The organism is Flavobacterium sp. MMS24-S5 (genome assembly GCF_050320125.1).
Classification (GTDB): Bacteria; Bacteroidota; Bacteroidia; order Flavobacteriales; family Flavobacteriaceae; genus Flavobacterium; species Flavobacterium tyrosinilyticum.
In genome coordinates this window covers 173,015-230,685 of sequence record NZ_CP190016.1, presented here as the reverse complement: position 1 = coordinate 230,685, position 57,671 = coordinate 173,015, and the positions used below count along the sequence as shown (strand labels likewise).

General features: G+C 35.5%; 42 protein-coding genes and 3 pseudogenes (1 of these 45 cut by a window edge). 24 read left to right on the top strand and 21 right to left on the bottom strand.

Annotation, left to right across the window (positions count from 1 at the left end; translation table 11 throughout):
• The 17 genes from ACPWTF_RS01045 to ACPWTF_RS00965 all read left to right on the top strand — a co-directional run.
• On the top strand, positions 1 to 1,773 hold the 3' portion of the coding sequence (locus ACPWTF_RS01045; protein WP_427874030.1) for a two-component regulator propeller domain-containing protein. It extends 1,161 nt beyond the left edge of the window; only the last 1,773 of its 2,934 coding nucleotides appear in the window; the start codon falls outside the window, past its left edge; its stop codon occupies positions 1,771 to 1,773.
• The gene (locus ACPWTF_RS01040; protein ID WP_427874029.1) at positions 1,770 to 3,167 is read left to right on the top strand and encodes a hybrid sensor histidine kinase/response regulator transcription factor; all 1,398 of its coding nucleotides are present in this window, start codon (positions 1,770 to 1,772) and stop codon (positions 3,165 to 3,167) included. Before ACPWTF_RS01045 ends, ACPWTF_RS01040 begins: the two co-directional genes overlap by 4 nt.
• 406 nt (positions 3,168 to 3,573) lie before the next feature.
• Positions 3,574 to 4,329 carry a hypothetical protein gene (locus ACPWTF_RS01035; RefSeq protein WP_427874028.1) on the top strand — a complete coding sequence of 252 codons (756 nt, stop codon included), beginning with the start codon at positions 3,574 to 3,576 and terminating at the stop codon, positions 4,327 to 4,329.
• Positions 4,330 to 4,492: 163 nt separating this feature from the next.
• A complete protein-coding gene (locus ACPWTF_RS01030; protein ID WP_427874027.1) occupies positions 4,493 to 7,714 on the top strand; it encodes a SusC/RagA family TonB-linked outer membrane protein in 3,222 nt (1,073 codons plus the stop codon).
• A gap of 25 nt (positions 7,715 to 7,739) precedes the next feature.
• A complete protein-coding gene (locus ACPWTF_RS01025; protein WP_427874026.1) occupies positions 7,740 to 9,026 on the top strand; it encodes a RagB/SusD family nutrient uptake outer membrane protein in 1,287 nt (428 codons plus the stop codon).
• 25 nt (positions 9,027 to 9,051) lie between these two features.
• On the top strand, positions 9,052 to 9,216 hold the full coding sequence (locus ACPWTF_RS01020; protein WP_427874025.1) for a RagB/SusD family nutrient uptake outer membrane protein: 165 nt from the start codon (positions 9,052 to 9,054) through the stop codon (positions 9,214 to 9,216).
• A gap of 10 nt (positions 9,217 to 9,226) precedes the next feature.
• Positions 9,227 to 9,637, top strand: a complete 411-nt coding sequence (locus tag ACPWTF_RS01015; protein ID WP_427874024.1) for a hypothetical protein — start codon at positions 9,227 to 9,229, stop codon at positions 9,635 to 9,637.
• A gap of 12 nt (positions 9,638 to 9,649) precedes the next feature.
• Positions 9,650 to 11,299 carry a DUF5123 domain-containing protein gene (locus ACPWTF_RS01010; RefSeq protein ID WP_427874023.1) on the top strand — a complete coding sequence of 550 codons (1,650 nt, stop codon included), beginning with the start codon at positions 9,650 to 9,652 and terminating at the stop codon, positions 11,297 to 11,299.
• 166 nt (positions 11,300 to 11,465) lie between these two features.
• On the top strand, positions 11,466 to 11,828 hold the full coding sequence (locus tag ACPWTF_RS01005) for a family 43 glycosylhydrolase (RefSeq protein ID WP_427874022.1): 363 nt from the start codon (positions 11,466 to 11,468) through the stop codon (positions 11,826 to 11,828).
• Complete coding sequence (locus tag ACPWTF_RS01000) at positions 11,758 to 13,107, top strand: glycoside hydrolase family 43 protein (RefSeq protein WP_427874021.1); 1,350 nt, start codon at positions 11,758 to 11,760, stop codon at positions 13,105 to 13,107. The genes ACPWTF_RS01005 and ACPWTF_RS01000 overlap by 71 nt, the downstream gene beginning before the upstream one ends.
• Positions 13,058 to 14,335: a glycoside hydrolase family 88/105 protein gene (locus tag ACPWTF_RS00995; RefSeq protein ID WP_427874020.1), complete on the top strand. Its 1,278-nt coding sequence runs from the start codon at positions 13,058 to 13,060 to the stop codon at positions 14,333 to 14,335. The genes ACPWTF_RS01000 and ACPWTF_RS00995 overlap by 50 nt, the downstream gene beginning before the upstream one ends.
• Before the next feature lie 22 nt (positions 14,336 to 14,357).
• On the top strand, positions 14,358 to 16,049 hold the full coding sequence (locus ACPWTF_RS00990; RefSeq protein ID WP_427874019.1) for a glycoside hydrolase family 28 protein: 1,692 nt from the start codon (positions 14,358 to 14,360) through the stop codon (positions 16,047 to 16,049).
• 12 nt (positions 16,050 to 16,061) lie between these two features.
• Entirely contained in the window at positions 16,062 to 17,036 is a 975-nt protein-coding gene (locus ACPWTF_RS00985; protein WP_427874018.1) for a pectinesterase family protein, read from the top strand.
• 50 nt (positions 17,037 to 17,086) lie between these two features.
• Positions 17,087 to 18,082: an alpha/beta hydrolase fold domain-containing protein gene (locus tag ACPWTF_RS00980; RefSeq protein WP_427874017.1), complete on the top strand. Its 996-nt coding sequence runs from the start codon at positions 17,087 to 17,089 to the stop codon at positions 18,080 to 18,082.
• A 6-nt stretch (positions 18,083 to 18,088) separates the two neighbouring features.
• A complete protein-coding gene (locus tag ACPWTF_RS00975; RefSeq protein ID WP_427874016.1) occupies positions 18,089 to 18,886 on the top strand; it encodes a rhamnogalacturonan acetylesterase in 798 nt (265 codons plus the stop codon).
• A gap of 87 nt (positions 18,887 to 18,973) precedes the next feature.
• Complete coding sequence (locus ACPWTF_RS00970; protein WP_427874015.1) at positions 18,974 to 26,260, top strand: pectinesterase family protein; 7,287 nt, start codon at positions 18,974 to 18,976, stop codon at positions 26,258 to 26,260.
• Positions 26,261 to 26,339: 79 nt separating this feature from the next.
• Complete coding sequence (locus ACPWTF_RS00965) at positions 26,340 to 26,996, top strand: hypothetical protein (RefSeq protein ID WP_427874014.1); 657 nt, start codon at positions 26,340 to 26,342, stop codon at positions 26,994 to 26,996.
• A gap of 737 nt (positions 26,997 to 27,733) precedes the next feature.
• Here the strand turns inward: ACPWTF_RS00965 and ACPWTF_RS00960 are convergent.
• The gene (locus tag ACPWTF_RS00960; RefSeq protein WP_427874013.1) at positions 27,734 to 28,168 is read right to left on the bottom strand and encodes a GNAT family N-acetyltransferase; all 435 of its coding nucleotides are present in this window, start codon (positions 28,166 to 28,168) and stop codon (positions 27,734 to 27,736) included.
• Positions 28,169 to 28,275: 107 nt separating this feature from the next.
• On the opposite strand from ACPWTF_RS00960, the gene ACPWTF_RS00955 reads away from it, so the two are divergent.
• The gene (locus ACPWTF_RS00955) at positions 28,276 to 28,917 is read left to right on the top strand and encodes a threonine aldolase family protein (protein ID WP_427874012.1); all 642 of its coding nucleotides are present in this window, start codon (positions 28,276 to 28,278) and stop codon (positions 28,915 to 28,917) included.
• Positions 28,918 to 29,039: 122 nt separating this feature from the next.
• Here ACPWTF_RS00955 and ACPWTF_RS00950 read toward each other — a convergent pair.
• Positions 29,040 to 29,232, bottom strand: a pseudogene (locus ACPWTF_RS00950) (cold-shock protein).
• Positions 29,233 to 29,517: 285 nt separating this feature from the next.
• Between ACPWTF_RS00950 and ACPWTF_RS00945 the strand changes: the two are divergent.
• Positions 29,518 to 30,462: an alpha/beta fold hydrolase gene (locus tag ACPWTF_RS00945; RefSeq protein WP_427874011.1), complete on the top strand. Its 945-nt coding sequence runs from the start codon at positions 29,518 to 29,520 to the stop codon at positions 30,460 to 30,462.
• A 143-nt stretch (positions 30,463 to 30,605) separates the two neighbouring features.
• Here ACPWTF_RS00945 and ACPWTF_RS00940 read toward each other — a convergent pair whose 3' ends face one another.
• Positions 30,606 to 30,911: a hypothetical protein gene (locus tag ACPWTF_RS00940; RefSeq protein WP_427874010.1), complete on the bottom strand. Its 306-nt coding sequence runs from the start codon at positions 30,909 to 30,911 to the stop codon at positions 30,606 to 30,608.
• 366 nt (positions 30,912 to 31,277) lie between these two features.
• Here ACPWTF_RS00940 and ACPWTF_RS00935 point away from each other — a divergent pair, with 366 nt between their 5' ends.
• Positions 31,278 to 31,997 carry a hypothetical protein gene (locus tag ACPWTF_RS00935; RefSeq protein ID WP_427874009.1) on the top strand — a complete coding sequence of 240 codons (720 nt, stop codon included), beginning with the start codon at positions 31,278 to 31,280 and terminating at the stop codon, positions 31,995 to 31,997.
• A 143-nt stretch (positions 31,998 to 32,140) separates the two neighbouring features.
• Here ACPWTF_RS00935 and ACPWTF_RS00930 read toward each other — a convergent pair whose 3' ends face one another.
• The 15 genes from ACPWTF_RS00930 to ACPWTF_RS00860 all read right to left on the bottom strand — a co-directional run bounded on the left by ACPWTF_RS00930 (position 32,141) and on the right by ACPWTF_RS00860 (position 46,093).
• The gene (locus tag ACPWTF_RS00930) at positions 32,141 to 32,959 is read right to left on the bottom strand and encodes an alpha/beta fold hydrolase (protein WP_427874008.1); all 819 of its coding nucleotides are present in this window, start codon (positions 32,957 to 32,959) and stop codon (positions 32,141 to 32,143) included.
• 234 nt (positions 32,960 to 33,193) lie between these two features.
• Positions 33,194 to 35,560 carry an FdhF/YdeP family oxidoreductase gene (locus tag ACPWTF_RS00925; RefSeq protein ID WP_427874007.1) on the bottom strand — a complete coding sequence of 789 codons (2,367 nt, stop codon included), beginning with the start codon at positions 35,558 to 35,560 and terminating at the stop codon, positions 33,194 to 33,196.
• 18 nt (positions 35,561 to 35,578) lie between these two features.
• Positions 35,579 to 36,451 (bottom strand): formate dehydrogenase accessory sulfurtransferase FdhD, encoded by an 873-nt coding sequence (gene fdhD / locus ACPWTF_RS00920; protein WP_427874006.1) that lies wholly within the window; start codon positions 36,449 to 36,451, stop codon positions 35,579 to 35,581.
• Positions 36,452 to 36,566: 115 nt separating this feature from the next.
• Complete coding sequence (locus tag ACPWTF_RS00915) at positions 36,567 to 37,082, bottom strand: DsbA family protein (protein WP_427874005.1); 516 nt, start codon at positions 37,080 to 37,082, stop codon at positions 36,567 to 36,569.
• 13 nt (positions 37,083 to 37,095) lie between these two features.
• Positions 37,096 to 37,548, bottom strand: a complete 453-nt coding sequence (locus ACPWTF_RS00910; protein WP_426485277.1) for a redoxin domain-containing protein — start codon at positions 37,546 to 37,548, stop codon at positions 37,096 to 37,098.
• The gene (locus tag ACPWTF_RS00905) at positions 37,532 to 38,251 is read right to left on the bottom strand and encodes a YoaK family protein (RefSeq protein ID WP_427874004.1); all 720 of its coding nucleotides are present in this window, start codon (positions 38,249 to 38,251) and stop codon (positions 37,532 to 37,534) included. The genes ACPWTF_RS00910 and ACPWTF_RS00905 overlap by 17 nt, the downstream gene beginning before the upstream one ends.
• Before the next feature lie 11 nt (positions 38,252 to 38,262).
• Positions 38,263 to 39,303 (bottom strand): cupin domain-containing protein, encoded by a 1,041-nt coding sequence (locus ACPWTF_RS00900; RefSeq protein ID WP_208110891.1) that lies wholly within the window; start codon positions 39,301 to 39,303, stop codon positions 38,263 to 38,265.
• A 245-nt stretch (positions 39,304 to 39,548) separates the two neighbouring features.
• Entirely contained in the window at positions 39,549 to 40,100 is a 552-nt protein-coding gene (locus ACPWTF_RS00895; RefSeq protein WP_427874003.1) for an antibiotic biosynthesis monooxygenase, read from the bottom strand.
• Between the two features lie 45 nt (positions 40,101 to 40,145).
• Entirely contained in the window at positions 40,146 to 40,898 is a 753-nt protein-coding gene (locus tag ACPWTF_RS00890) for an NAD(P)H-quinone oxidoreductase (RefSeq protein ID WP_427874002.1), read from the bottom strand.
• Entirely contained in the window at positions 40,874 to 41,113 is a 240-nt protein-coding gene (locus ACPWTF_RS00885) for an alcohol dehydrogenase catalytic domain-containing protein (RefSeq protein WP_427874001.1), read from the bottom strand. Before ACPWTF_RS00885 ends, ACPWTF_RS00890 begins: the two co-directional genes overlap by 25 nt.
• A gap of 11 nt (positions 41,114 to 41,124) precedes the next feature.
• Positions 41,125 to 41,556, bottom strand: a complete 432-nt coding sequence (locus ACPWTF_RS00880) for a lipocalin-like domain-containing protein (RefSeq protein WP_427874000.1) — start codon at positions 41,554 to 41,556, stop codon at positions 41,125 to 41,127.
• A gap of 50 nt (positions 41,557 to 41,606) precedes the next feature.
• Complete coding sequence (locus ACPWTF_RS00875) at positions 41,607 to 42,164, bottom strand: hypothetical protein (RefSeq protein WP_427873999.1); 558 nt, start codon at positions 42,162 to 42,164, stop codon at positions 41,607 to 41,609.
• A gap of 421 nt (positions 42,165 to 42,585) precedes the next feature.
• Entirely contained in the window at positions 42,586 to 44,793 is a 2,208-nt protein-coding gene (locus ACPWTF_RS00870; RefSeq protein WP_427873998.1) for an ATP-binding protein, read from the bottom strand.
• Positions 44,794 to 44,877: 84 nt separating this feature from the next.
• Positions 44,878 to 45,573, bottom strand: a complete 696-nt coding sequence (locus ACPWTF_RS00865) for a LytR/AlgR family response regulator transcription factor (protein WP_111289323.1) — start codon at positions 45,571 to 45,573, stop codon at positions 44,878 to 44,880.
• Between the two features lie 46 nt (positions 45,574 to 45,619).
• Entirely contained in the window at positions 45,620 to 46,093 is a 474-nt protein-coding gene (locus tag ACPWTF_RS00860) for a Dps family protein (RefSeq protein WP_250836272.1), read from the bottom strand.
• A gap of 286 nt (positions 46,094 to 46,379) precedes the next feature.
• On the opposite strand from ACPWTF_RS00860, the gene ACPWTF_RS00855 reads away from it, so the two are divergent.
• Positions 46,380 to 49,637, top strand: coding sequence for an AsmA family protein (locus tag ACPWTF_RS00855; protein WP_427873997.1), 3,258 nt, complete (start codon positions 46,380 to 46,382; stop codon positions 49,635 to 49,637).
• A gap of 44 nt (positions 49,638 to 49,681) precedes the next feature.
• On the opposite strand, the gene ACPWTF_RS00850 is transcribed toward ACPWTF_RS00855, so the two are convergent.
• Both ACPWTF_RS00850 and ACPWTF_RS00845 read right to left on the bottom strand, forming a co-directional pair.
• Positions 49,682 to 50,287: an NAD(P)-binding domain-containing protein gene (locus tag ACPWTF_RS00850; protein WP_427873996.1), complete on the bottom strand. Its 606-nt coding sequence runs from the start codon at positions 50,285 to 50,287 to the stop codon at positions 49,682 to 49,684.
• Between the two features lie 183 nt (positions 50,288 to 50,470).
• Positions 50,471 to 51,758 (bottom strand): annotated as a pseudogene (locus ACPWTF_RS00845) (hypothetical protein).
• 306 nt (positions 51,759 to 52,064) lie between these two features.
• Between ACPWTF_RS00845 and ACPWTF_RS00840 the strand changes: the two are divergent.
• Positions 52,065 to 52,706, top strand: a complete 642-nt coding sequence (locus ACPWTF_RS00840; protein ID WP_427873995.1) for a hypothetical protein — start codon at positions 52,065 to 52,067, stop codon at positions 52,704 to 52,706.
• A 259-nt stretch (positions 52,707 to 52,965) separates the two neighbouring features.
• On the opposite strand, the pseudogene ACPWTF_RS00835 reads toward ACPWTF_RS00840, so the two are convergent.
• Positions 52,966 to 54,373, bottom strand: a pseudogene (locus ACPWTF_RS00835) (alkaline phosphatase).
• Positions 54,374 to 54,509: 136 nt separating this feature from the next.
• On the opposite strand from ACPWTF_RS00835, the gene ACPWTF_RS00830 reads away from it, so the two are divergent.
• Together ACPWTF_RS00830 and ACPWTF_RS00825 are read left to right on the top strand one after the other, a co-directional pair.
• Positions 54,510 to 55,946, top strand: a complete 1,437-nt coding sequence (locus ACPWTF_RS00830) for a hypothetical protein (RefSeq protein ID WP_427873994.1) — start codon at positions 54,510 to 54,512, stop codon at positions 55,944 to 55,946.
• 443 nt (positions 55,947 to 56,389) lie between these two features.
• On the top strand, positions 56,390 to 57,046 hold the full coding sequence (locus ACPWTF_RS00825) for an outer membrane beta-barrel protein (protein WP_427873993.1): 657 nt from the start codon (positions 56,390 to 56,392) through the stop codon (positions 57,044 to 57,046).
• The last annotated feature ends 625 nt before the right edge of the window (positions 57,047 to 57,671 follow it).

The following is a 57,671-nucleotide window of genomic DNA, read 5'->3' as shown; positions in this document are numbered from 1 at the left end:
GAATCAAAAGAGTCGGTTTCAGATTTAATGCACACCGCAATGTTTGACAGATTAGGAAATCTGTGGTTTTGCTCTTTTAAGCAAGGACTAGATTTGGTGACTTTTAGCAACAGCAATTTTTCGACTCTAAATCTCGATTCTTCAAATGATCATCATAAACACAATGTGCGAAGTTTGATGAAAGATAATAGTGGAAACTTTTGGGTGGCGAGCCGTAAAGAGAAAATCGCTTTGTTTGACAGCCAGAAAAAGAAAATCGGATTTTTGGCTTCTGACGGAACATTATCTTCTTCAGGACCGAGTTGGGGAGCCGATATTTACAGTATGCTTCAGGATAACAAAGGCAGAATTTGGGTAGGAACTAGAGGAAACGGATTATTTTGCCTATCTCCAACTGATCAGTCTTTTAAATATAAAGTTGTTCATTACAAATACAATGAAAATGACAGTTACGGTTTAAACTCAGATGATATTTTTAAAATCTTTCAGGGTTCAAACGGACAGATTTATATTGCGACTTGGGGTGGCGGGGTCAATATTATTCGTGAATCAAACGGCAAAATTCAATTTATTAATTTTAAAAATGAATTAAGAAACTATCCAATAAAAACAGCAGATAAAGTCCGTTCGATTGTAGAAAACAAAGACCATAAGATATTTTTTATTTCATCCTATAAATTGTTTTCTTTTTCGGAAGATGCTAAATCGACAAACAAAATAAAATTTAATGAATATTCTCAAGTTTCAGGAAACGATATTTTGGATATTCTAATCACCCATGACAATCAGATGGCATTGGCAACCAACGGCATGGGATTGATAATGGCCGATTTGGATAAAAAAGGACAGTTGAAGGTTAAATCTATTTGGAATGAAATGGTTTCGTTTCCAGTTGAAGGAGTTGTAGCCATTCAGGAAGATAAAGCGGGTAAAATCTGGCTAATGAGCGATAATCAGATTGTTCGTTTTGATCCTAAAAATAACAGCGCCGAAACGTTTCCAGAATTAAAATCAATTATCGGAACCGAGATATTTTCTGAGGCAACAAAATGCGAACTTTTAAATGGAGAAATAGCTGTAGGATATTCTAATGGCGTAATTTATTTCAAACCAGAAAATATAAAGCCTTTCCATTTTAAACCTTATTTGGCGATTTCTGGGTTTTTGGTGAATAATAAAGAATTGCACGAAATAAATCCTGAAACTCCAAAAAATCCCGATTTGCTGCAGGAAGTTACGCTGGAGCACAATCAGAATTTTTTCAGAGTGCAAATTTCGGCTTTGGATTATTTAAAAAGCGAAAATATTGTGTACCGCTACAAATTGGAAGGTATTGATAAACAATGGAACTACATTAAAGGCGGACAGTCTATTAACTATACCAATTTGGGCAGAGGGAGCTATACGCTTTTGGTTTCTTCCACAAACGGACATAATTTATGGATGAACAACGAAAGGCGGATTAAGATCACGATTAGGCCTTCGATATGGGGAACTAATTTTGCTTATTTCTGCTATTTGATAGTAGCCGGAGGTTTATTTTTCTTAACAAGAAGAGCCATTATTACTATTTTGAAACTTCGAAATGATGTGAAGCTGGAAAAACAGATGAGCGAATTGAAACTGAAATTCTTTACCGATATTTCGCATGAAATCCGTACGCCGCTTACCATGATTGCTGCTCCTTTGGAAGTGATGCTTGCAGATGATGATTTGAAGGATGCTGCAAAAGGACAGCTTCGCATTATTGAAAAAGGAGCAATAAATTATTGAACCTGGTCAATCAGATTTTGGATTTGAGAAGAGTTCAAGATAAAAAACTGGCTATTCGCGAAATTAATCTGGGAGAATTCGTATCTCAAATGTGTGAGGATTTTAGTGAGATGAGTGCGCAGAGCCATATAAATTTGAAAGTTGATATTCATTCTTCAGAACCTAAAATTTGGGCAGATCCAGACAGTTTGGATAAAATTTTAATCAACTTGCTTTCTAATGCTTTTAAATATTGCAGCAAAGGAGATTCTATAGAGGTTAAAGTCGAAGAATCAGAAAAGCATGTCTTTTTAACCGTAAGCGATAATGGGCCAGGAATTAGCCCTACACTTCAAAAAAGGCTGTTTGTACGTTTTTCAAATTACAATGAAAACCTTTCCAATCCGAGTACAGGCCTTGGGCTTTCTATTATTAAAGACATTGCAGATAAACATGGAGCCGAAGTTTTAATTGACAGTGCTCAAGGAAAAGGAAGCAGTTTTCAAATTGCATTTTTAAAAGGTTATCAGCACTTCAAAGACGATGTTGATATTTTATTGGAAGAAACGGAAGAGCATTTTTCTGATGAAATAAATCAAGATTTCGAAACTGAACAGGAAACGATAATTATAAAAGAATCTGCTAGAGAGCATCCGATTGGACTTATTGCAGAAGATGATCCAGAATTGCGCGCCTTTATTGTTTCTATTTTAGAAAACGATTACACGATTTATACCGCCGAAAATGGTGATGAGGGTTACATAAAAGCAGAAGAAATTTTGCCAGATTTTGTTATCAGCGATATTATGATGCCAGAAAAAGACGGAATTGAAATGCTGAAGTCAATTCGAGATAATTTATCAACCAGCCATATTCCGGTTATTTTGCTTAGCGCGAAATCATCTATTGAAAGCAAATTGGAAGGTTTGGAATACGGAGCAGATGATTATGTAACCAAGCCTTTTAATGTCAGTTTGTTAAGAGCAAGAGTAAAAAATGTTCTAGATCAGCGTGCGCGATTGCAGCAATTGTTTTCCAGCGGCAGCACAATTGAAATTTCTAAAGAAAAACCGCTTCAAATATCCAATAAGGATCAGAAATTTATGTTTCAGGTTATTGAATTTGTAAAAGAGAATATGTCAAATTCTGATTTTTCCGTTGACGAATTGGGGAAATTAATGTGCATGTCACGCGCTAGTTTTTTCAATAAGCTCAAAAGCATTACAGGAGCTTCTCCCGTTGTTTTCATTCGTGATATGCGATTAAATGAGGCAGCAAGACTTTTGAAAGAAGATGATTTATTGATAAAGGAAATCTGTTTTGAAGTAGGTTTTAATGATCTCAAATACTTTGGAAAATGTTTCAGAGCAAGATACGATCATACTCCTGCAGAATACCGCCGGCAATTTACTTAATCAGTATTTAAATAAAAACTATTTATATGGAAGCCTCATTATTTTAATGGGGCTTCTTTTTTTAGAATAAAATAATTGAAAATAACTCTATAAATAAGCTATTGCGATATTTCTTTTTATTGGTGCTGTTTTTTTTGCATTGTATAAAAAAAAGTAAGAAAATTTATTGAATAACTGTTTCTGAGTGCTTAAATAGCGATTTGTACCATTTCGAAAAGCAAAAATTACCCCATAATCAGGTATGCGATTTCTAGTTTTGCTTCATAATCTTGATTGATTTTTAACTAACTAACCTTAAAACCAAAATTATGAACCAAACTAAATTTAACATTCAACTGCCTATTTTGGACTGTAGTCCTAAAATAAATCAAAAAGAAAATTTTCATCATTTTTAATTTTTAGAGATATGAAAATGATCAAAAATCTTATTCTTGGAGCTGGAACATTTTTTCTTCTTAATTCTTGCTCTAGCGACGACCTTAAATATGAAAGCCATACAGTTAAAAAACTGGATTTTCAATTAAACGGCGAACCTTGGAATTTAAATGTAGGCATTTCAACCAGACCTCTTTTTGCGTATAAGGAAAATGGAGAATATTTTGCGAACTACAGTTCGCTTTATCCTTTTTCTCTAGACGATGGAAAATACAAATTGGTAGCGACAGACTTTCCAGAGCAGATGGTTCCATCTCCAACGAACCTTAACCAACTCATTGTTCCGCAGCCTGCATTGGCAAACCAGCCGGTAAATTTATCAGATGCGATGCCTTACTCTTCACCATTTGAAGAACCGCTAACGCTGAATATTATCACGCGAACGGGAATTCTTCGTTTGAAAACTTTAGACATTGTGGCCGATAAAAGCTATACCACAATTAAAACTACAGTTTTGGTAAAGAGAAGCGGCTATAAAGTTGTTGATGGGACTTACATAAAAGAAGACATGTTTGTAACTAGAAGCAAAGCAACAGCAAGTGGCGGGATAAACTACACAGATGATTTTGTTTTATTTCAAACAGGAGAAGAGGCTAATAACGTTCGCGTTAAAATAGAATGCCTCAATCAGAATATGGAAGTTGTAAAAACAAAAGAATTGCAGGGAACTTTTGCTATTGAAGGCAATAAAGTTACGAGTGTCGACTTCCTTATAAACGAACCTTGATACACTTCTTATCAAAACAAACTAAAACCAATTACTATTAGCCGCTATTGAATTTAGTGAAATAATAACGTGATAGCCGAAGAAAGTTAGCGTCTGGACTTTGCTGTATTCTACTATAAAATTCAAAGAAAGGCTTTTAACCAAATAAAAAAATATTCTAGTTATGACTATAAAAAAATATATCTGGAGCATTTTTGCCGTCCTGTTTTTGGCAGGAGGCGCTTATGCTCAGAAGCGTGTAACCGTGAGCGGTTCGGTTAGAGACAACATGGGAGGCATTCCTGGCGCAACAATTATGGTAAAGAATGAAAAAAACAATGGAGTTACCGATTTTGATGGGAAATTCAGCATTACAGTAGAAGATCCCGAAACAGCGGTTTTGATTGTAAAATTTGTTGGCATGAATGATGAAATAGTGCCGCTAAAAGGGCGTACATCTGGAATTACAGTCACAATGAAAGAATCGAATAGCGAATTAAATGAAGTTGTTGTAATTGGTTATGGTACGCAGAAACGTAAAAACTTAACGGGAGCGGTTGCCAGTATAAAAGGTACCGAATTGGCAAAAGTGCCAACATCAAACGTAGCTGAAGCTTTGACAGGAAGACTTCCTGGAGTGCAGGTTACAACGGTTGATGGTTCGCCAGGAGCAGATGTGAAAATTAGAATTCGTGGAGGCGGATCAATAACTGAAGACAATTCGCCATTAATCTTGGTTGACGGTTTTGAAGTGGCCAACTTAAATGATATTCCGCCAACAGATATCGAATCGGTTGAAGTTCTGAAAGATGCTGCGTCTACAGCCGTGTATGGTGCAAGAGGAGCAAATGGAGTAATTATCGTAACGACTAAAGTTCCAAAAGCCGGAAAAGTTTCGGTAAACATCCATAACTACACACAAATTAAAACGCTTGCGAATCATTTGGATGTTATGGATCCTTATGAGTTTGTGATGATGCAATACGAATTCGCGCGTAAGGGGACTTCTAACCCAACCGCATTTTATAATATGTACGGCAGACCAAGCGAATATTACATTTATAAAGGGAATAAAGGTACAGATTGGCAAAATGAAATTTTTGGAAGCAATCCAATCGCAAGATACACGGATATTAACGTAAATGGGGGAAGCGAAAAAACGAAATTCAAATTTACGTTTGTAAATCAGGATCAGCCTGGGGTTTTGGTTGGAACCGGTATGCGTCAGAATTATATTTATCTGATTTTAAATTCAAAATTAACAGACAATCTTACCTTCGAATATCAGACCCGTTTAACCAATCAAACCATAGACGGTTCCGGAACAGATGGAGTGAGCTTGCTTAGAGCTTTGCGTGAGGCGCCGACAGGAGGTTTGGAAGATTATATGACTTTGCCTGAAGATAATACTTATTTTGATCCGGACGATTATGAAATTAAACCTCGTTTTAATCCATTCGAAGAAGCAGAGAAAAACTACCGTAAACGCACTACGAGAATATTTAACACTACCGGAGCTTTAACGTGGACAATCAAAAAAGGCTTGACCCTTCGCTCTTCATTCGGTTACGAATATAAATATCAGGAAGACGGCCGTTTCTGGGGAACAGATACTAAAACGGCATTAGAAAACAACAATTTGCCTCTAACGTATTGGTCTATGACGCAGTCGCCACGCTGGCAGTTGAATAACGTATTAAATTACGGATTTAAATTAAAAGACCGCCACGATTTCCAATTGATGGTTGGGCAGGAAATAAAAGATCAGGAAAGTTCAATTAAGTTTTTCCGCACCCGTTATTTTCCTGAAGACATAACTGGAGAAAAAGCTTTAGACAACCTCGCTTTGGGAACTCCTTTTGATAATGGTTCAAATGCAGAATCTCCAAATAGAATTTCGTCATTTTTTGGAAGAGCGAATTACGGTTATGACGATCGTTATCTTTTTACGTTTACCGTTCGTACTGACGGTTCTACAAAATTTGGTCCAGACAACAGATGGGGAGTTTTTCCTGCGGGAGCTTTTGCATGGAGAGTTTCAAATGAAAGTTTCTTAAAAGACAGCCAGACCGTTTCTAACTTAAAACTTCGTTTGAGTTATGGAGCTTCTGGAAATGACAGAATTAAAGGCGATTTATATGCAAAATATTACGGAGTTTCTAGAGATCGTTCTGTAGGATGGGGAGAAGAAAACCATTACTACTATAATTTTTATAACGACAAATACCTAAACAATCCAAACGTAAAATGGGAAACGACTTATACGGCAAACGTAGGTCTTGATTTTGGTTTTTTCAGAGAAAGGCTTACAGGAACTTTAGATTTTTATCATAATAAAGTAAAAGATTTATTGGTTCCGTCTGATATTGCATCGGTTTCTGGTTTTTCTAAAATGATGACCAACGTTGGACAGACTTCAAATAAAGGTGTCGAATTTGCAATCAACGGAAGTGTGATTAAGAAAAAAGATTTTCAGGTTGATTTGACGTTTAACATCGGTTATAACAAAAATAAAATTGACAAACTGGCGAGCGGAGAGCAGGAATGGATTTTGAGTTCGGGCTGGGCAGGAACTGAATTGCTAAATGATGACGATTACCGCGCTTATGTAGGCGGAACGAAAGGTTTGATTTATGGATTCGTAAACGATGGTTTCTATACAATGGACGATTTCGAATCTTTTGATGCCGTGACAAAAACTTGGAAATTAAAAGAGGGTGTTGCCAATTCAAAAAACCTTTCTGGAGATCCTGTTCCAGGAAATGCGAAGTTTAAAAAACTGACTCCTGTTGATCCTTCAGACCCAAACAGCTATGTGATTGGGGATAAAGACAGAAAGGTTATCGGAGATACAAATCCTGATTTTTCTGGAGGTTTTGGGGTAAATGCGATTTGGAAAAACTTCGATTTAACAGCCTTCTTCAATTTCATGTCGGGATTTGATGTGTATAATGCCAATAAGATTATGACGACTTCTTTCTATAAAAATAATCAGAATAATTTCAGTATGGATGTCGGACTGAATAACCGATGGAGGAATTATGACGATATGGGGAACGATCTTCGTTATTCGCCTGAACAGCTGGCAAAACAAAACGAAAATGCTACCATGTGGAATCCAGTATCTATTGGTCGTCCTATTGCAATGTCGTACGCAGTTGAAGATGGCTCTTTCTTAAGATTAAATACGCTGAGCATTGGTTATACGATTCCAAAACAAAACAGTTCAAAAGCTGGATTCAGCAGAATCAGACTGTATGCTACGGGAAGCAACTTATTTGTTTGGACGAACTATTCTGGATACGATCCAGATATCAATTTGGAAACAGGTTTAACACCAAATATTGATTACAACGCTTATCCAAGAACACGAAATTATGCTTTTGGAGTGCAGCTGTCATTTTAATTAAACAATATTAAATCTCACAAAGATGAATAAAAAGATAATATTTAGTTTTCTGCTGATTTTTGCGCTGTCTTTTACAGCCTGCGATGAATATCTAGATGTACAGCCTGGTTCGGGCTTTACCCAAGCAGAAGTTTTTAAATCAGAAAAGGACATTCAGTCTGCAGTTGCGGGCGTATATACGCTGATGCTTACTGATGATGCTTATGCCAACCGTCTTGCTTTTGTTTTTAATACCAATACAGATGTAGAAATGTCTGGCGTTTCGACCAGCACAGTAAACGGAAACGGATCTGATATTGCATGTTACGACCCGAAACCCTATTGGACTACTTTAAATGGAACCTGGAGCGCGATGTATAAAATTATCAATACGGCAAATGATGTTATTGAAGGAATTGAAAGCTCTGATTTGTATAAAGCAGATCCAAAAAATGCGCCTTCAAATATTATGCAGATGTATGGAGAAGTGAAAACAATTCGTGCAATGGTTTATTTGGACATCATACGTGTTTGGGGAGACGTTGTTTTTCGAACTAAATCTTCAACAGGAGATGAGAATTTTGCTGTAGGAACTACAGATCGAAATGTGATTCTTGAATTTTTAATTGATGATTTAAAGTCAGTTGAGCCTTTTATGAAGAACGCAAGCGAATTGGATTATGGAGTGGAACGCGCTTCTAGAAGTTTCAATCAAGGTTTGATCGGATTATTGGCTCTTACAAGAGGAGGATGGACGCTTCGCCCGGACGAAAACAATCCGGCTAGTATCGGACACATGGAAAGAGGAAAAAATTACGAGCAGTATTATGATATTGCAATCCAATATCTGGATAAAGTAATCCAAGCAAGACAGCATGATTTAAAATTGAGCTATAGAGACTTCTGGATTAAACAGAACAATTGGGAAACGCCAGTTAATGACGATGTTATTTTCTCAATTCCAATGCTGAAAAACTCTACAGGCGAGTACGGCTATTTTGCTGGAATTCCGATTATTGAAGGGAACCATCCTTACGGAAGCGCTTCAGGAACCCTTAGCTTGTGCGGAGAATATCTTTATTCGTTCGATAATAAAGATTTAAGAAGAGATGTTACTTGTGCGCCGCTTTCTTACGATCAAAATTTAAATCAGGTAATTCGTCTGGATTTGGCACGTTTGGCAGTTGGCAAATGGTCTAAATTATGGATGAATGATCCGCTGGGAAGCACAAGCCAGAAAGGTACTGGAATCAATTATTCTTGGATGCGATTTGCAGATGTCTTGCTAATGTACGCAGAAGCGGTGAACGAACGTTTTGGTTCCGCGTGAAGATGCGAAAGAATGTCTGAGACGTGTGAGAAGAAGGGCTTTTGCTCAAGCAGATTGGGGAACTAAAGTAGATAATTATGTAATGTCTAAATCATCGCCCGATTTGTTCTTTAAAGCTATTATGGACGAGCGCAAATGGGAATTTGGCGGAGAAAGCAAACGTAAATTTGATTTGGCCCAGTTGGAATAAATTCAGCGAAGTGATTTACAATCAATATTTCAAACTATACAATTGGGGACGTGTAGCCAATGGAGCTTATGTTCCTGGCATCGACCAGGTTCCAGGAAGCATTTATTATAAAAACATTCCAGATCCTGTTAACTCTGGCAGAACAATCTTAGATATCAAAGGAATTGATGAAATTCTGCAAGCTCGCCCTGCAGGTTATACAGAACTTCCGTTTGCTGTAAGCTGGTATTCATTAAACAACGAATCGGCAAGTTATGAACCAAGAAACGATATCAAATGGAGTTTTAGAGGATTCATCAATTACAACAACGCTTCATCGGTATCTCCAACCGATCCATTACGTTATTTATGTCCCTATCCTTCTAAGGTAATTACAGATCATAGAGGAGCTATTCAAAATTATTATGGATTTAATTTTTAAATCAAGTAAAGCATGAAAAACTTTAGAAAAATACTTTATATACTGTCTCTAATTGGTTTAATTGCCTGCGGAGAAATGCTGATATCTTGTGAAAACGATGAGTTTAAATATCCGCAAGAACAAGATCTGTTTCAGCCAAAATTTGTACTTGCAGCGCCTTTAGTAAAAGGCAATTCAATAGCCATTGTATGGTATAAAGTTAACGATGCGGCATCTTATACCGTAGAGCTGCATTTAGACAATTATTATAAAAGTTTATACAAATCGTATACAACGACAGACACCCAGCTTTTGATGGATGATATTCCGTATAAAACGCAGTTTTATATTAGAGTGAGATCCAACCATGCTATTGATGGGCATAATTCGCAATGGTCGTATACAAGTGCATTAACAGAAGATCGTCCGCCGTTTCAGCCAATTTTGCATGATGTAGAAAAAGTAAATATTACAGAGACTGAAGTTACGGTAAATTGGGATATTTCTTCTGAGAATCCTGTAGACAGTATTGCGGTTGCACCTGCACAATCTGCTGAAATTCCTGCAATTGGGCGTAAACTTACTTCTGCTGAAATTGCCAAAGGAGAAGCTACCGTTGTTGGCTTAGAAAAAAATACTTTATACAACGTAAATATTTTCGACAACAATAAACCAAGACGTTACGATAAGCCTTATAATCAGGTTTCTTTCCGTTCGGCAGGACCATCAACTTCAACAATTATTGTTACAAAAGGAATGGATTTGGATGCTTTATTGAGAACAAACAATGACGATCCGACCATCCCAGAAGGAACAGAATATTTCCTTGAAGCCGGTTCGCTGTTTAAAATTACGCCTTTTACCATTTCAAAAGGATTCAAACTTACAGGAGGAACGGAAGGAGAACGCCCTCAGATCGAAATGAACGGAAACTGGAATATTGCAGAGGGTTCTTATTTGTCGGAATTGGCTTTTGAAAACATTCGTTTTTATCAGACTATTGACGCAAGTTATTTCTTTAATAGCGGAACAGCTTGGAAAGTAGACAAAATTACTTTCTACAACTGTGTTTTCAATTATTTCAAACGTGGATTCTGGAGACATCAAGGAAACGGAAAATACAAAGAAATTGGTGAGTTTGACATGAGCTACTGTACGTTTGATCAGGTGGGAGGACACTCAGGACTATACGGAACATTTGTATTCGGCTCTGCCGGAGCTGATAATGTGAAGAAAGCCAAATTTTCAAACTGCACTTTCATGAGAGATTACTATCAGACAACAGACAAGAACCGAAACTTTAAAAACCTGTTTGATTATGGCACATCGGCTTATCCGATCCAATTAGAATACCAAAATATTACGATTTACGATTATGCGTATAACAGGGCATTAATAAATATTCCGAATGCCGTCGGATCTACTTTAATCTTTAAGAATGTATTATTGGCATCTTCTTGCGGTAAAGTAATTCAGGCAATTGCAGCCAATACGCCTGCAACTTACGGAAACAATTATACAACAACAGATTATCTGCTAGGTGCCGCAGCAATTCAGGGAACTGATCTGGGCATAAGCGCGCAAAATTTATTTGTTGATCCTGCAAATGGCAATTTGATGATTAAAGATCCAAATTCTCCAATTGTAACCAATAAAGTAGGAGACACAAGATGGTTGCCTTAAGTTTTGTTAATTAAGTGGTTTCAGTACTTTCATGAAGTATCCTTGTGGTTGAGGATACTTCATTGTACTGTCTTCCTTAGATTAATAGAAGAAAATTAGACTTTAAAACATCAAGACTTTTTTGTGATGTTTTAATGAAGCGAATTATATAATAAAAATCAATACAATGAAATTCAAACAATTGCTATTCGCCTTAGGATTATTTTGGTATTTGGGAGCAAATGCACAAGGCTGGAACGCCGACTTAGGAAATGGAAAATACAAAAATCCAATCTTGCATGTAGATTATTCTGATCCCGATGTTTGTGCTGGAGAAGATGGTTATTACATGACAGCCTCGAGTTTTAACAGTGTTCCGGGACTTCCTATACTTCATTCTAAAGACCTTGTAAATTGGGAATTGATTGGATATGCATTGCAAAATCTATTTCCGATAGAACATTATCAAACCGTTCGTCATGGCGATGGCGTTTGCGCCATCTATCCGTTACCACAATGGCGAGTATTTTATTTACTGGGGAGATCCTGATTTTGGAATATTTATGGTAAAAACCAAAAATCCTGCCGGTGTTTGGGACGAGCCTATTTTAGTAAAAGAAGCAAAAGGAATTATAGATACGTGCCCATTTTGGGATGAAGACGGAAAAGCATATTTATCTTATGCTTTTGCAGGAAGCCGCGCCAATGTGAAAACAGTTTTAATGCTGTCTGAAATGGCATCAGACGGAACTAAACTGATTGGAAATCCAGCTTTGGTTTTTGACGGGCATAACGGACACACCACAGTTGAAGGTTCAAAAATTTACAAACGTGAAGGATACTATTGGATTATGGCTCCTGCAGGTGGCGTAAAGCCAGGATGGCAATTGGCAATGCGTTCCAAAAATGTTTGGGGGCCTTATGAATATAAAGTGGTTCTTCATCAAGGAGATTCACCAGTTAACGGGCGTCATCAAGGCGGTTATGTTGAAACTCCAAACCGAGACGGATGGTTTTTGCATTTTCAAGACCGTTGGGCTTACGGGCGCGTGGTTCATTTGCAGCCTGTGACTTGGAAAGACGGTTGGCCAATTATGGGGAAAGATTCCAATAAGGATGGAATTGGAGAGCCTGTTATGGAATGGACAAAACCAAACGTAGGGAAGAATTATGCGGCAACGCCATTAGTTTCTTCAGATGAATTTAATAGCCATCAATTGGGACTGCAATGGCAATGGCAAGCCAATCAGAATCCTGCCGAGCATTGGGGATGGTCTTCAGCAAATCTTGGTTTTATGCGTCTAAACTGCATTGCGAAAAAAGAAGGAGTAAAAACCATGTGGATGATGCCAAACCTTTTATTGCAAAAATTTCCCGGTGCTAATTTTACGGCAACAGCAAAATTAACTTTCGAAAATAATCCAGATGCAGGAGTAAGCGGTTCAGGCTTGATTGTATTTGGCGAAGATTACGCTTACATCGCAATTGAACAGGATAAAGCAGGTAATTTAAATTTGGTACAGCGCACTATGAAAAGCGCCAGAACTTCTAAAGAATTGGAGAAAGAAATGGCATCAATTCCTGTCAATAAAAAAGAAGTGAGTCTGCGTGCCAAAGTAGAAATGATTCAGAACAAAGAACCTTTTGATGCTAAAGTCACTTTTTACTACAGCATTGATGGAAAGAATTTTAAAAAACTGGGAGAATCATTCAAGCCAAGCGCGGGAAGATGGGTTGGGGCCAAAATCGGACTTTTTGCAACAGGATCGAAAACTATAAATGACAGCAGTTATGCCGATTACGATTGGTTCAGAGTTGAAGAAAATTAGAAATAGCATGAAGCATAAAATGAAATATTGTTTTCTTGCTTTGTTCGTTGGAATCATTTCTTTCGGGCAATCAAGATCTGCAAATAAAAAAGAATTATCTCCAGTGGAATGGGCAGTTAAAATGGCCGATTCAGATCAGAAACGTGTTCCAAATCCAGTATTTCTGGATGGAGTCAAATATCCCAAATGGAATTATACAAATGGCTTGGTGGCTCTTGCCAATCAGAAATTATATGATTATACCAAAAATCAGAAATATTGGGATTACGGACTTTCTTATGCCGAACAATTAATTGACAAAGATGGAAACATATTAGGAGGCTATGAACTCGATAAATACAGCTTGGATCTGATAAATTCCGGAAAAATACTTTTTGAAATTTATAAAAAGACAAATGATTCGCGCTATAAAAAAGCGATGGATTTATTGCGCAAACAATTAGAAGGACATCCACGGAATTCTGACGGAGGCTATTGGCATAAAAAGAGCTATCCGTGGCAAATGTGGCTGGATGGCGTTTATATGGCAGATCCTTTTTCAGCGCAATACGGAGCAGTTTTCAGTGATCCAAAAGCGATTGATGATGCTATCCTTCAAGCAGAATTAATTCAGAAACACACTTTTGATGCTAAAACAGGTTTGAATTTTCATGGTTACGATGAAAAACGTGCGCAATTCTGGGCAAACAAAACAACTGGAACTTCTACGCATGTATGGGGGCGAGCACAAGGGTGGTATTGTATGGCTTTGGTTGATATTTTAGACTTTGTTCCAGAAAATCATTCTAAACGAAAAGATTTAGTCAAAATTGTTCAACAGGTTTTTGATGCTGTTCTAAAAGCGCAAGATTCTAAAACAGGAGTCTGGTGGCAAGTAATGGATCAGCCAGGAAGAAAGGGCAATTATCTGGAATCGACTTGTTCTGCAATGTTTGTGTATTCTTTTGCTAAAGCTTACAACAAAGGTTATGTAAGCGAAAAGTTTCTGAAATCGGCAAAAAAAGGTTTTAACGGAATCCAAAAAGAATTTATAAAAGATAATGAAGACGGAACTATTTCTATTTCAAAATGCTGTGCCGTTGCGGGATTAGGAGGCAAAAATCCTGAAGATAGAAATGGTTCATTTGAATACTATATTTCTGAACCTATTAGAGATGACGATGCAAAAGCAGTTGGGCCTTATATTCTGGCTGGAATTGAATTGCAAAAATCTCTAGACAAAAAATAATATATCAAAATTACAATTGGTTATGATAAAAACTAAAAGCACACTTTTTATAACAGCATTTCTTTTTATGGCTTTTTCATGTATTGGACAAAAGAAAGGAACTTTAAATGGGGTGGACAAAAAAACTAAATCAAGTTTGAAAATCCCTTTCAAAATGCCAGAAGTGCAAATTCCAGAGTTTAAAAGAGACACTTTAAATATTCTCGATTTTGGAGCCATACCAAATACAGAACAGCTTTGTACAAATGCTATTAATTCGGCAATTGAAAAATGTTCTAAGTCAGGAGGTGGAGTTGTGGTAATTCCTGCTGGACTATGGACAACGGGACCAATAAAACTGAAAAGCAATGTAAATCTGCATACGAAAAATGGCGCTTTTGTTTCTTTTACAAGCGATTTAAAGCAGTACAAACTAATAGAATCCTATTTTGAAGGTAATAAGGTCATTCGCTGTGAATCGCCAATTATGGGAGTTGACTTAGAAAACATTGCCATTACTGGTCAAGGAATTTTTGATGGAAATGGCGCTGTATGGAGACCTGTTAAAATTGGAAAAATGACCGCTGGGCAATGGGACGAATTAGTAAAATCTGGTGGTGTTCTGTCTAAAGACGGAAAAATCTGGTATCCTTCTAAGGGAGCTTATGAAGGGAACGAGGAAAGAAATAAATTGCCTAAAAAGGAAACCGTAGAAAACATGGAGCCTTACAAAGAAGCGCTTCGTCCGGTTATGGTGAGTTTGGTTAATTGTAAAAAACTGCTTTTAGACGGTGTCACTTTTCAAAATTCTCCTGCTTGGAATGTGAATCCGTTAATGTGTGAGCATCTTACTCTACGAAACTTAACAATTCGCAATCCTTGGTATTCTCAAAATGGAGATGGTTTAGATTTAGAATCCTGCCGTATTGGAACGGTAACCAATTGTCGTTTTGATGTTGGCGATGATGCGATCTGCATTAAATCTGGAAAAGATAAAGAAGGAAGAGACCGTGCAAAACCAACAGAATTTTTTGTGATTACAGATTGTGTGGTTTATCACGCACATGGAGGTTTTACAATTGGAAGCGAAATGTCTGGAGGCGTTAAAAATATATTTGCCAAAAACCTAACATTTAATGGAACAGACTGTGGACTTCGTTTTAAATCTGTCCGTGGACGTGGAGGAGTAGTGGAGAATATTTGGATGGAAGACATTCGCATGAATAATATTCCGACAGACGCCATCAATTTTAACTTGTATTATTTCGGAAAATCTTTATCAGAAGATAAAACAACAGGCGAAATAACAGTCGCAAAAGAAGCTATTTCTGATGATACGCCTGCTTTTAAAAATATGTATTTCAAAAACATTTATGTAAATGGTGCGGCTCAGGCTTTGAAAATTATGGGAATTCCAGAAATGCCTGTTACTAACATCGAATTTGATAACATGATTATCCGTTCAGATATTGGAGTTCAGTTGAACTATGCCAGCAAAATCACTTTTAGAAATCTTGATTTAAGATTAGACAAACCTGGAATTGCGGTAAGTTTTTCAAACAGCCAGAATGTGAGTTTGGATGGTTTGAAATCTACGGGTGAAAATCAGATGTTTTGGGTTGGAGGTTTAGAAACAAAAGATATTTCACTAAAAACCAACGGCAAAAAAATGGTTATGGATAAAGATCTAAAAGTGCTAGAATCGATTAAAGGCGAAGTAAAAGTGGTGGACTAAAACAGAAAAAAAATGATACTATTCAAATTTGTGGCAGTTTCCATTTTCTTTATGAATCTTTCGTTTGCAAATGATTCTCTAAAAGAAACCAAACCTTACGATATTGTTGTGGATGCAGATGGAAAAGGAGATTTTAAAACTGTTCAAGAAGCGTTTAATTCGGTGCCATTATTAAAAACATCAGAAACTAAAATTTTTGTAAAGAATGGAATCTATAAAGAAAAACTAGAATTGGCCTTAAACAAAAATAACATTACGCTAATTGGCGAAAGCAGAGGAAATGTAATCCTGACTTATGATGACTACGCATCCAAATCGAATGGTGCAGGAGGAACAGTAGGAACTTCTGGATCTGCCAGTTTTATTGTTGCAGGTAATGGTTTTAAAGCACAGAATATTACGTTCGAGAATTCGTCTGGTCCAGTTGGACAGGCGGTGGCAGTTAGAATTGACGGAGACCGAATCATATTCGATAATTGCAGATTTTTAGGATTTCAAGACACTTTATATCCTAGAGAAAGTGGCAGTAGACAGTATTATAAAAACTGTTATATCGAAGGAACAACTGATTTCATTTTTGGAGGTTCGACCGTGATTTTTGATCAATGTGAAATCTTCTCTAAAAAAGGAGGCTCTTATATTACTGCTGCCAATACGCCAGAATCTAGCCCATACGGATTTGTATTCTTAAACTGCAAACTAACTTCAAATTCAGGAGATAACTCTTATTTCTTAGGAAGACCTTGGAGAAATTATGCCAAAACTGTTTTTATAAGATGCGAAATGGATTCACACATTAAACCATTAGGATGGCATAATTGGGGAAAACCAGAAGCCGAAAAAACGGCTTTTTACGCCGAATATCAATCTACAGGAGCAGGAGCAAATGCTGTATCAAGAGCCAATTGGTCGCATCAGCTTTCAGCAGCACAATTTAAAAAGGAATATTCGATGAAAGCCATTTTTAAAGATTGGAAACCGAATTGAAGTTTTTAAAAGCATCTTTCAGAAGTTATAATCGATTAAATAAATAAAGAATGAAGTTTCAAAACAGAAAATTAAAAGCAGTATTTATTTGGGTCTGGATCTTATTTCTTCAAAAGATGAACGCGCAATATTTGCAAGGATTGACTCAGGTTAGAGACACTTCTTTCAATAATAGAAGCGCATTCAAAAAAACATTGAAATACTTTCCTAATATTTCTCTTGTTTCCGAAATGCATTTTGACGCTCTTGTGCAGAAAAACGACATTGTATATTGCATTTACGGAAAACGGAAAATGAAACTGGATGTTTTCTTCGATAAAAATAAAAAAGAAAAACAGACTGCAATTATACTGATTCATGGTGGAGGATGGCGATCTGGAAGCCGAGAACAGCATCATCAGATGGCGCAGAAATTGGCAAGCCTAGGTTATGTCTGTTTTACGCCAGAGTACAGACTCTCTACAGAAGCGCTTTTTCCAGCAGCAGTTTACGATATTAAAGCTTCGATTCGCTGGGTAAGAGAAAATGCTGATAAGTATAATGTTAATCCAAATCAAATTGTTTCCCTTGGATTTTCAGCTGGTGGAGAACTGGCAGCTTTTATGGGAGTAACAGGCAATATGCCTCTGTTTGAGGGAGAAGTGACAAATTCAAGCTCAAAATCTCAAGTCAACGCTATAATTGATATTGACGGAACACTATCTTTTATCCATCCTGAAAGCAGTGAAGGAAATGATACTAAAAATATTTCTGCAGGAACTTATTGGTTTGGCTATTCTAGAAAAGACAATCCGAAATTATGGGAAGCCGCTTCTCCATTATCTTATGTAAATTCTTCAACTCCGCCCACTTTATTTATTAATAGTTCGATTCCTAGAATGCATGCTGGAAGAGATGATTTCAGAAAAGTTTTGACAGAAAACGGAATCTATTCGGAGGTTCACGAATTTGAAGACTCACCGCATGTCTTTTGTCTTTTCAATCCTTGGTTTGAACCAACAATTCAATATATAGATCAATTTTTAACTAATGTTTTTAAAAAATAAAGAATTATGAAATCAAGATTCATTATTTCAATTCTCTGTATGGCTTTAGCATTTGCAGTAATGTCTTTTATAAAACCCAAGCCCAAAACTACGGTCTATTTGATAGGAGATTCTACTGTAGCTGATTATGCTAACAATTATGAAGAAGGGAAAGACTATAAGAAAACGCGATATCCTGTTACAGGCTGGGGACAGGTTTTTCAGCAGTTTTTAGTAAAAGACAGTCTAAAGAAAATCGATAAGCTTATTAAAACTGACAGCGCTTTTGTAGATGATAGAGCCAGAGGTGGACGAAGCACTAGGACTTTCTTTCAGGAAGGTAGATGGCGTCTGGTTTACGAAAATCTAAAAAAAGGCGATTTAGTTTTAATGCAGTTCGGCCATAATGATGCCGCCGAAGATAAGCCTGAACGATATGTAAATATTGAAGGTTATAAGGAATTTCTAAGGCTTTTTGTAGAGCAGACAAGAGCAAAAGGAGCAAAACCGATTTTGATTACGCCTGTAGCGAGAAATTTTCCGTGGAAAGACGGAAAACTGCAGAATATTCATGGTTTATATCCGCAGGCAGTAAAAGATATAGCCAAAGAATTAGATGTGCCATGCATTGATTTAAACCAAAAATCAATCGATTTTTTTACCAAAAAAGGACAGCCGTATGTGAGTGAAAATTATTTTATGAATTTCAAAGGAGGTATATACGAAGCTTATCCGGAAGGACAAAAAGATAACACACATTTTCAAACTAAAGGAGCTGAAGAAGTGGCAAGATTAGTTTTTGAAGGAATGAAAGAATTAAACTAATATTTTATTTAAACCGTCAGAAGGGTTTGAGATACCAGAAAAAACTCTTTTGAAAACTATTACTAACTAAAACCATATTTAAACCAAATGAAAAAACAATTTTTTATTCATCTATTCCTCGTACTGTTTACAGTAATGGGGTTTTCTCAAACCATTGAGAAGATTGAAGCTGAAACATTTAACCAGGCTTCGGGAGCAAGGGCAGAAACCAATGCCGCTCGCTCGGGAGGCGGAAACGTAGGGTATATTAAAAACAATACCTGGATTAAATTTAATGCAGTTAATTTTACGGAATTTGTTACTCGTTTTGATATTGCGGCGGCGGGAGCAACTGGCGGAACTATAGAATTTAGATTGGGTTCTGCAACAGGAACCTTGATTGGTTCTGCAACGATATCAGGAAGTACAAGCTTTACCGATTACAAGAAGTTTTCGGCAGCCATTACGCCAACGAATGGTTCATTCGATCTGTATCTTGTTTTTCTTGGACCTGGAACAGGATATTTGTTTAATGTAGATTATTTCGAAAAAGTAACCGACAACCCAAATGCTGTGACGCACAAATTGACTGTAGATGTCAATCCGGCCTCATCTGGAACTGTTACACTTAATCCTGCTGGAACTACATTTGCAAAAGGAACCGAAATAAAATTGACTGCCAATAAAAATTTTGGCTACAATTTCAAGCAATGGGTAGATGATAAAGGAGCTGTTATTTCAACAACCAATCCGTTAACATATACTCTAAATGAAGACATGACTTTAGTCGCGCAGTATGATGCTGTACCAACATATACTTTAAGCGTAAATACAAACGGAGCTTTTGGTTTAGGCGACTATACGGTTTCTCCCGCAGGAAAAGATGGTGTATTTTCGGTTTATGAAATTGGAACCAATGTTACGATTACGGCAGTGGAGAACGATATTATAAAATTCAGCAATTGGGCTGATGGTTCCACTTCATTAAGTACTTCTGTAGTGATGAATGAAAATAAAACAGTTACAGGAACGTATGCCAATCAGACTTTTATTGCGGGATGGACGTTTAAAAATGATCAATATGCAAATCCGAGAGTGGCCGAATTGTATTCTAAGGTAGAAAATAGACCACAACTATTTGCCTATAATATGGCAGACAATGTTTTTGCACCGAATGTAAGACTCCAAAATAGAGGAGGAAAGAACGGATTTTGCGTCTGGAATAATGACAGAGGGAATTTTTATTATTTTATGACAACACTTTCAACGGTGGGTTATAAAAACATAAATGTTGCTTCGGGTTTTTTGGGTTATTATTATGGGTGTGATGAGTGGACATTCCAGTATTCATTAGACGGAGTAAATTTTGTGAATGTTTCGGCTCTAACGACAATCAATACTGGAACGATTACCAATATTGGCGGAGTTCTTCCTGCCGAAGCCGAAGGAAAGGAAAAGATCTATTTAAGATGGATTCCAAATATAAACGGACCAAAACACGGATCTGCAATTGATGTTACAGCTACAATTCTGTCCAATTTAATGATTAAAGCCGATGAGGTTTTGGTTAGCGATGCTGTTGCGCCAGTTTTAGAATCTTCATTTCCAACAGAATCAGCAGGTTCTGTGGCGGCAAATGGAAGCATTATTTTAAACTATAATGAACAGGTTCAATCAGGAACAGGAAATGCAGTTTTAAATGGTAAAAATTTAAATGCCGAGTTTGTAAACAAAACAGTAAAGTTTAGCTATTTCGGATTGGAATATAACAAGCAATATACTTTTACGATTCCAGCTGGATTTGTAAAAGACCTTTCTGGAAATGACGGTTCAGCTGTTGCTTTGTCATTTAAAACAATGGAAAAGCCCATTCCTGCCAAACGTAAATTTGATCTAATTGTAGATGCAGATGCTACAGTAGATCAAATTGCCTCAGGAAAATATGTAAAGACAATTGCAGAAGCTTTTAATGCTGCACCTAATAATTCGGCATCCAGATTTTTGGTGCTGATTGCCAACGGGACTTATAATTTGGGTGGAGACGGAACAAATCCGCAGGATGTGGTTTTAAAGCTTCCATCAGGAAAGAATAACGTTTCGCTGGTTGCACAATCTAAAGACAAAGTCATTCTGCAGGGAAATCCAGGATGGGGAATTAAAAATGCTGTTCTCTCTATTGAAGCAAATGATTTGTATATGGAAAATGTAACCATCGAACACAAAGACGGAATTACAACTTCTGGACAAAGACCTGCATTAAACCCTGCCGGAGATCGAAATGTTTATAATGGAGTTCGCCTTAGAAGCAAGCAAGACACGCAAGTAACCGGAGGAAAAAGAAGTTTTTACTATAAATCTACGATCGAAGGAGATGTTGATTTTATCTGTGGCGGCGGAACGCATTGGTTTGAAGAGTGCAAGCTGGTTTCTGTTGCTGCAGGTTATATCGTAGCGCCAAATCATGATACGGCTACTCAATACGGTTATATCTTTAATAACAATACCATTACTGCTTCGACAAGTTATTATTTAGGGCGTCCTTGGCAAAATGCACCAAGAGCTGTTTATCTTAACACCAAAATGATGACTGAACCTAATACAGCCGGTTGGGCAAGTATGGGAACTGTACCAGCACTTTTTGCCGAATACAATAGCGTAAATGGAAATGGCGTAGCAGTAAATACCGATAACAGAACTAATATATTTACAGTAAACGGCGTTGCCCAGACAGGAAATTATAATCCAGTTTTGACCAAAGCGCAAGCTGATGAATTTACGATAGATAATGTATTAAGCGGAACAGACAAATGGGATCCGCGCAGAGTGGTTGAGCAAATTACAAAACCTTCAAATCTTGTGGTATCTGCAGCTAATACTTTAAAATGGGATGAAAATCCGTATGCAATATGTTATGTGATTAGCAAAGAGGGTAAAGTTTTAGGCATTACAACAGAAGCTACTTTTGCAGATCCTTCAGCGGTTGCGGGAACTTATACATATACTGTTCAAGCAGCAAATGAATACGGTGGATTAAGCGATTTGAGTAGTATTAGTATGGCTATTAATGGAGGAGCGACTAAATCTTCAATTACTTATTTAAATTCAATTGATGGAACTCCTTTATCAGGTTTAACTCCGATAGAATATACTGAGGGTACAATAGCAAAATTGCCAACTCCAACTTTAGTAGGATATACGTTTTATGGATGGTCGTCTTCTGGCACCACAGCAAATACATTAAATGAAATTGCTACTACAGCAACAGGAAATCAAACTTTATATGCTTTCTGGGGATCTGGAGGGAATAATAAGCCAAATGAAGTTATACCACCTTCAAATTTTGATTACGAATTTACTGCGGCAGTAAATAAAAGTTGGGACAATGCAGGAAATTATAATCCAGCTGTAATGCCAGTTGCAGGTAAAACCGTTTCTTGCACCAAAGAAATCGAAACAACCGCAACAGTTTTTCCTGCCGATATGACTTTATCTGATGCAGGAACGCTTCGCTTGAGAGGTGCTCATAAAGCTACAGGTGTATTGACTTTTAAAGAAGGAACGAGAGTATATTATAATACAAGTGGTGCAGGCATGGCTTTAGAAGCGCCGATGGTCATTTCTGGAAATGTGAAATTCGAAATGATTTCGGGTATTGCCAATCAAACCATAATGACTTTAAGCGGTCCCGTATCAGGAAACGGAACCATTTCGCCTTTAAATATCGGTCAAGGTGTTAATGCCAATACAGGAACTCTGCTTCTTAAAGGTGATAACAGCGAATTTATCGGTACTTGGGATCTTACACAGAAAAGCACAAAATTCCCAGCATTAAATTATCCAACGGTAATTGAAGGCGCTTCTGCAAATGCTTTTGGTTCTGGGACTATTAAAATAGGTCAGGATAATTATGTTATTTTCAGCCATGAACGTGCAGCTGGTTCCACTTTAAATTTAAATATCACAGAAAATGGTAAAGCGTCATTAAATATTGTTTTAAATGTTCAAAAACTTACTATTAATGGAGTAGATTTTAAAGAAGGAACTTACGATAAAACGACAAATCCTGAATTCTTTAACGGAGAAGGAAAGATTGAAGTTAAAAAAGAAGTAACAGGAGGAGGGACTGAAAGCATTCCTGCATTTCCAGGAGCCGAAGGTTATGGAAAATATGTAACAGGAGGCCGTGGCGGAAAAGTAATTTATGTAACAAATCTAAACGATTCTGGAGCGGGCTCGCTTCGTGATGCGATTGGTCAGGCTGGTCATAGAATTGTTGTTTTTAAAGTTTCGGGAAATATTGAATTAAAAAGCGAATTAAATATTACTGATAATATTACAATTGCAGGACAAACAGCTCCAGGAGGCGGTATAACTTTAAAAGATTATAATGTTAAAGTAAGAGGAAATAACATTATTCTGCGCTATTTGCGCTTTAGAATGGGAGATACTCATGATGTGGAGAACGATGCTTTAGGAGGACGTTTTCAAAAAAATATCATTGTAGATCACTGCTCTATGAGCTGGTCAACAGACGAATGTGTTTCTTTTTATCAAAATGAGAACTTTACGCTGCAATGGTGTATCATTTCTGAAAGCCTTAGGAATTCTGTTCACGCAAAAGGAGCCCACGGATATGGCGGTGTTTGGGGTGGTAGAAACGCTTCTTTCCATCATAATCTGTTAGCGAATCATGATAGTCGTAATCCAAGGTTGGGAGAATATGCAAATGATATTTTTGCAAAAACAGATTTGGTTGACATTCGTAACAACATTATTTATAATTGGGGCGGAAACAGCTGTTATGGCGGAGATGCCATGAATGTGAATTTGGTAAATAATTATTGGAAACCAGCACCTGGGACTTCAAATTCGACTAAAGAACGTATCCTGTCAACAGGAAGAAGTTTGGACACTACTTCGCCTTTATACGGAATTTGGGGAAAATATTTTGTTGACGGAAATTATGTTGTTGGATCAGAAAGAGCCACTCAAGATAACTGGACATACGGAGTTTATAGCCAATTTCATGGCAGCCAGCTTCCTGTGAGCGATGCAGATAAAGCTTCAATCAAAATTAGCGTACCTCATGCTTTTGGAGAAATCACAACTCATAGCGCTACAAAAGCGTATGAATTGGTTCTAGAAAATGCAGGTGCCAATTTATACAGAGATACTGTAGATAAAAGAGCAGTAGAGGATACTCGTTCTGGTACGGCAAGTATTATGAATGGTGGAAATGGAAGTACAAACGGTTATATCGATACGCCTTCAGCAGCTGGAGGGTGGCCAGTATTACCTTCTGGAGAAGCTCCAACAGATACAGACGGTGACGGTATGCCTGATAAATGGGAAACAGAAAAAGGATTAAATCCTGCCAGTTCAGCAGATGGCAATTTAAAAACGATTGACGGCAAGTATACCAACGTTGAGGTTTACATCAACAGTCTTGTAAATCATATTACAGAGAACCAAAACGGGAGTTTAGATGTTTATGTAAACCCTCAGAATTTTGTTGAAAAATACAATGCTGCTGAAAACGGATCAAAATTCATAATGGCAAGCGGTACTTATACAGCTTCAGCTAATCTTGCTGTTAAAAACCATAAATATACATTTATTCCGGATGCCAATGCAAAACCTGTTTTCACAGCATCTTTCGCTTCAGAAAACCCAGAAATTGTTTCAGGAAGCTTCAGTTTTGATGGTGTTGATTTTGATTTAACGAATGCTGGTGCAAGTTTGCTTCAATTGAAAAAAGGGGCAAGTGTGTCAAGTTTTGAAATTAAAAATTCGACTATCAAAGGAATTAAACAAAGTTTATTAGTTACCGATGGAGTTTCAGAGAATGTGATTTCTAAAATTGTTATAGAAAATTGCATTGTTGACGGAAGTGCAGCAGCAGGAGGAAGTTTTATTCAGCCGGATTCTCGCATTGTAAATTCGATTTCGGTTAAAAATTCGACTATTTTCAATTTCGAGAAGGCAAATAGCTTTTTAGTTCTTCAAAATAAAAATGCTGCAACTCAAACACTAAACATCGCTTTTGAAAGCAATACGATTTACAATTCAGGCAATCAAAACGGAAATGGATTTGTGTTTGTAGACAATCAGTATAATAGTGCCTCTGTTTATTCTTTCAAAAATAACATTATCCAAGACGAGCGAGAGAATGCAAAACCGCTTTATTTATTTAATTCTAATAATGCTGCAGGAGCAGGAAAACTGGTTTTAGACAATAATCTTCTTGTTGGCGTTTCTTCTCAGATAGTGAAAGGAGCGGTTACTGTGGGAGAGTCTAATATTAAGACATTATTAGGTTTAGGGATGGTGGCACTAGCATACCCAAATCCAGTGCAAGGTAATTTTAGCTTTTCTAAAAATTCTCCATTAGCCAAGGCATCGTTAGAAGGAAATGTTTTGGGAGATCCAAGATGGCTAAAAGCAGATGCTAAGTTTTCTAAAATAAGCTATTTTAATTCTATTGACGGAAAAGCCATTATACTGGATCCTGCCGAATACATGGAAGGTGCGGTTACAAACTTAAAAATTCCAAAATTAGAAGGCTATACTTTCTTTGGATGGTCTGCAACAGCAACAACGCCTGGATTATTAAAAACGATTGCGGCAACTACTACAGGAAATCAAGTCTTTTATGCTTTTTGGGGAGAAGGAGGAAACAACAAACCAGATCCAAAACCAATTGTTAAATCGGGTGTTTCTTATTTAAATTCAATTGATGGACATGCTATTTCTGGTTTAAATCCGATAGAATATACAGAAGGTACAGTATTAGCATTACCAGTACCAGCCTTAAAAGATTATACTTTTTACGGATGGTCGGTTTCACCAACAGCCCCTAATACTATAAAAGAAATTGCCAGCACTACAACAGGAAATCAGACCTTTTATGCCTTTTGGGGAGTAGACGGAAATAATAAACAGGATGAACCGCCTACTTTTTATAGCATTTCGTACTTGAATTTACCTGCAGGAGCAGTTAACCCAAATAAAACGACTTTGCAAACAGGCATTGCTTTTACATTAGAAGAAGCACAATGTTCGGGTTATCGTTTTTTAGGATGGTATGCAGATGCTTTGTACGGAAAAGAAATAACAGGTTTTAGCATTACGCAGAAAGATAATATTACGCTTTACGGACGCTGGAAAAAACTTGGAGAGTTTTTAGTTTTTCCAACGGTAGCTTCAGGAAAATTGACCTTAAAATCTAGTGCAGAATTTGATCAATTGGTTATTTTCAGTATGAACGGACTTTTGGTTAAAAAAGTTGATGCAATTGGCGCTGAAACAGAGATATCGGTTTCTGATTTGGCTTCTGGCAGTTATTTCATTAAAAGTCTTAAGACGGGACAGACAGCTAGAATTATTGTTAAATAAGTTTATGATTCGGGATGAATTTTAATGCTCATCCCGAATAACAAAAGCAGAGTTTTTTAAAATTAAAATCATCATAGATATGAATAATAATATAAAATTATTAGTCTTGGCTTGTATAATGATACTGTCTTCGTGTTCAGGTGAGAGTGAAAGTGGCCAAGATACTAATGCAAACAAAGGATTTCTAAAAATTGGGAGTCAGACGGTAGAATTATCGCAAGGCTATCTGGAGAATTTTGGTATTCGCGGAAATGCCTATAATATTGATTTTTCGTTGCGATCTAAGTCTATTTCTGCTGCTGAGGATGGAGCAGTAGTTTACTTCGAATTGTTTTCTTCTCTTCAAAATAATTTAGCAAAAGGAGATTATAGTTATGGAGGTTTTTCTGAAGCAACAGCTTATACTTTTACAAAATGGGGACAATCTTTATTGGGGAAAAATATCAATGCGGAAAAAGGTGCTCTGTCGATTACAGACGGCACTAGCATTCGGCCAACTGAGGGAACTTTTAAAGTTACCGAAAATGGAGAAAAATATAAAGTTAGTTTTGCCGGGAAAGGTACTGCAAGCATTTATAAAGACGGCGTAATTGCGGCAACTCAGAATAATGTTTCTTTTAGTATGCAGTATTTTGGAGATGTAAAGAAATCAGAGGGTAAGATATTTAGTTCTTCAGCTGGGAAAAAAGGTTTGAGCCCAATCGCAGAGAAGGATCATTCCCCAATTTTTAATTAAATTATGATGTCATAATTTAAATATAATTAATCTAAAGCCTGAATTTTTCAGGCTTTATTTTTTTTAAACAAACTCTTTTAAATTCTATAATTTTATTAGTTAATTTTTCGACGGAATCGACGCTTTACATTAAATATTTGAGATTTTTTATAAATGTCTTATTAAGCTAACGCTTATTTTTTATATTTGTTTCAACTACTAAGATTAAATGTTCTCTTGAAACATGAATATTTTGGCAAATTATTGGACACAAAACAAATGATGTTTTTGTAAGACTTTATTTTGTAAAATTTGTACCTTATTTTTACCTCGAGATTATCTAACCCTTATGAAATAAGGATTGCGAATTTCTGTATTGGCAAATAGAAGGAGCAAAGCAACAATAACAATAGTAAGATACTTGTTCCCTATTACAATAAAATAAAAACAACTTTAAAAGGGGCTTATAAAAAGGATAAACTAAGAGCTGACATAAACGAAAAAATTGGATTTGTTAAAGAAATAGTCCTTTATTGGATTTACAGGTTATGTAAAAAAAATGATATATGGATTTTTAAACCAAAGCTGTTTAATGAATGGCTTTGGTTAAAATCCAGCTGTATTTCAAGTTCGATCTATCTTTTTTCAGACTTAAATTATTTCATTAAATTTGTAGGAATAAATGAGCTTACCTTAGTTATTAATAGAGCTTTTCTGTTGTGCATTTTAGAATAAAAACTTTCGTTTTCATGTTTTTATCAGTGTAGTTTTTTTGATAGATATATCCTTCGATGCCCTTTTGGAAAATCTTTAATTTCACCAATTGGCTCATATCCGTTTTTTAAATAGAAATTTTCTGCTTGAAAGTCAAATGTATCCAGCATTGAGATTTCGGCTCCTTTTTCTTTTGCTGTTTTTTCAGCATATTGTAAAAGTAAAGTTCCAATCCCTCTTTTTCTATAACTTTCTTCTACCCACAAAACTTTTATTTCAAGGTCATTCCAATATCCAAGTTCTGCTAATATTCCGCCAATCTCAGTTCCTTTTTCATTTTTGACTGTAAATTCTAATGGAGTGTAAATATGATTAGTTGCTGAAACTTTACTTAAATTGTATTCAATAATTCCATCGATTATTTTTTTTGTGCTTTTCCTATCACAATTTTCAACAGTAAATTCAAAAGTTTTTTCCATTTATGAAAGATTTTATTTAATTGCTATTTTTACATCGGCTACAATCGAATCTAAATTATTTTAGAATCACTAATTGTCATTAAAAAAGAAAAGCTAATATATTATTTTTGAAAATATTTTTGATCATTGTCAGAAGAATGTTGGAAAAACAGCTTAACTTATTTCTTTTTATGGACGGTGCCCGACTCGGCCATGCGCTTACTGCTGAAGCTAATGATCTTACCTTATCTGTTGTTTCAAATCTTACCGATGTGTTTTATATAGGTGGGACAAAAAACGGTACTCTTGTCGGCGAAGCTATTGTATTTAAGAATTCACAGCTGTGCAGTGAGTTTGACTATGTTCTCAAACAACGTGGTGCGCTTCTGGCAAAAGGAAGGGTGTTAGGAATCCAGTTCTATGAACTCTTTAAGGAAGATTTGTATTTTGTTCTGGCAGAAAAAGCCAATAAGTATGCTGCGCAGATTGCCGAAGCGATTAAAGAGGCCGATTATGAATTTTTAACCGAATCTGCCACCAACCAGATTTTTCCGATTATGCCTAAAACTGTGATTTCTTCGCTACATGAAAAGTTTGCATTTTATGTCTGGAAAGAGATTGAGGAGAGCAGGGCAGCAGTACGTTTAATCACTTCTTGGGCAACGGATCAGAAAAGCGTGGATGAAATTATAGAGGATATTAAAACAGCAGCGTTCCGGAATAGCAGCTTCGTCGTATGCTTAAAAAAAGGTTTGCCAGTACGTCTTTAAGCGAAAAAGTTGCCATCACAAATGAAATTCCTGTGGATCATATAATAATGATTAGGAATCATTTAAATAAAAAAGCACCTGTTTTTGGACAGGTGCTTTATAAACTTGTACTATAGTATATATTATGCTACGATTACGTTTACTGCGTTTGGCACCTTTTCGGCCTTCTTGGATGTCATATCGAACTGAATCGTTTTCACGGATGTTTTCCGATAGACCTGAGGCATGGACAAAAATTTCGTTTCCTCCATCATTAGGAGTTATAAATCCGAATCCTTTTTCCTCATTGAAAAATTTTACTGTACCTTCTTGCATATTAAATATTTAATTTGGTCAAATGTACTCTATTAAATAATAGCAGCTTAGGAAATAATTTTAAATTATGTTTTAATTAACTTTAAATAAAAACAATTGCATATTTATGTATAGTTACAGATAAAGAATTTTTTAAATAAATTGGGTAGGAAGTAGCATTAATTTGGTTTGAAAAAGAGAAAAAAGATTTTTGCTAGGATTAAATTTAATATTTTAATGTGTTAAAATATTAAAAATCATTATTTTAGTTGGAAAGAATTATTCAGATAATCCAATTGTAAACTAATGAAAAATAAAGTAAATCTGGCACTCATTCTTCTGGTTCTGTTTTTAGGCAGATCATTTGCACAGACCCATTATGATACTCTATCAATCGGCAGAATAAAACAGGTAATCTCATATAAAGGAAATAATGATTTGCCTTTAATCTTATTTTTACATGGCGGTCAGGGCAGTTCTAGAATGAACCAAGCTGATGTTTTCTCGGGCAAACTTCAAAATCACTTTACGGTTGTGCAGTGGGACCAAAGGGAAACGGGCAGGACACTTGCTTTAAACCGATCGTCTGTACCTATTACATTGGAATTAATGGAAAATGATACTTATGAACTCCTACAGCTTCTTTTGAAAAAATTCAATAAAAAGAAACTCTATCTTGTTGGGGAATCGTGGGGAACCGTTCTTGGTTTTAAAATGGCTGAAAAACATCCTGAGCTACTGAGTGCTTATATCGCTTTTAGTCCTGTAGTGAATCAGAGCAGAAGTGAACAATTACTGCTTAGCAAACTGAAAGCAGATGCAAAAGAAAAAGGAAATCTTACAGCTGAAAAAGAGCTCAATACAGTTAAAATTCCTTTTGAAAAATACGAATCGCTATATTATTCCAGAAAATGGATGTTTAATTACGATGGTAAGCCATTAGCAGATAAAGACACTACTGCCGTGAAAGAGTATCTTAAAAGCTGGTCTGAAATATGGTTACCTACTTGGAATAAGGCCGTCAATCAAAATCTTCCAAAAGAACTTCCAAAAATTAATTGTCCGGTTTATTTTTTCATCGGGAAGAAAGATTTCCAGACTAATCATGTCATTGCAGAAGACTATTTTAAACATCTCAAAGCGCCAAAGAAGAAAATATTCCTGTTTGAAGATGCTGGACATTCTGTACTTATGGAAAAGCCTGAAGAAATTCAAAAAATAATTATCGAACAAATCCTAGATAAAAATTAAAAGCTGATCATAAATAATAGGAGTCAATTCTGATGCTGAACGGAGTTTTATAGAAAAAAAACTGATACCAATATGGTACACAGTAATTGCAAATAGATTTCTCCACCGATAATTCTGTCGTTTTTTATTTTTACCCCTTCTGTTTAATAATAGGTTGATTCTACATATGGATTGTAGATATCTGCATCCCATTGATTATCATTAAACTCATCCAAAAGTTGATCGTCAGATTCTGGATCAATTATGCTTTCGTATTCGTTTAGGTCATGGGTTGCATGCAAAAACTCGCAGTCAAAGTCTGGTTCATCTTCACTTTTATGGTATAAATCGCCTAAAAGCTTTGAATTTTGTTTGTGCTGAATTGCTGTATTTGTGAAATTCATGTCAGATTGTGTGCCGGATTGAGAAACTGATATAACAACCGGAAGGATTGCTGTTGCTTTTTTCATAATGTAATTCATTTCGTTTTGTATATATTGCATATGCCAAAAATAATGTGACCTGCAATCTTTTTAGTTATACAATTTTGCTGTGGAGTTATATAATATCTTATCGATTACTATTTTTTTTCATTTTTTGCATTGCATAAGAGAGCAGGGGATAAAGTTGACACGAGAAATATTCCATGCGGTTAAATGTAAATCGTGTGGTATTTTTTTTTGTATTTTCGTGAGGATTGTAATTTACGAACAGTTTCAAACTGCCAAAATAGTACGCTGTAAATCTTAAGTGAATTTTTTTGCAGTATAAGAAAAGCATGGTTTGGTTTTAATTTTAAAAGTTTTTGATTTTGAGTTTTTTAACACTATTACGAAATGATTTATAATAAAGAAAATTTTCCAAAAGTATCTTCTGAACGCCATATCTCAGCTACTCTGTTAATGTATTTGATGTTTGGATTATTGTGCTTGGCAATGCTTTCTTTATTTATTGCAATACCTTTGAGTATGCAGTTGGAGCATAACAGTCCTTTATCTCAAGGAGAGCTAATCTTTGACCTTATATATTTTCCCCTACTGCTTTGGGCGATCTGGATTTTATTTAAGAATTACCAGCGTCAGAAACAGAAGAAGGTCATTTCAATTTCTGTAGATCGTTATGGCATGCACCAACATCAGTATAGTGGCAATGTCGAAAGCATTCTATATGAGGATCTGGAAAAGAGCAGCGAGGCTTACGTAAGTGATATCGATAGAAAAATAGGAACAAAATATTCGCCTAGCTATATTTTTGGATTTAAGAACGGGAAGCAGATTCCCATTCATTTTTCCAGAGCTGATAACGGGATGACTTATATCCCTAAAAATAAATATCTGCTGATTGGTCATTTTCTGCAGGGCGTCGTTTTATTTTGCCCGCACATTAAGATTTCCCCGACTGTCTATGCGGATTATTTTATTAATCCTGAAACTTTTGAATTTAATAGAAAAGCCCAGACAATTATATATTTGCTAGTTCTTATTGTTCTGATCGCGATACTACTTTTAATCGATTTATTTATAAAATATACTAAAGGGTTCTCGATATTATTCTAAAGTAAAAATGCTAGATTTCTTGCATTGAATAGGAGTAATTCATGTAATGATGAGGTTTTCTCAAACGATGTCTTTTTGTGCTATAAAAAAGCCATTAAACATTACATCTAATGGCCTTTTATTCTTGTTTTTACTTGGCATTCTTATTTTTTGATAAACTCTAAAATATCTTTATTGATAGTTTCTGCCTCTGTTGTTGGCATACCATGAGGAAATCCAGGATAAGAAATTAATTTTCCATTTTTCAAAAGAGCTGCTGCTTTAGGAGCCTGATTATATGGAACGATTTGATCATCTTCTCCGTGAAGTACCAAGACTGGTATGTCTAAACTTTTCAAATCTTCAGTAAAATCGGATTCAGAGAAAGCTTTAATGCCTTCATAATGAGCCAGTACAGAACCCATCATTCCCTGACGCCACCAATTGTGTTTAATTCCTTCCTGAACTGTTTTTCCTTCACGGTTCCATCCATAAAATGGAATAGGGAAATCATAGAAGTATTGTGATCTGCTAGATCCAGTTCCTTCTCTAATTTCATCAAAAACTGATAATGGCACACCATCTGGATTGGCTTCATTTTGTATCATAATTGGCGTTACGGCACTAATGATAACTGCTTTTGCAACGCGGCCTTTTCCATATTTTGCTGCGTAACGAATTACTTCGCCTCCGCCAGTTGAGTGGCCAATATGAATCGCATCTTTTAAGTCAAGTGCAGCGGTTAATTCTGCTACGTCTGCAGCATAGGTTTCCATATTGTTGCCTTCAGAACTTTGACCAGAACGACCGTGTCCGCGTCTGTCATGAGCAATAACTCTATATCCTTGTTTTAAGAAGAACATCATTTGCGCATCCCAGTCGTCTGCTGATAAAGGCCATCCGTGGTGAAAAACGATAGGTTGTCCTGTTCCCCAATCTTTATAATAAATTTCTGTTCCGTCTTTTACTGTAATTGTGCTCATTTTTTTGGTTTTAAGATTAATAAAATTAAGAGTATCCTAATTTTGGTATTGTCGTTAAATTCTAAGTTTTTATCATTTTTTATTTGACTTAGATTTCTTTGACAAATTTATAGAGGAAGAGTAGAGTAGTCGATTAACCTAGATTAAGTAATGAATTGTAACAGCGCTATTACTATTTTTAATCTAAATAAATGCCTCAAAAGTCTTCGCTAACTTATTTTTATTTGAAAAGAATTATATGTGTTTTATCTTTTCGTAGATGGCGGGATCGTGTTTTTTTACTTTTATTTTCACGTATTTAGAAGCTGGCATATTACTTTCTTTCACCACATTATTTACAGAAACCAAAACATTGGTTTCAGGAAAATAAGTGACTGTATTTCGCTCTGGAATTTGATAAGAAACAATAAGGAATAAAGGCGCAATTCTTTCAATGCCATCATTATAATTAAAGAGATCTACTTTGTCTCCCGCTTTAAATCCTGCTTTATCAATATCATTTTGATTCATGAAAATAACACGGCGTTCATTTTTTATTCCCCTATAGCGGTCATCCATACCATAAATAGTAGTATTAAACTGGTCATGCGTACGAGTTGTGGCCATCATATATTCATCTGGTTCCAATTCATTATCCGGAATTTCAGTCAAAGTAAATGCCGCACGATCAGCAGATTCTTTAGCCGTAAATTGACCATGACGAGGAGCATTAGGCAAATAAAAACCGCCCTTTTCGCGAACTCTACTATTGTAATTTTCAAAACCGGGAATACAATTTTCTATAGCTTCTCTCACATCATCATAACTGTCGTGGTATCGCTTCCAGTCGATAACTGATTTTTCTCCAAGAACCGCCATCGCCATTCGGCAGACAATTTGAGTTTCGTTTATCAATTGATCCGAGATAGGTTTAAGCACGCCTTTTGAAGACTGCACCACGCCCATAGAATTTTCTGTACTAATAATCTGCACTTCTCCGTTAACGATATCCATATCACTTCGGGAAAGCGTAGGAAGAATAAGAGATTCTTTTCCGTGAATCAAATGGCCTCTATTGAGTTTTGTCGAGACACACACCAGCAGTTTCAGTTTTCGAAATGCTTCTGCGGTATAAGTCGTATCTGGTGCCGCCGATAGAAAATTACCGCCCATGCAGAACATAAATTTTACTTTCTCTTCATGAATCGCTTTTATCGTTCCAACCACATCATAACCGTGATTTCTCGGCGGATTAAATCCAAAGTAATTTTGAAGACGATCTAATTGCTCATTTGTAGGTTTTTCATCAATAAGCATGGTTCGGTTTCCCTGCACATTGCTGTGTCCGCGAACGGGACAGACTCCTGCGCCGGGTTTACCAATACTTCCTTTAATCAATAAAATATTGACAATCTCTCGGATCATATCGACACCATTTGGCTGCTGGGTAAGTCCCATTCCCCAGCAAACAATAATTCTTTTTTTGAAAGCCAGTATTTCTGCCGCTTCTATAATTAAATCTTTTGGAACTCCAGATAGAAAGGCAAGATGATCCAAGTCTAAATTTTCAAACTGCTTCTCAAAATTTTCAAAACCAGTTGTTTTGTCTTTGATAAATTCATGATCAAAAACTTGACCTGGGTTTTTCTTTTCCAATTCAATTAGCAAAAGTTCAATAGCTTTTAAAAGTGCCATATCACCATTTATTTTTATCGGAAGAAAAAGATCGGTAAGTTTTCCGCCTGATCCAATTATCCCTTTTATAGCCTGCGGATTGTGGAATCCCATTAAGCCAGCTTCGGGTAACGGATTAACCGCAATAATTTTTGCGCCATTTTTTTTGCCTTTTTCTAGAGCACTCAGCATTCTCGGAGCATTCGTTCCTGGATTTTGTCCGATTATCACAATCACATCTGTATCATAAAAATCTTCTAAAGTAACCGTTCCTTTTCCAATTCCGATTGTAGTTTTCAAAGCCGTTCCAGAGGTTTCGTGACACATATTGGAACAATCTGGCATATTGTTGGTTCCGAATTCTTTTGCAAAAAGCTGATAAAGAAAGGAAGCTTCATTACTGGTTCTTCCCGAAGTATAAAAGGCCGCTTCATTTGGAGATTCAAGCGCATTTAAATGGGAAGCAATTTTTTTAAAAGCTTCATTCCAACTTATGGGCTCATAATGTGTACCGCCAACGGGTAAATACATCGGTTCCGTCAATCTTCCCATTTTTCCAATTTGATAATCGTCTAATTTTGAAAGACTGTAAACAGAGTTTTCTTTAAAGAAAGCAGCATCAACTTTTTTGGTTGTAGCTTCTTCAGCCAAGGCTTTTGCTCCATTTTCACAATATTCGCCCAATGGAGATCTATCGTCATCAGGATCTGGCCATGCGCAGCTGGAGCAGTCAAAACCGCCCATTTGATTCATTTTAAACAAAGCCTTGCCGCCTCTTAGAATGGTTTTATCTTCTATAAGATCGCTTACCGCAGCCATAACCGCAGGAACGCCAGCAGCCCATTTTTCTACTTTTGTTAATTTAAGTTTCGAAAGCTGGTACGGATTTTCTGCTTCAGGTAATTTATGGGTTAAATCATCTGTTTTTTGTTGTGGATCTTTCTTCATTGTATTATGGTTTAATGGCTATTGTGTTAGGATTACGGTTTGTTCTGATGAGTTGTATATATTCAATCGGTTTTCTTTTAGAAATCCTAAAAGTGTAATATTAAACTCTGTTGCTAGTTCTACGGCCAAACTGGATGGAGCGCCAATAGAAGCAATAATAGAAATTCCCGCCATTGCTGCTTTTTGGATTAGCTCAAAACTTGCCCTTCCGCTTAGAAGCAAAATATGTTCATTTAGTGGCAGTGATTGATAAGCAAGAGATCTTCCAATCAATTTGTCTAATGCATTATGCCTTCCAACATCTTCAGTTAAAAGAATCAAATCGCCTTGAGCATTAAAAAGCCCTGAGGCATGAAGACCGCCAGTGGATTCAAAATCGCTTTGAGCAATTCTTAATTTTTCAGGTAATTGATAAAAAACAGATGCATGAATTTGGATTTGAGGTCTCATCAAATTTCCAAATGGGCTTACCGTTTTTATAGATTGAATCGAACTTTTTCCGCATACGCCACAACTTGAAGTCGTGTAGAAATTTCGATCTGTCTGCATCAAATTTGGAGTAAAACCTTCTTTAAGATCGACCTGAACAATGTTTTGTTTTTGTGACAAGCAATTCATTTTTATTGCAAAAGCATCTTGAATATCTTCAAAAGAAGTAATAATTCCTTCTGTAAACAGAAAACCAATCGCAAGATCAATATCATTGCCCGGAGTTCGCATGGTAACCGAAATGTTCTTTTGGATTCTCTCTGAATTAGAACCGTAAGAAAGCCTGATTTCAAGAGGTTCTTCAACAGATAGCGTATCTAAAAACGATGAGGTTCCGCTGTTTTCTATTCTTTGGACACTTACGTGTTTTATGGAAACTAATTCCGTATAATTTATTTCCATGATATTGTAATTGAAGTTGTTACGTAAATTTAATTAAAAATTGGTTCAAAAAATATACTTTCATTCATTAATTGAGAGCATACTATTCGATTTTTATATTTAATTTTCGAACTATTTATTTCACGATTTCACTCATCAGTTGCAAGAGATCTTCTGCACCTGCGTTAAATTTTCTACCGTTGACAAAAAAAGAAGGTGTGCCATTTACACCGCTTAAAATGCCGCTTTCAAAATCGGAATCTACTTTTGTGGCAAGTTCAGATTTTTTAATATCGACATTGAATTGATGTGGGTCTAGCTCCAATTTTTCTACTAATTCTAATAAAAAAGGTTCGTTTAGAAGCCTTTGGTTTTCGTAGATAGCATCATGCATTTCCCAGAACTTTCCCTGCAATGCTGCGGCTTCTGCCACAATTGCTGCAGGACGGGCGTATTGGTGCATTTCTGATAACGGAAAATTTCTAAAAATAAATTTTATCTGTTTGCCGTATTTCGTCATCATTTCTTTAAGAACTGGATAAGCAGCACCGCAATAGGGACATTGATAATCTCCGTATTCTACGATTACTATATCAGCATCTTTTTTTCCTTGTATATGATCAGTTTTACTGACCGCTGGTTTTAGTGACATAATTGATTGGTTTTTATAGTTTTTCTAAAGCTTCAAGAATTCCATCTGCTCCTGGGTTGATAGCCATTGGCGAGAGATAACTCCATTGTATAATTCCTTCTTTGTCAATTACAAAAAGGGCTCGATTGCATTCGCCTTCTTTCTCATTGTATACGCCATATTTTTTTGAAGTGTCTCCTTTTGGTTCGAAATCAGCCAATAAAGGAAAATGCAGATTTCTTGATTGAGAAAAGGCCATGTGACACCATTTACTATCTACAGAAATACCGAAAATTGTAGCATCATATTTCTTGAAGTATTTCTGCATTTCGTTGTAAAGTGCCATTTGGTCGCTGCAAACTGGACTCCAGTCGGCAGGATAAAAAGCTAAAATCACGTTTTTTCCTTTAAATTCTGATAAAGTGATTTTTTGATCGGGTGTTGCAAATAAGGTAAAATCTGGCGCAACGTCATTTTTCTTCAGCATAAGATTTATTTTTAAGGTTAAAGTCAGTAATAGGCAGCAAAAATGCACAAGCAAGTAGTAATGCAGCAGGCAAAATAAGCGTCCAATTTTTCAATAACGGAAGTATAATTGGTACGACAGATGCCCCTAGCAAAAAGCCAATCCATAATAGTAAAAGCCGTATAGCATTGAGTTTATAAAACTTCCGACTGTTTTTATTTCGGGAAAGACTTAACATTGCTGTATTTCTAGCCAGACTATTCAATGTTCCCGTCACGAAATCGGTATTTATTTTTTGACTTCCAACAGACGTTACAATGGTATTCATAACACCAGTTGAAAAAAGAATGATAGGTATCGACAATCCGTTGTTTATCGTATAATAATTGGATGCCATTGTATAGACAATCAATATTCCTGAAACGATATAAAATGGCAGGGTCTGAATTTTGGATTCTCTCCACAACGAAATGCAGGTTCCAGCATATATTCCGAAGACAAAACAGCCAATTACCGTTAAAGACGAAAGAAGTACATTGACTTTGCCACTGGATAATGCGATTCCCAATTGTGTGCTGTTTCCGCTTATAAAAGAGACATATACTTTCCATTTTAGGAAACCGGCAGCATCAAGAAAGCCTGCAATAAAGGCTAAAAATATGGCAAGTTTCTCCTGCGATCTAGTTTGTTCAGACGAATCTATGAACTGTGTTTGGACATCCACAATACTTATGATTACGGTTGAATAAACAGTTTGCTTTTAGGAAATTTTTCTATTTCGCCTTCTTCCAAACCAAAGTTGGTTACCACCACATCTTTCGGGTTTCCAGCAAGCCATTCGCTTAAATCAATAGATTGATAGGTGCCACTATTAAAACCAATTAAGATTTTACAAACTGTATTTCCAGTGTTTTTAATGTAATGTCCAGCACCCATTGGCACATAACCGACATCTCCAGCGTTGAATTGTTCGGTAACTACTGTGCTTTCTGCTAAGAAAACAGACATTTCGGCTTGACCAGAAATATAATACTGCCATTCATCAGCATTGGGATGCCAGTGCATTTCTCTTAAAGCGCCTGGCTGTAATTCTATAATAGATCCCGCCATTGTGGTACTGATAGGGAATTCTTTGCTTGTTACCAATCTTTGCAAACCGCCACCGGGAATTATTCTAGGTTGTTGAGAATGCAGAGGATAACGGTGTAAATTGGTCAATTCTATGTCTGATTCTTCAGGTCGTGAAGCGGCAGTAAATGATAATTCGTCAGGAACAATTCCGGCTGCGAAATAGGCTTCTTTTTGAGGTAATGCGGCCACTTCTTCCAAAGTAATTCCCAAGTTTTGAGCAACAATTTCTGGTGGCATGCAGGATACAAAATCGGTAACGCTGAAAGTGTGATCTTCGGAAAAATTACCATTATCAAAGATTAAAATAAAATGGCACTCTTCTGTTCCTGTTGCTTGGATTGAATGCCCGTATCCTTTTGGAAAATACCAAACATCGCCTGGTTCAAAATTATCAGTGTAGCTTTTGCCATTTGGATGAATAATCGTGGTGCGAACCGTTCCTGAAATAACATAAGCCCATTCTGCTGCATTTGCGTGCCAGTGCAATTCGCGCATACTTCCCGGCTGTAGTCGCATTGAAACTCCTGCGATGCCAATAGAAGCTGGAAAATCTTTAACAGAAGCTCCTCTTGTTGTACCGCCGTCATTAGTACGTGGTTCTTTTTTTTCTAGTTCGTATTTGAAACTTAATAATTCGGTAGTCATAATAATAGCTTTTTGATGATTAATTGTATTGGTTTTTAATTCTATTGTAAAGCTATTGAAGATATATGCTGAGTATAGTTTGAATTCGTTAGATGGGCAAAATCAGTCGTTGAATTTAGTAAGAGAAACTTTAGGAATAATTTGAAGCTTTCTGATTGTAGAGGATTTGTTTTTTTAGAGTTTAAACCAAAAAAAATCACTGCAAACTACAGTGATTTTTGATTTTATAATGAGGGAAGTTTTAATTATTTATAAAGCCATTTTTTGATCAGTTTGGTATAATTGGGCATTACAACAAATACCATTAAAAAGACTATGATACCCGAAATTATTAATCCATCAAAATAATGATTTGACGGTACTTTCAAAAATCTCAAAAAGGGGAGTGCCAATAAAGGAATTAAAAGGGACAATGGATAAATAGCAGACCATGTTACAAGAAATTGTTTCCAGCGAACAGGAACTTTATTTCCTTCGTTTTCTGCATTAAAAAGAAAATCCAAACCTGATTTTATCTGGTAGTTGTCATTTTTTCTGAATAGTGGATTTGCTTTTTTAATGAGCATTTTGCGGTCTTCCGATTCAATCCAGTATTTAAGGTTTTCAATAGTGTCAAATCGGATAATAACCGTGTAAACAAACGTTAAATGCGGAATTGGCCGTACGATCTGCAAATCGATAAAACCATTGGAGTGTTTGGTAATGGGAACAATTTCATCCAGCCATTTTTCATATTCCTGTTCTTTTCCATCCAAAATATGGTGCGTAATAACAACAGATGCGCCTTGATTTTCCATATTACTATTTATTTTTGGTTGAGGTTTAAGTTTTATTCGGACTAATTATCGAACTAAAATAATTTTACCTGTATGACTGCCATCTTCTAATAATCGATGTGCATCAGGAGCTTCGGTGAAAGGAAAGGTTTTAAAAATAATCGGTTTGAATTGTTTTGATTCGATTAATGGCCAAACGTTTTTTTGCACTTCTTTGGCTAGCTGTTTTTTAAAATCATAGTCTCGGCTTCTTAAGGTGCTTCCGGTAATTGTTAAACGTTTTATCATTACTTTCCAAATGTCAAGATCTACATGGCTGCCGCTTACGGCATTAATATGAACTAATCTGCCTTCGGGTTTTAGGATATTTACATTTTTACTTAAGTAATTACCGCCAATCATATCTAAGATGACATCGACTCCTTCTTCCTGCAAAACGGTTTCGAAATCTTGGGTTTTGTAATTAATATATGATGCAGCGCCAAGATCGAGACATTTTTGACCTTTTTCATCAGATCCTACTGTTACAATTACACGAATGCCAAGAGAATGGGCAATTTGGATTCCCGTAATACCAATGCCACTGTTGCCGCCGTGAATCAAAAGAGTTTCTCCAGATTTTAGGTTTCCTCTCTGAAAAACATTTGACCACACTGTAAAAACTGTTTCAGGCAAACTTGCTGCTTCAGCAAAAGTCAGTCCAGCTGGAATTGGCAGGCATTGACCTTCCTGAACGCTTACATATTCTGCATAACCACTGCCAGCAAGAATAGCACAGACTTTATCACCAATTTTTAAATCCGTAACATCTGCTCGCATTCGACTACAATTCCAGAAACTTCCAAACCTGGAATTTCAGATGAAACTCCAGCTGGTGCAGGATAATTGCCTTGACGCTGGAAGATATCAGAGCGGTTTAAACCTGCTGCTTTAACTTCTATTAACACTTTGTCTCCACTTACTTCTGGAGTTGGATATTCCTGCAGTTTAAGTACATCTGGAGCTCCAAATTGAGTTATAACTATTGCTTTCATGTAGTTTGTGATTAGTGGTTTTTATTGGATTGTTCCATTCTTTTCCAAGTAAGTTTATGAATAACCAAACGTGAATTGCTTATAAATGGTTTCTCTGTTTCTAAATGAAGCAATCCATCTTTAAAAAGAACTTTTCTGTTTTGTGTCTCATTTCTCCAATTTTCAAAAAGTGAAACAGACATGGTATGGCTGACTATTTGTTTTTCATCATCAGTTTTGAAGGGACCAGAATAGGCGAGATAAGAGGTACTGTCTTTTGTGTCAGAATGTTCAAAATCAGTATTCATTATTTGTGCTGACATATAGCCGTCACTGTTATAAATAATAATGCCTTTTGGTTTGGTTCCCATCGGATTTGTAATTTTTCCTTCCCCTAAAGGTACTTCAATCAATTCAACTAATGTCCAAGAACCGATTAGTATTTCAAACAAATTATTTTTCATAATACTCAAAATAATAAGAGCGCACATTGGTGCGCTCGATTTCTATACTATTAAAAAGGCTGATTGTATTTTCCCGTTAATGCTTTGTTTTCTATGCTTTTAGCAAAGTTAGGAGTTTCTTCATGATTGTGTGCATCAGAAGCAGCTTGTCTTGAAACAGCAGCGCCAGCTAGATCTACTCCATGTTCTTTTAAGTATTCAAACATTTCTGGTGTTGCAGTTGCATGAATCTCATTGGTGTAAAGGCAAGTATTTTCATCAATTTTAGTTACTTTAAGTTCCCATAAAACCTGAACTTTAGTACGTCCGTTTTTAGTAATAGAATCTGAGATAGACAACATACGGCAATAATCTGGACGATGAACTGTTGCCACATAATGCTGTACCATTAAAGCATCGCCAATTGTTTCTACATTAATAGACATGGGTTCTCCTTCATAGGTGCTGGTAATTCCCGCACCAATATGCTGAGTAGAACAACGCTGGTATTCTGCATCCGGAAGGTTTAAAAGCCAGTCTGCAATATTTACTTTTTCAATTGGAGCATTAATAACTGCAGTTACTGCTGAATGTGATAATGCGTTTTCTTTGGTTTGGATGATTTCCATGATTTCTTGGTTTTAAATGTTTAACTGAAGTAAATTTACCGCCTTACATTCGTGTAGCATTCCACTATTCATCGAATGGGCAAAAACACTCGTTTAAAGAGCGAAATCAATCGTTTGTTGTTATCATAGATCTGTATTTAATACGTTTCCCGAGGTTGAAACCTCGGGCTATGTTTTAAAATTGGAACGAAAAATCATCTCAATATGGGTAAACATAGCCAGTGGTTTCAACCACTGGGACACAACGATAATTACGCCTGCAATCATTAATGTATGATTATTTAAATGGGCATTTAATACAGGTATATTTTAAAATGAAAAAAAACAAAAAAGACCGCCTTTTACAGACAGTCTTTCTATTGAATAATATATAGTAAGATGGTTTTTCTTGAATTTAAAACGAGCTATTGTCTTATTTATTTCACAGCGATTCTAAAAAAACTTTAGCTTCTAAGAGAGACGAATTCAAAATCTTTTCGACATCATTTAAAATCTGCTGTAAAGTTGCATTTTGTTCTGTAGCCAATTCAAGAATATCGAGTTTTTCTTCTAAAAGTGGCAATAATCCCATTATAGCAGCACTTGATTGCAAGTCATGTGCTCTAAGTTTCACCATTTTAAAATCTTGATTTTCATAAGCCACGATAAGCTGTTCTAAATGTAGCGGGACATTGTCAATAAACTGTTTGGTCACAGTTTGTTCAAACGCTTTACTGCCAGCGCTTACCGATTGCATATACGAAAGATCAATATGTTGAAAAACAGGATCAGATTGTATAATGTTTGTTTCTTCCGAATTTGATTCTTTCAGTCCAAAAGCAGCAATCAGTTTAAAAAGTTCTTCCTCTTTTATAGGTTTTGAAATGTATTCGTTCATTCCTCGGCTCAAACATCTTTCTCTTTCGCCAGGCAGGGCATGTGCTGTCATGGCAATTATGGGAATATCTAGTTTTAAGATTTCTCTAATTTGCTGAACAGCAGTATACCCATCCATTTGAGGCATCTGTAAATCCATTAATACCAGATCACAATCTTTTTTCCTTAGATATTCGACTGCTTCCAAACCGTTAGAAGCCATTTCAAAATCAACATTCCATTGAGAAAGTAAATGTTTCATCAAACTCTGATTGATCGCGTTGTCATCTACAACTAAAACTCTCAAAGCGGTATTTGAGATATCTTTAAAGTGGTTAATATTAGCACTAGGTTTAGAATTGAGCTGTTCTTTAGCAATATCATACGGAATATAAAAGCTAAAGGTTGTTCCTTTTCCTTGTTCACTTTTTACTTCAATATCACCGTTTTGCAATAAAATCAGTTTTTTTACTATTGATAATCCTAGGCCAGTCCCACCGTAATTTCGAGTGGTAGAATCTTCACCTTGATTGAATCTTTCAAAGACTTCATTTAGCTTTTCTTTATCAATTCCAATTCCTGTGTCCGTAATTTTAAAGCCCACAATAACCTTATCTTCATGTTGGAGTTTGTTATAGACCTCAATGCTTACAGATCCTTGATGGGTAAATTTTATGGCATTTCCAATGAGGTTTACCAATATTTGAGTTAATCTGGTGGCATCACCAATTAAAGTATCAGGAATCGAATTATCGACTTTACTAGAAATCGTTAGTTTTTTTTCTTTTACACGTTCTGAAAAAAGCGTTTCAACCGAATCCAATAATCCGTTGATGCTGAATATTCCAGGCGTAATGCGCATCATTCCAGCCTCAATTTTAGATAAATCGAGTATGTCATTAATAATGGTCATTAAATTTTCGCCCGAACGCTGAATAGAATTCACAAATTCTGCGGAAGTTTCATCCAAAGGTCTTTTCTGTAATAAATTGGTAAATCCTAAAATACCACTAAGCGGCGTTCTGATTTCATGACTCATATTAGCCAGAAAATTTTCTTTAGTCTGAGCAGCGATCGATGCTTTTTTTTCTGCAATATCCAATTCTTTAATCAGAAAATGTTGTCTTCTAAATTGGCGCATAATATGATACCCTATAACAGCACCACTCAAAACTAGTAAAACTAATAGTGAAATGTCATAAAGTTTTGCTCTTTGGCCCATTTCCAGACTTAGATTTCGCAACTCCACCATGCGCAATTGGCGCTTACGGTAAATCTTTGCTGTAATATCGGTAATCTCATTGGAAATTATTCTGGCTCTAGGATTGGCAATAGAGCTATCATCATCCATATTTCCTAAAGAATCAAAACGATGCAGGAGTTTTCCTTTTGTGACCATTTTATCCTGAGCCAAAACTCCGAGTCTTTGTATTAACTTTTCCTCTTCAGGATCTGCATTATCCACAGAAAGGGAATCGAGAAAATTTCTAATCTGCCTGATCTTTTGATCGATTCCTTCTAAATGTGTAGTGTCATTAGTAGCGATCGAAGCTCGAATTCTGCTTTCGACACCCAGAATATCGCGGTCAATTTCTCTTAAATGATTGCTGGAACGCAATTCGTTTAAAAGGGTATTATTATTTCGTATGAGTTCTTTAGTATTTTGAGCCGAATTAATTTGTACAGCAATCAATAATATACTGCATAAAATAAAACTGCTAATGATAAAATAACTAAAGCGTTTGTTACCCATTACGGTAGACGTATTTATCATATAAATAAGTGTAAATGAAATTGTATGATCTTAATTCAATAAGATAGCATTCTAGTTTACGCAGCAGAAAAAATAAAATGACATTTAGAAAACATTCATCCTAGTGTTAAGCGCTTTTCTGTAAGCATCTGCAACAGGAATAAATTTTTTATTAATCATAATACCTCCGTCTTGTAAAGTGTCAATTTTACCAATAGAAACAATATAAGAACGATGTACTCTAATGAAATCATCTTTTGGCAGACGTTCTTCGGCAGTTTTCATTTTGCCGTGAATGGCAAACATTTTTTCTTTGGTGTAAAACTTTACATAATCTCCCATTGCTTCAGCATAAAAAATATCATCTAGTTTTAGTCGTCTTGTAATATTAGAATCTCTAACGAATAAAAATTCTTCTTTACCAAATTGTATATTCTCTTTTCTGCTCTCAATGATAGACTGTGCTTTACTCACTGCCTGTAAAAATCGGGCAGGAGTAACTGGTTTTAGAATATAATCTGCAATATTCAATTCAAATGCCTCCAGCGCGTATTCCTTTTTAGAAGATGTAAAAATGATGATGATATCTTTACCTGAGAGATTTTTTGTCAGCTCAATTCCTGTCATCTCGGGCATTTCAATATCCAAAAAAATTAAATCTACCTGATTTTCCTGTAAATGATGATATGCTTCAATGGCATTAGAATATTCATTTACAACAGTAAGATTCGGAATTTGTTTTGCCAAATGAGATAAAGTAGTTCTTGCAATATCATTGTCATCAACAATTAACGCTTTCATGGTATTTGGTTTTTGGTTTAGACAAATATACTTATTCCTTGTTATTTTATCTAAAGTAAGAGCGTATCATCCATGCCATTTCTTCATGAATTTCTATTAAACCAGTAATAAAATCGCTTGAACCATAATCTTTGTAATCATCAGCAAAAGGAGTAATGTTGCCACGAATAAATTCAATGATGCTTTCATGGTCTTGCAATAGATCTTTCATAAATCCTAAACCATCGTTTGTTCTTTCACTGTATTCTGTAAGATGCGTCAATTCAAGATAGGACTTTAAGGTTGCGGGTGCGTAGTGGCCAATTTTACGCATACGTTCAGCAACGCTATCAATGATTTCATCTAGTTGTTTGTACTGATTTTCAAAGAAGATGTGATTCGCATGAAAATTATCGCCTGTAACATTCCAGTGTGCATTTCTGGTTTTGGTGTAAAGTACAAATTCATCTGCTAACAGTTTTGCTAATTCATTAGAAACAGCGTTTGTGTTTTTTTCTGTAATACCAATGGTTGCTTTCATAATCGTAAGTTTTTAAGTTATAAGCTTTGCAGCTTTGTTTTCTGATGTAAAGGTCATTAGAAATTGCCTGTGGAGGATATGATTTTAGGTAAACAGGCAAAATGAGTCGTTGAAATCTAGAACTTGCTCTGTGAGAATAATTAATTTAACGAAATCTTGTTTTGAAAGCCTGCCTGATGAATCAATAAAAATTTTAATTGTTATTTTTGAGTTAATATCTCCATCAAGGTTTTTTCTTGAAAGCTAAATCTATATTTTTAAAATCTTAAAACGATACCCCAAAAAAATGACTAAGAAGTTCTTAAAGAAAACGGCAATAAGTATTGCGACATTATTTCTACTTTTAATAATTGTGCTTACAATTGTTCCGTATGTTTTTAAAGACGAAATAACGGCTAAATTAGAAAGTATAGCTAATGAAAAACTAGATGCGGAAGTACGTTTTGATCAGATAGGACTTTCCGTTTTTAAACATTTTCCGGCATTGACCATTTATGCAAAAAATGTCAGCGTACTAAGCAAAAAGAAACAGTTTGAAGCAGCAAGCATTGTAAAGGCAGGAAGAGTGTCTGCAGGTCTGAATTTTTACAGTTTATTGAAAGGAAAGATAGTTTTAGATGCCGTATATCTTGATGAAGCAGATTTAAATCTTGAAATAGACTCTAAAGGAAACGCCAATTTTAATATTGTCAAACCATCTAAATCTGTAGATACAACAAAGACAGAATTTAATATTAAGAAGGTTGTTATTAAGCAAACGAATATATCATACAATGACAGAAGCGCACTTTTAAAATTTAAGGTTCAGGATTTGAACTATAAAGGCAAAGGCGATTTAAGTGCAGATTTATTTGATCTTGATTCTAATGTAAAAATTAAATCATTTGATTTTAGCTTAAACGGTGTCGATTATGTTCGAAATAAACCCGTCAATGCTGAAATTATTACTTACATAGACGCAAAAGCACTTAAGTTTAAATTTGAGCGTAATGTTATCCGCATTAAAAATTTTCCGTTCTCATTTAATGGCCATTTTGCGTTTATAAAAGGAGGATATGATTTTGATCTGCGTATGCAGTCAAAAAACTCGACGTTAGAAGAAATGCTCTCCCTTGTGCCTCCAGCTTACGATAAGTGGCGTGAAGAGATGACCATAAGCGGTAATATTGATTTTAGGATTTTTGCGCGCGGAAGGTATATGCAAGACCTGTCAGAAAAGCCAATTGTTTCTGCTGATTTGCAAATTAATAACGGTACAATTGCTTATAAAAGAATAAAAGATCCAGTAAAAGATATTAATATATCAGCCAAAGCTGAGGTTAAAGAGTTAGATATTAATAAATTAAAGTTTGATTTAGATAATCTGTCATTTAATCTGGATAACAAGAAAACGACAGTTAATTTCCATTCTGAAGGTTTTAAAAAGCTAAAAATTAAAACGGCTGTAAAAGCCGATTTAGATTTGGCAAAATTAAAAGAAGCCTTAAATCTTAACCAGAATGATATTCGTGGAGATATTGCCTTGGATTTAAAAGCCGACGGTATTTTTTTAAGAGATTTAGGTTTTAGTCCGCGTTTAAATAAAGTAGATACAATCATTAAAAGCATTCCTAAATTTCAGCTGAATCTTAGCCTAAAAAATGGATATCTTCAAAACATAAAGAAAAAAGATGCAATTAAAAATATCAACCTAAATCTAGCGGTAACAGCTAAAGACAGTATTTTAAGAAACGTTTCGGCTAAAATAGAGAATTTGAATGCTGAAGCTCTTGGCAATTATATTCGAGGACGATTCGAACTTCATAAGTTATATCCTTTTACTGTAGATACCGAATTGGAATCTAAAATTAATCTGGCAGAAGTGCATAAATTTTATCCTCTAGACAGTTTAGAAGTTAAAGGAGATTTAAATTTAAAAGTAAGCATGCATGGAATTTTAAACCGCAAACAGAAAAAATATCCATCCTCAAAAGCAGTGGCAAGTATTAAGAATGGATATTTGAAATCACTTAAATTTCCTAATATGCCAGTTGAAAATATAAATCTAAATGCTACGGTATCAAGTGATAGAGGTACTGGAGAAGATTTAGATGTAAAACTACAGCAAGCGGAATTTGTTCTGGCAGGATCTCCTTTTAAAGTGCAGGGAGAGGTTAGTAATCTTTACGATTTGGTTTACAATATAAAAACTCAGGGAACATTGGACGTTGGTAAATTAACTCAAATATTCCCCATTAAAGATTTGAGCATTTCAGGAGTTATCCAGACCAATCTTATTGCTAAAGGCTCTAAAAAAGATATAGATGCGAAAAATTATGACAATATTAAAAACGGAGGTAAGCTAGAAGCACGAAATTTAGTGATTAAGAGCGCCATGTTTCCTGAACCCTTTGAGATTTCTAAAGGAACATTTAAGTTTTTTAAAGATAAGATGCGCTTTGAAGAATTTAATGTCACTTATGGTAAATCTGATATTGTATTAAATGGATACATCCATAATATTTTAAGGTATGTTTTTAATAGAAAATATCTACGCGAGTCTAACGAAAAGCTCAAGGCAGATATTAATCTATCGAGCAATCAGATTGATGCAAACGAGTTTTTTGATATGATTGCAAAGTATACAGACCAGAAAGCCGAAGAAGGAGTAGCTCAAAAAACAGATTCTATACCTGTAAATGCAGTTGCTAAAAACAGCAATGCAAAGAATAAAAACTACGTAATTAGAATTCCTAGTAGCGCCGATCTAAAAATCGCAGCAAAAGTCAATAATCTTCAATTTGATACTTATAAGATTAAAGATTTTGTTGGAACTCTAGTGGTTAATGATCGTAAAGTTCAGGTAACAGAAGCCGCTTTTAATATGGCTGGAACTAAAATAGCCATGACCGGTGATTATAAAGCCCAGCATCGTCGTTTAGCGAAGTACAATGCGAATTTTAAAGCTAGCAATTTTGATATCCAACGCGCTTATGCTGAGATTCCGATTTTTGCCGAATTGGTAAGTATGGCTAAAGATGCCTACGGTTTGGTATCGGTTGATTACCAGCTAGGAGGAAGTATCGATCAGAATATGGATATTGACTTTAAATCTATTGAAGGCGAAGGAACATTGACCTTAGAGGATATTAAATTTAAAAATTTCAAGATTTTAAACCACGTAGCCAAAAAAGCAGATGCTGCTGATTTGGAGAAAGCAACTTTTAATAAAATTGCTATTCATTCGGCCATAAAAAATAATGTAATGATCATAACGCCAACAACCATGAAAATGGCTGGTTTTAGGGCGAAGCTAGAAGGGCAAGTTACTATGGATGGTAAAATAAATGTTGGGTTTCGTGTAGGGTTGCCACCAATGGGACTTATAAATATTCCGATGAAAATTACCGGAACAGCAGATGATTTCGAAATTTCTACTGGTAAGTTTAAAGAAGATGCAACTTTTGCAGAAGAGAGTGAACTGAAAAATTTGCGTCCAGAACGCCGCAGGCCTAGAGAAAAAGATTCTTTGAACACATCACATTCAAATGCTGAAAATCCTTAAGACAATAAGTATTCATTTCGTCTTATAAATCTTCAAGGGAAAAATCAATTTGATTTATAATGATGCTGATACCAGACATTCAATAAACTGTTCTTTTTGTGAAGGAGGACAGTTTTTTGAGATTTTAATCTTGAAGAAAGGTCAAAAGGATTGAACCCGAGATCTTTTAAAAAAGTTTTGACAGTATTTTTTGAAGGTGTATGGTCGCCTGCAAAATAGATTTCATCTTTGCTTTTGGTTACGAGCGACGTTTTTTGAGGCTGTAGCATTACTGGACTGAAAAGTTTTACCACATAAGCCTTAGGTAGCAGTGAAGCTGTAATCTGAAAAGTAAGGGCGCTAGTAATGCTTGATACGAGAAGTTTTGGATTAAAAATCAGTCCGCTGGTATGAACAATGATTTTGCCCGTCATGTCCGGCAACATTTCAATGGTTTTCTCGAGATCTTCTCTCGGAACAAAAAGTATGATAACATCTCCCATAGCAGCTTCCTGAAGTGAAACTAGTCTGGCATTTCTTATGCTTTCAGTCGTTTGCTGTATAAAGGAGTTGCCACGAGGATGATGGATAAGAATTTCATAACCTGCAAATGAGGCTCTCTGTGCCAGTTCTAGTGTAAGGCTTCCAATGCCAATAATTCCTATTTTCATACTTTTATCTTTTTAGTATTGCTTCCATTGAGAATATAGACTAAAGTTATCATAAGAATTTGATTTACAGTACAGTATTTCTACCTGTTTTTAAAATTTTTGTAAGCAATGGAAGTTTTAGGTGCAAAAAAAAGGAAACAGCTTAGTAGATGTTTCCTTTTAAATTTCTAATATTTAAAAAAATTATTTGCCACTTGATGCAGTAATTTTTCCTAGCTGAAGTCTAAAGTCAGGTCTTTTTGCATTATAAATGTCAACAAAAGTTTCCTTATTATCGGTTTTTGAGTACACATTTGAAAAGATGGTATTGCCATACCAGTTTTCTAAATCAGAATTGTCGGCTTTATTTTCTGTAAAAATATTACCTGTACACTGGTTGAAAAACATTTCTTCAATTTTGATTTTCTTTAAGTTCTCACCATTTACTATTGTCTGGCTATCTAGTAAAACAGCTGGGTTGAATCCTGAAATCACGCTTCTTTTAAGCTCTAGAGCAGCATTGTCTGCTACATAAACAGCTTCTTTTATAAGACCAGCCTGAACGTCAGCTTTGATATTTTCACTATCATTTATAAGAGTAAGGTTTAATGCAGAAACGAAAGTAGATTTTCTTGTAAAGTCTGTTTCGCTTTTCTTTTCATAGGCTTTCACTTCCAAACATCTAGAACCATCTCTGTTACTTGACAAGTAAGAAGATCTAACTGCCAATGAATTATATAGACGGCATTGCGTTCCTTGCGTCATTTTAAAATCATCGTTTATAGATTTGTATGAAACCAATTGAGAAGCATTAAGATCTCCTCCATAAAAAGCAAATGAATCACCTCCTGAGAAGCTCACCATAATATTCTCTAAAACCGTTTTGTTTCCAGCTCCTGCAACAGTTAGTCCATTAAAACTATCTGCTCCTTTTACTTTTCGGCCTGCAAATTCAATACGAATAAATTTTAATACTCCAGAGCTGCTAGCTGCATTGTCTCCTCCATATGCAGTAAGAGAAGGGTCAAGATTCGATGGTATAAGATCCAGCTCCACCAAATTTATTGATAGGTGCATCTCCTAAGACTACAACACCACCCCAGTCGCCCGCTTTTTTCATGCTAGCGTTTGAAGTGAAGATGATAGGATCAGTTTCCTGTCCCTCTGCCATAATTTTGGCTCCTTTTGTTATAATAAGAGTTCCTTTGCTTGCAGCATCACCAATAATTACCGTACCTGGATCAATAGTCAGAACGGCGTTATTTGTTACATATACATTTCCTTGAAGAATGTACACGTTTTTTTTCATCAGTTTGGTGTTCTGTGTGATATTTCCAGCCAGTATTTGGTTGGCATCTTTAGACTCCGTTTTCTGCGGTTTGAATTCTGTCCAGTTGTCCAGCCAGTTCGCATATCCGATAATTCCCTTTTCCTGCTGTGCGTTCACGCCTGCGGCAAGTAGCAGACAGATCATTAGAGTAATTTTTTTCATAGTCTTGGGGCTATTTGTAATGGTGTTTTTTTTGGCTCTTTTAAAATTGATTATAAAGTTTTCTTGCTTTTGTGATAGCTGGAGATAAATATCTGATCAGCGACTACAAGGAAATTTTAAATCTTTTTTCTGAAGAGCTTCTAACAAAAATAAGCAAAAAGATCAGACTTTGCAGGGCTTTACTAATATTTAACATTTGTTGAAGCTAAGCTTAATGTACGTAAGGTCTTTCATGCTTCAATATTAATTAAAGTTTGATTTTTTTAAGTTAAAAGCAATACATTTGATTTTATTCGAATTATAAAAATGGGACTAGATTACGATTATAGAATATACATTAAGAGAGAATGGCTTAATAGAGCTTTACAATTCATTTATGAGCATTCAGAAAAAGAGAGAGCATCATTTGAAATAAGCAACAATCAGCTGTACAAAATTGACCGCTATGCTAATGGAGAAATATCCAAAACCTTACTTGAAAACTTAGGAATAAACCAACGGGTAGATACTTGTATTTTAGTAGAAGAGGATCAGACGATAATAGAGTATTATGTGTATGATTTGACTCAAAATTATACACCCGATTCTGCTGATGAATCTGACTTTATTGATTTTTACAAAGGCGCAGAGGGTAAATGGTGGATAGGTAATGTTGAAATTTACATTAATGACTATTCTTCAAAAATAGAGGATTGTATCGAACTTCAATTTTGGGCTGTTACTAGTAGCATGAGTCGACTTTTTGCTAAATCAAAATCAATTGACAAATACTTTAAAGAGTTTTGCAGAGCTATAGAAGCAGATTATGGTTGTATTTATATGGAAGACAGCGGATACAGACTTATATGGGCAAAGGGGAAAGAATACAATCTGACAGTACCGATTCTCTGGAATAGTTTTGAAGAATATGGGTTTGTTAAAGTAATCGGTGATGTTTTAAAACTATAAAACATTTGGAAGATAACGATTCAAAAGTAATCTTTGCTTGCATTTGCATAAGATTGTAACGTTAAACAAAATTTAAATAGAAGTTGTAAATGAGAATTTAATGTTTCTAATGAACAGGCATTGGCAAGTCCTTTTACAGAAAAAAAATAAAATTGATTATTATAAAAGTTACAAAAAGCTTCAAATTTATATGAAGCTTTTGTTTTTAATATTATTTCGTTAATAAAGCTTGTGTCCAACAAAACTTTGATTTTTCTATTTAAGATTCTTTTTCAATAGAAGCTTGAAGCATTAGATAATGAAGATCTTTATTCTGTACAAAAGGCTTCAACAGTTCGCTTCCAGGGCCATACATAGCCAATTCAACATAATCTCCAGAATGGTTAGATACTAATCCATCCTACATTATTATGCTTTTTCTGAATTTCTGAATAGGCTTTAAAAGGTAACTTTTTATAATTATACAGACCATCTTCCTGCTTTTCGAGGCCAGAATAAAAATCCTTTAAATGCTTTGCTTCATCATCTGTCAAGCTAATTTTATTGGTTTCTTTAACCCAATCCTTAATCTGCTGCAGATTGAAATCAGAATGAATAGAATTTAAAATGTACTCGTTGGTGTATTTATAGTCTGCAATGCTGTCAAAGTTTTCTTTTGCATTTGCGCCATAGATAAGTCCCGGATTTGCATTTCCGTGATCGGTTGTAATGATTACAAGGGTTTCTTTGTCTTTTTCGGCAAAATCTATAGCTGTTTTAACCGCCTCGTCAAAAGCGAGCTGGTCATGAATCAGCGCAGCAATATCATTGGCGTGCGCAGCCCAATCTACTTTTCCTCCTTCAATCATTAATACAAAACCATTTTTATGGTCTTTCATCTGGTCAATTGCCGCAGCACTCATTTGAGCAAGTGTAGGTGTTTTTTGTAATTCTGGTATATTGTTTTGATCGATCGTGTAGGGAAGAGCTCCAGTAGCAAAAACACCTAAAGCTTTTCCTCCTTTTTTAATGTTTTCTAGATCCGATTTTTCTTTTAGTACCTGATAGCCTTTTTCTTCATAGATCTTATAGAGATCTTTTTTATCTTTTCTTTTTGATGGATTAAAGAATTCGTCGCCTCCGCCCATCATAACATCAAATCCAAGTTCGGCATACATTTCTGCAATTTCATTTTCGGCATTTCTGCTGTCAGAGTTCACACAGAACCCTGCTGGTGTGGCATGAGTAATGGTTACCGTAGTAACACAGCCTGCTTTTTTTTCTGCATTTTTAAACTTTTGCCAGATCGGAAGATATTTTTCGCCATTTGGACCAATATTCAATACACCGTTTCTGACACGATGCCCGCCTCCAAAAGAAGAGCTTGCCGCCGCAGAATCTGTGACTGGAGAACTGGCAGATGCTGTGTCCATTAAAGCTCTTGAGACTTTACTCTCTTTATAAAGATTGATCCACTCTGTATTTTTGCCTAAAATATGTTGAGAGTAGAGATCTGCCATTTGGAGTGTTCCACAACTCATTCCGTCGCTGATCAGGAAAATGATGTTCTTTGCTTTTTTTGCTTTCTTACTGATGGCTTCCACATCATTTGCTAAGATAACGGATGGGCCAAGAGTGAATAGCCCTGCTAGTGCTGAGGAGCCTTTTAAAAATCTGCGTCTGTTCATTAAGATAAATTTAGTGAAAGGTAAAATAAAGACATTTTTAAATTTAATGCAATGATGTTGCGTTAAATTATTGTTTTGTTTTGATCTGAAGATATTATAAGAATTAGATATTAGAGTAAAATTAAATGTGATTCCTATGGAAAATTACCATGAAATCAGGTATTTTATTTTGTATATGATGTCTGTAAATTTGTTCCCAATCAAAATAATCACAATGAAAGCCAATATTCCAAATAGTATTACATCAGAAAAAGGTGTTTTTTTTAAAAATGAGAAATCCAGTTTGTTAAAACAGCTTTTTTATGTACTGTTTCTGCTTCCATTTATGGCAGTCGGACAAAAAGCACTTGTTCCTGGCGGTAAGGACATCAATACAAAGTATATCAAGCCAGAAAAATCACTCTACACTGTTTATTATGTTAAAGGCACAGAGTGGAAGAATATGGGAGCATTAACTTATGACATTACTTTGGCCAATAACCAACTGACGTTGAATAATACTTTTACCCCAAAAGACAACGGAGCTCCTACAACACGTATTAGTACAGCAGATGCGCAAACGCTTAGAGCTATAAGTTATGCTGATGAGACTAAGAACGCAAAATTAAATCTGAACTTTGCTGAAATCATTACGGGTAATTACTATTCTAAGAAAACTAAAAAAGACAAAAAATTAAAGCTTCAGCCTAAAGAAGAATATTTTGACTTCAATTGGTCCGATCATTTAATTACGACTTTACCATTAGATGTAGGGTATAAAGCACGTTTTCCGCAGTTTTATTATAATGACGGGTCAGATGTGCTTGTTGAATATTATACTATTAAAGAAGTAAAAAGTTTTGTCTACAATTCTCCGAGAACAGGTAAGCACGAGACATGGCTTGTTTCAGTTTTGGAAGAGAGCACCAACGCTACTTATAATTATGCTATAGACAAAAAAGATCATCGCCTATGGCAACGTGAAATGTCTATGGCTAATGGAATGTGGGAAATTACAGTTAACGAAGAATTAGATTATCAGCCTATTAAAAACAAGTTTAACAAGGAAGAAGTTGCAAAGCAAATCTCCAATGGTAATAGTGTTATAATTGGGACAGCCTATGCAAGATCTGACTCAGGTAAGAGATTGGGCGGGTTGGTGAATACTGCTAAGAAACAATATGCACCAAGAGGTACAGAAATTACACTTTTTCCAAGTTCAGCTTATTATGAAGAATGGGCAGAGGTCAACAAGAAAATTCGCAAGCAAAATAAAATGCCAGAAGTGCCTTTGAACAGTGATTTCGGCTATTCTATCAAAAAAACTAAAGTATATGACGATCAAGGACATTTCGAGTTTATGGATTTAATGCCGGGCACTTATATTGTTATGGTTAGCTTTGATTTTACCAACTCCTATAATTATTCGTACGTATCTGGATATACAAACTACTACAATTATTATGGTTATCAAGGTTCTACAACAAATTATGGTACAGCAAAACAATCCTATTCTGATAAAGCCAATATTGAGAAAAGGGTGACTATAGATAAGGATGGCGATAAAAAAGAGGTGAACTTGAAAGAGATTTAATTGAATAGCTAAGCAGTAAAGTAAGGAATCGCAGACTGAAAAGGTTTTCTGTTATATATGAATAGATAGAATTGAGAAAAGGTCTAAAAAAAGAAACAGATTGTAGTTGTGCTATAATCTGTTTCTTTTTTTTATGAATACATATCTTGTTTATAAAGTCTTGTTTATAAAGTAAGGTAAGCAGGATATTATTCGATATAATTATAGAATACTTATGCTTTGTGGCAACGGTTGAGTCCTGGTTTAGGAAAAGTGAGTTAAAAAAAAATGGTTTCATTTTATAATTTGCAACATGATAAAACTTGTTTTATTATGTTAAAATGTTTTTGTAAGATAACTTTGAGACGAGTTAATAGATTATGAAGATTACAAGTGCTACATCATGAAAAATCCCCGAATGTAGCCGCCATGCAAACAATAATTATAAATTAAATCTTGAAATTATGAAAAAGTATCATTTGTTAGTTGTCGTTTTTTTCTTTTCGCTGGGAATGTCAGCACAAAGCGCCCAGTCATTTTTACTTAATTTGTATGGAGGGTATACCTTTTCTGATAGGGTAGACTTTGATTCCTCTTACGCAAAAGTAGAAGATGGTTTTGAATATGGTATAGGTTTGGAATATTTTATAATGGATAATGCTTCAGTAGAATTAAAGTATAACAGACTTGATACAAATATGCCTTTGTATACAAAGGTTGCTATAATTAATGGGCCTAACACTATTCCTGCAGGAACTCAGCTTAATGCTGGAGATGATAAAGGTGCGATCAATTATATATTAGCTGATTATACGTATTATTTTGGCTCAAGCTCCCAAAAGGCGCTTCCGTTTTTAGGAGCAGGTTTAGGAGTTGCCATTCTGGAAACGCCAAAGAGTGGTAGTGGAACTTATTTTGCATGGGAAATTAAGGCTGGTGTAAAAGTAAAAACGAATTCACCATTATCAATTAATCTAAATGCTTATCTGCAATCAATGTCGGCAGCCGTAGGATATGATTATTATTGGGACTATTATTGGGGGCCAGTAGCAGTCACTGATTATGCATCAACATTTCAATTTGGACTTGGTGCCGTACTTAGTTACGATTTCAGCAAATAATAATTGTTTTAATAAATTGTTTAAAACAGCTTGAGAATTTCTCAGGCTTTTTTTATTTATGTTAGTTAAGTGTTGCTTTCGCTGCGTATTCGAGTGATTTATTAATAGATTTATAGTAGTTACAGGAAAGTCAGTTCCTGAAAAGACAAAGAAAGTAGCTTTTTTCAAGCTGTATATTTGATAAAAACAGATTTTTTCAGGTTCTATATTTGCTTAAAAAGCTTTAAAGTAAGAAAAAACTTTATTCGAGTAAAGAAATTTTTAAATTTAAATATTGTGTTATCAGTTAGTTAGGAAAAATATAGAAAAAAGTTAGAAAAAAACTCATTCAGAATGCTTGGAAATCTAAATAAAGGTTCTACTTTTGCACCCCGCAACACGGAAAGTTCATTGATAGATTGGAAGAGAAATTAGAGAAAACGGGATTGAAAAAATCTCAAAAAAACTTTAAATTTTTCTTGCAGGAAACAAAAAGAAGTTTTAGTTTTGCACCCGCTTTGAAACACAGGCGAAAACAAAAGAAGACACGTTCGTAGACATATTGAATTGACAGCCGTTTTAAGAGAGATCTTAAAACAAAAAGAATAAGAGCAGTAGAATCGGAAGATTCGAAAAGAACCGATAG

Excerpts from the sequence above, each read along its gene's own strand:
- ACPWTF_RS01035 (WP_427874028.1), top strand. The coding sequence starts at position 3,574 with ATGAAAATGATCAAAAATCTTATTCTTGGAGCTGGAACATTTTTTCTT.
- ACPWTF_RS01030 (WP_427874027.1), top strand. The coding sequence starts at position 4,493 with ATGACTATAAAAAAATATATCTGGAGCATTTTTGCCGTCCTGTTTTTG.
- ACPWTF_RS01025 (WP_427874026.1), top strand. The coding sequence starts at position 7,740 with ATGAATAAAAAGATAATATTTAGTTTTCTGCTGATTTTTGCGCTGTCT.
- ACPWTF_RS01010 (WP_427874023.1), top strand. The coding sequence starts at position 9,650 with ATGAAAAACTTTAGAAAAATACTTTATATACTGTCTCTAATTGGTTTA.
- ACPWTF_RS01005 (WP_427874022.1), top strand. The coding sequence starts at position 11,466 with ATGAAATTCAAACAATTGCTATTCGCCTTAGGATTATTTTGGTATTTG.
- ACPWTF_RS01000 (WP_427874021.1), top strand. The coding sequence starts at position 11,758 with ATGGCGATGGCGTTTGCGCCATCTATCCGTTACCACAATGGCGAGTAT.
- ACPWTF_RS00995 (WP_427874020.1), top strand. The coding sequence starts at position 13,058 with ATGACAGCAGTTATGCCGATTACGATTGGTTCAGAGTTGAAGAAAATT.
- ACPWTF_RS00990 (WP_427874019.1), top strand. The coding sequence starts at position 14,358 with ATGATAAAAACTAAAAGCACACTTTTTATAACAGCATTTCTTTTTATG.
- ACPWTF_RS00985 (WP_427874018.1), top strand. The coding sequence starts at position 16,062 with ATGATACTATTCAAATTTGTGGCAGTTTCCATTTTCTTTATGAATCTT.
- ACPWTF_RS00980 (WP_427874017.1), top strand. The coding sequence starts at position 17,087 with ATGAAGTTTCAAAACAGAAAATTAAAAGCAGTATTTATTTGGGTCTGG.
- ACPWTF_RS00975 (WP_427874016.1), top strand. The coding sequence starts at position 18,089 with ATGAAATCAAGATTCATTATTTCAATTCTCTGTATGGCTTTAGCATTT.
- ACPWTF_RS00970 (WP_427874015.1), top strand. The coding sequence starts at position 18,974 with ATGAAAAAACAATTTTTTATTCATCTATTCCTCGTACTGTTTACAGTA.
- ACPWTF_RS00965 (WP_427874014.1), top strand. The coding sequence starts at position 26,340 with ATGAATAATAATATAAAATTATTAGTCTTGGCTTGTATAATGATACTG.
- ACPWTF_RS00960 (WP_427874013.1), bottom strand. The coding sequence starts at position 28,168 with ATGGAAAAAACTTTTGAATTTACTGTTGAAAATTGTGATAGGAAAAGC.
- ACPWTF_RS00945 (WP_427874011.1), top strand. The coding sequence starts at position 29,518 with ATGAAAAATAAAGTAAATCTGGCACTCATTCTTCTGGTTCTGTTTTTA.
- ACPWTF_RS00940 (WP_427874010.1), bottom strand. The coding sequence starts at position 30,911 with ATGAAAAAAGCAACAGCAATCCTTCCGGTTGTTATATCAGTTTCTCAA.
- ACPWTF_RS00935 (WP_427874009.1), top strand. The coding sequence starts at position 31,278 with ATGATTTATAATAAAGAAAATTTTCCAAAAGTATCTTCTGAACGCCAT.
- ACPWTF_RS00930 (WP_427874008.1), bottom strand. The coding sequence starts at position 32,959 with ATGAGCACAATTACAGTAAAAGACGGAACAGAAATTTATTATAAAGAT.
- ACPWTF_RS00925 (WP_427874007.1), bottom strand. The coding sequence starts at position 35,560 with ATGAAGAAAGATCCACAACAAAAAACAGATGATTTAACCCATAAATTA.
- fdhD (WP_427874006.1), bottom strand. The coding sequence starts at position 36,451 with ATGGAAATAAATTATACGGAATTAGTTTCCATAAAACACGTAAGTGTC.
- ACPWTF_RS00915 (WP_427874005.1), bottom strand. The coding sequence starts at position 37,082 with ATGTCACTAAAACCAGCGGTCAGTAAAACTGATCATATACAAGGAAAA.
- ACPWTF_RS00910 (WP_426485277.1), bottom strand. The coding sequence starts at position 37,548 with ATGCTGAAGAAAAATGACGTTGCGCCAGATTTTACCTTATTTGCAACA.
- ACPWTF_RS00900 (WP_208110891.1), bottom strand. The coding sequence starts at position 39,303 with ATGACTACCGAATTATTAAGTTTCAAATACGAACTAGAAAAAAAAGAA.
- ACPWTF_RS00895 (WP_427874003.1), bottom strand. The coding sequence starts at position 40,100 with ATGGAAAATCAAGGCGCATCTGTTGTTATTACGCACCATATTTTGGAT.
- ACPWTF_RS00890 (WP_427874002.1), bottom strand. The coding sequence starts at position 40,898 with ATGCGAGCAGATGTTACGGATTTAAAAATTGGTGATAAAGTCTGTGCT.
- ACPWTF_RS00885 (WP_427874001.1), bottom strand. The coding sequence starts at position 41,113 with ATGAAAGCAATAGTTATAACTCAATTTGGAGCTCCAGATGTACTTAAA.
- ACPWTF_RS00880 (WP_427874000.1), bottom strand. The coding sequence starts at position 41,556 with ATGAAAAATAATTTGTTTGAAATACTAATCGGTTCTTGGACATTAGTT.
- ACPWTF_RS00875 (WP_427873999.1), bottom strand. The coding sequence starts at position 42,164 with ATGGAAATCATCCAAACCAAAGAAAACGCATTATCACATTCAGCAGTA.
- ACPWTF_RS00870 (WP_427873998.1), bottom strand. The coding sequence starts at position 44,793 with ATGATAAATACGTCTACCGTAATGGGTAACAAACGCTTTAGTTATTTT.
- ACPWTF_RS00865 (WP_111289323.1), bottom strand. The coding sequence starts at position 45,573 with ATGAAAGCGTTAATTGTTGATGACAATGATATTGCAAGAACTACTTTA.
- ACPWTF_RS00860 (WP_250836272.1), bottom strand. The coding sequence starts at position 46,093 with ATGAAAGCAACCATTGGTATTACAGAAAAAAACACAAACGCTGTTTCT.
- ACPWTF_RS00855 (WP_427873997.1), top strand. The coding sequence starts at position 46,380 with ATGACTAAGAAGTTCTTAAAGAAAACGGCAATAAGTATTGCGACATTA.
- ACPWTF_RS00850 (WP_427873996.1), bottom strand. The coding sequence starts at position 50,287 with ATGAAAATAGGAATTATTGGCATTGGAAGCCTTACACTAGAACTGGCA.
- ACPWTF_RS00840 (WP_427873995.1), top strand. The coding sequence starts at position 52,065 with ATGGGACTAGATTACGATTATAGAATATACATTAAGAGAGAATGGCTT.
- ACPWTF_RS00830 (WP_427873994.1), top strand. The coding sequence starts at position 54,510 with ATGGAAAATTACCATGAAATCAGGTATTTTATTTTGTATATGATGTCT.
- ACPWTF_RS00825 (WP_427873993.1), top strand. The coding sequence starts at position 56,390 with ATGAAAAAGTATCATTTGTTAGTTGTCGTTTTTTTCTTTTCGCTGGGA.